The organism is Aliikangiella coralliicola, assembly GCF_007004725.1.
In the GTDB taxonomy this organism is placed as follows: domain Bacteria; phylum Pseudomonadota; class Gammaproteobacteria; order Enterobacterales; family Kangiellaceae; genus Aliikangiella; species Aliikangiella coralliicola.
Genome location: NZ_ML660165.1, coordinates 1 through 57671 on the forward strand (window position 1 = coordinate 1; position 57671 = coordinate 57671).

At 43.0% G+C, this 57671-nt stretch carries 34 protein-coding genes (1 of these 34 running past the window's edge); 13 read left to right on the forward strand and 21 right to left on the reverse strand.

Annotated elements, in window-relative coordinates; all coding sequences use genetic code 11:
- Positions 1-3518 (forward strand): RHS repeat domain-containing protein (locus FLL46_RS13460; RefSeq protein WP_142894217.1); only part of this gene is annotated, 3518 nt, incomplete at its 5' end.
- Between the two features lie 15 nt (positions 3519-3533).
- On the forward strand, positions 3534-3821 hold the full coding sequence (locus FLL46_RS13465; RefSeq protein WP_142894219.1) for a hypothetical protein: 288 nt from the start codon (positions 3534-3536) through the stop codon (positions 3819-3821).
- A 324-nt stretch (positions 3822-4145) separates the two neighbouring features.
- Here FLL46_RS13465 and FLL46_RS13470 read toward each other — a convergent pair whose 3' ends face one another.
- From FLL46_RS13470 to FLL46_RS13520, 11 genes are all read right to left on the reverse strand, one after another.
- Complete coding sequence (locus FLL46_RS13470; protein ID WP_142894221.1) at positions 4146-5093, reverse strand: fibrinogen-like YCDxxxxGGGW domain-containing protein; 948 nt, start codon at positions 5091-5093, stop codon at positions 4146-4148.
- Between the two features lie 67 nt (positions 5094-5160).
- Positions 5161-9021: a PKD domain-containing protein gene (locus FLL46_RS13475; protein ID WP_142894223.1), complete on the reverse strand. Its 3861-nt coding sequence runs from the start codon at positions 9019-9021 to the stop codon at positions 5161-5163.
- A 236-nt stretch (positions 9022-9257) separates the two neighbouring features.
- Positions 9258-9638 (reverse strand): cupin domain-containing protein, encoded by a 381-nt coding sequence (locus FLL46_RS13480; protein ID WP_142894224.1) that lies wholly within the window; start codon positions 9636-9638, stop codon positions 9258-9260.
- A 183-nt stretch (positions 9639-9821) separates the two neighbouring features.
- Positions 9822-12377, reverse strand: coding sequence for an ATP-dependent helicase HrpB (gene hrpB / locus FLL46_RS13485; protein ID WP_168204156.1), 2556 nt, complete (start codon positions 12375-12377; stop codon positions 9822-9824).
- 79 nt (positions 12378-12456) lie between these two features.
- On the reverse strand, positions 12457-13563 hold the full coding sequence (locus FLL46_RS13490; protein WP_142894228.1) for a hypothetical protein: 1107 nt from the start codon (positions 13561-13563) through the stop codon (positions 12457-12459).
- A gap of 274 nt (positions 13564-13837) precedes the next feature.
- On the reverse strand, positions 13838-14695 hold the full coding sequence (gene aguB / locus FLL46_RS13495) for an N-carbamoylputrescine amidase (protein WP_142894230.1): 858 nt from the start codon (positions 14693-14695) through the stop codon (positions 13838-13840).
- Between the two features lie 102 nt (positions 14696-14797).
- Positions 14798-15793 carry an agmatine deiminase family protein gene (locus FLL46_RS13500; protein ID WP_142894232.1) on the reverse strand — a complete coding sequence of 332 codons (996 nt, stop codon included), beginning with the start codon at positions 15791-15793 and terminating at the stop codon, positions 14798-14800.
- A gap of 88 nt (positions 15794-15881) precedes the next feature.
- Positions 15882-17822 (reverse strand): biosynthetic arginine decarboxylase, encoded by a 1941-nt coding sequence (gene speA / locus FLL46_RS13505; protein WP_142894233.1) that lies wholly within the window; start codon positions 17820-17822, stop codon positions 15882-15884.
- 86 nt (positions 17823-17908) lie between these two features.
- Entirely contained in the window at positions 17909-18760 is an 852-nt protein-coding gene (gene speE, locus FLL46_RS13510; protein WP_142894235.1) for a polyamine aminopropyltransferase, read from the reverse strand.
- Between the two features lie 51 nt (positions 18761-18811).
- Positions 18812-19291, reverse strand: coding sequence for an adenosylmethionine decarboxylase (gene speD, locus FLL46_RS13515; protein WP_142894237.1), 480 nt, complete (start codon positions 19289-19291; stop codon positions 18812-18814).
- 334 nt (positions 19292-19625) lie between these two features.
- Positions 19626-19937, reverse strand: a complete 312-nt coding sequence (locus FLL46_RS13520) for an ArsR/SmtB family transcription factor (RefSeq protein ID WP_142894239.1) — start codon at positions 19935-19937, stop codon at positions 19626-19628.
- Positions 19938-20155: 218 nt separating this feature from the next.
- On the opposite strand from FLL46_RS13520, the gene FLL46_RS13525 reads away from it, so the two are divergent.
- The 3 genes from FLL46_RS13525 to FLL46_RS13535 all read left to right on the forward strand — a co-directional run bounded on the left by FLL46_RS13525 (position 20156) and on the right by FLL46_RS13535 (position 25685).
- Positions 20156-21106 (forward strand): permease, encoded by a 951-nt coding sequence (locus FLL46_RS13525; protein WP_246119316.1) that lies wholly within the window; start codon positions 20156-20158, stop codon positions 21104-21106.
- Between the two features lie 71 nt (positions 21107-21177).
- Positions 21178-22584 (forward strand): hypothetical protein, encoded by a 1407-nt coding sequence (locus FLL46_RS13530; protein WP_168204157.1) that lies wholly within the window; start codon positions 21178-21180, stop codon positions 22582-22584.
- Positions 22585-23042: 458 nt separating this feature from the next.
- The gene (locus FLL46_RS13535) at positions 23043-25685 is read left to right on the forward strand and encodes a TonB-dependent receptor (RefSeq protein WP_142894242.1); all 2643 of its coding nucleotides are present in this window, start codon (positions 23043-23045) and stop codon (positions 25683-25685) included.
- A gap of 68 nt (positions 25686-25753) precedes the next feature.
- Here the strand turns inward: FLL46_RS13535 and FLL46_RS13540 are convergent, their stop codons facing one another.
- Positions 25754-26311, reverse strand: a complete 558-nt coding sequence (locus tag FLL46_RS13540) for a DNA-J related domain-containing protein (RefSeq protein ID WP_142894244.1) — start codon at positions 26309-26311, stop codon at positions 25754-25756.
- Between the two features lie 199 nt (positions 26312-26510).
- Here FLL46_RS13540 and FLL46_RS13545 point away from each other — a divergent pair, with 199 nt between their 5' ends.
- On the forward strand, positions 26511-27929 hold the full coding sequence (locus FLL46_RS13545) for an aspartate kinase (RefSeq protein WP_142894246.1): 1419 nt from the start codon (positions 26511-26513) through the stop codon (positions 27927-27929).
- 159 nt (positions 27930-28088) lie between these two features.
- Here the strand turns inward: FLL46_RS13545 and FLL46_RS13550 are convergent, their stop codons facing one another.
- Positions 28089-28559 carry an Lrp/AsnC family transcriptional regulator gene (locus tag FLL46_RS13550; protein ID WP_142894247.1) on the reverse strand — a complete coding sequence of 157 codons (471 nt, stop codon included), beginning with the start codon at positions 28557-28559 and terminating at the stop codon, positions 28089-28091.
- A 527-nt stretch (positions 28560-29086) separates the two neighbouring features.
- On the opposite strand from FLL46_RS13550, the gene FLL46_RS13555 reads away from it, so the two are divergent.
- Positions 29087-29926, forward strand: a complete 840-nt coding sequence (locus FLL46_RS13555; protein WP_246119317.1) for a class I SAM-dependent methyltransferase — start codon at positions 29087-29089, stop codon at positions 29924-29926.
- Between the two features lie 58 nt (positions 29927-29984).
- Here the strand turns inward: FLL46_RS13555 and FLL46_RS13560 are convergent, their stop codons facing one another.
- The gene (locus FLL46_RS13560) at positions 29985-31613 is read right to left on the reverse strand and encodes a flavin monoamine oxidase family protein (protein WP_142894249.1); all 1629 of its coding nucleotides are present in this window, start codon (positions 31611-31613) and stop codon (positions 29985-29987) included.
- A 396-nt stretch (positions 31614-32009) separates the two neighbouring features.
- Between FLL46_RS13560 and FLL46_RS13565 the strand changes: the two genes are divergently transcribed.
- Entirely contained in the window at positions 32010-33662 is a 1653-nt protein-coding gene (locus FLL46_RS13565) for a M28 family metallopeptidase (protein WP_142894251.1), read from the forward strand.
- 220 nt (positions 33663-33882) lie between these two features.
- Here the strand turns inward: FLL46_RS13565 and FLL46_RS13570 are convergent, their stop codons facing one another.
- Positions 33883-34566, reverse strand: coding sequence for a peptidylprolyl isomerase (locus FLL46_RS13570; RefSeq protein WP_142894253.1), 684 nt, complete (start codon positions 34564-34566; stop codon positions 33883-33885).
- A gap of 435 nt (positions 34567-35001) precedes the next feature.
- On the opposite strand from FLL46_RS13570, the gene FLL46_RS13575 reads away from it, so the two are divergent.
- Positions 35002-36243, forward strand: a complete 1242-nt coding sequence (locus FLL46_RS13575; protein ID WP_142894255.1) for an EAL and HDOD domain-containing protein — start codon at positions 35002-35004, stop codon at positions 36241-36243.
- A gap of 150 nt (positions 36244-36393) precedes the next feature.
- On the opposite strand, the gene FLL46_RS13580 is transcribed toward FLL46_RS13575, so the two are convergent.
- Complete coding sequence (locus tag FLL46_RS13580; protein ID WP_142894257.1) at positions 36394-37347, reverse strand: DUF808 domain-containing protein; 954 nt, start codon at positions 37345-37347, stop codon at positions 36394-36396.
- A 326-nt stretch (positions 37348-37673) separates the two neighbouring features.
- Here FLL46_RS13580 and FLL46_RS13585 point away from each other — a divergent pair, with 326 nt between their 5' ends.
- Both FLL46_RS13585 and trxC read left to right on the forward strand, forming a co-directional pair.
- A complete protein-coding gene (locus tag FLL46_RS13585) occupies positions 37674-38057 on the forward strand; it encodes a CoA-binding protein (protein ID WP_210418703.1) in 384 nt (127 codons plus the stop codon).
- A 41-nt stretch (positions 38058-38098) separates the two neighbouring features.
- Positions 38099-38545 (forward strand): thioredoxin TrxC, encoded by a 447-nt coding sequence (gene trxC, locus FLL46_RS13590; protein ID WP_142894258.1) that lies wholly within the window; start codon positions 38099-38101, stop codon positions 38543-38545.
- A 77-nt stretch (positions 38546-38622) separates the two neighbouring features.
- Here the strand turns inward: trxC and FLL46_RS13595 are convergent, their stop codons facing one another.
- From FLL46_RS13595 to FLL46_RS13605, 3 genes are read right to left on the reverse strand one after another with little or no spacing between them, the layout of a single operon-like run.
- Positions 38623-38883 carry a hypothetical protein gene (locus FLL46_RS13595; protein ID WP_246119318.1) on the reverse strand — a complete coding sequence of 87 codons (261 nt, stop codon included), beginning with the start codon at positions 38881-38883 and terminating at the stop codon, positions 38623-38625.
- A gap of 54 nt (positions 38884-38937) precedes the next feature.
- A complete protein-coding gene (locus FLL46_RS13600; RefSeq protein WP_168204158.1) occupies positions 38938-39426 on the reverse strand; it encodes a nuclear transport factor 2 family protein in 489 nt (162 codons plus the stop codon).
- 39 nt (positions 39427-39465) lie between these two features.
- Positions 39466-39774: a DUF1272 domain-containing protein gene (locus FLL46_RS13605; protein ID WP_142894264.1), complete on the reverse strand. Its 309-nt coding sequence runs from the start codon at positions 39772-39774 to the stop codon at positions 39466-39468.
- Between the two features lie 363 nt (positions 39775-40137).
- Between FLL46_RS13605 and FLL46_RS13610 the strand changes: the two genes are divergently transcribed.
- On the forward strand, positions 40138-40797 hold the full coding sequence (locus tag FLL46_RS13610; RefSeq protein ID WP_142894266.1) for a hypothetical protein: 660 nt from the start codon (positions 40138-40140) through the stop codon (positions 40795-40797).
- A gap of 249 nt (positions 40798-41046) precedes the next feature.
- A complete protein-coding gene (locus FLL46_RS13615) occupies positions 41047-41835 on the forward strand; it encodes a DUF4097 family beta strand repeat-containing protein (RefSeq protein ID WP_142894268.1) in 789 nt (262 codons plus the stop codon).
- 612 nt (positions 41836-42447) lie between these two features.
- Here the strand turns inward: FLL46_RS13615 and FLL46_RS13620 are convergent.
- Both FLL46_RS13620 and FLL46_RS13625 read right to left on the reverse strand, forming a co-directional pair.
- On the reverse strand, positions 42448-43785 hold the full coding sequence (locus FLL46_RS13620; RefSeq protein ID WP_210418704.1) for an MATE family efflux transporter: 1338 nt from the start codon (positions 43783-43785) through the stop codon (positions 42448-42450).
- Between the two features lie 152 nt (positions 43786-43937).
- Positions 43938-57671 carry the 3' portion of an invasin domain 3-containing protein gene (locus tag FLL46_RS13625; protein WP_483923581.1) on the reverse strand. The gene runs 3711 nt beyond the window's last position, so 13734 of the gene's 17445 nt are visible here — the last part of the coding sequence; its start codon lies beyond the right edge, outside the window; it ends in the stop codon at positions 43938-43940.

Below are 57671 nucleotides of genomic sequence, written 5' to 3' on the forward strand. Positions count from 1 at the left end.
CCTACGATGGTACGCTTGATTCGGTGAATGAAATTAAGACGGGTTACACCTGGACTGAGAGTCGTCAGCCGGATGTTATCACCACTGATGTACTTCAGGGCGATGGCCAGTCAATGGTGGTGGATACTGATTACAATACATACGGCTTACCGACTTCAGTGAAGACCTATCCGAAAGGCGATGCGAATAACTTCCGTGAAGTGAAAACTACCTATTCCAATGACGGGGAAAACGAAAGCGCGGATGGCTACTTTGTGTTTAAGGTCACTAACGCCTTAGGTCAGTCTTCTTTCTCTCACACTTATCCAGAGCATGGTCAGGTGAAAAAGGTGATTGATGCCAATAGCCTGACAACCGAAACCAAATACGATGCCTTTGGTCGGGTGGAGCAGGTGACACCGCCAGTTGGTCAACCGGCCTACAGCCGCTTTGCCCTTTGTGATGGGGGCTGTGATGGATTAACCGATAGCAATATCAAGTACAAAGTCACCACTTACCAGGCCGGCAGTCCGCAGTCGACTGCTTATAAAGACCAGTTCAACCGGGTGAAAGCCGTCACCACCGAAGGCTTTGATGGCAATTTGATTTATGCATTCACCAAATTTGACAAGCTGGGTCGTAAAACCTTTGAGTCGATTCCGTCATTTGACAGCACGGTGAATAAAGGCACCCATTACCTGAGCTTTGATGTATTAGGCCGATTACTCAAACGCAAGGTGGACCAGGCCGATGGGAAGTCGATGGAAGTGGAATATCAGTATAACCGTCATCGTACCATTATCGATGCCACCGATATGACCACGATGGAAAAGCTGACCATGAAGCGCACACACAGTGCCAATGGCCAGTTGATTCAAACCACCGATGCATTAAAGAAAGTCACCTACTATGCCTATGATGCGATGGGTAACCCGATTGTGCTCAAAGATGCCAACGGTAATCCCATCAAGGCGACTTACAATGCCCTGGGTCAAAAGCAAAATGTGAATGACCCCAACATGGGTATCAAGACATTCACCTACTCACCCTTCGGTGATGTCTTAAGTGAAACCGATGCCAAGAGCCAGACCACCGCTTACACTTATGACAAGTTAAGCCGGGTGTTAACCCGGAAGGTAGGTAATACTTTAGAAGCCTCGTTTAACTATGATGACAAATGTGTCGGCGGCCTTGATACGGAAACCCGTCATGACTCCGGCAGTGATAATTTCAAACGGGATTATGGCTACACTTCCCAGTGCCAGGTTAACCAGGTGAAAACCCATATTGCCGGCACCGATTACACCTTAAAAACTCAATATGATAATCACTATGGTCGGGTCAAAGCCCTCACCTATCCCACCGGTTTAACCGTTAAAAACCTTTACAACGGTTTGGGTTATCAAACCAAAACTCAGAATGCCGGTAATGATTATGTGTATTTCGAGGCCAAACAGCTTGATGCCAGAGGCCAGCTGATTGAAGCCAGCAAAGCCAACGGGGTCTTAACCGAGTGGAGTGACTTTGCGCCGGAAACCGGTCAGATGAAAAGTATCTACACCCATACCAGTAACGGCGGTAATCAACGGCATAAGGTTTATTACACTTATAGCGGTTTTGGTAATTTGATGACTCAGACGGTTGAGAATAACCAGAATGCCGTTTCCAGTGAAACCTATGACTATGACCCGGTGCACCGACTGACAGAGTCGAAACGCACCATGGGGGGCATCACCGATACCATTAGCTATGCCTACGATGCGGTCGGCAATATCACCCGTAAAGATGATTATGGTTCCAGTTACCAGTATGGCACGGTTGCCAGAGGTCAAAGCAATGCCGGCCCTAATGCGGTTTATGCACTGACTAAATCTGGCGGCGGTACTGTCACCTTTGGTTATGACTTAAATGGCAATCGCACCCATGAAAACGATGAAGAAATCCTGCGGTATAACGCCTTTAACAAACCCACCTGGATAAAAAAGAACGGCATAACCAGTCGGTTCAGTTATGGCGCTGACCAGATGCGTTACAAGCAAATCAAAAGTGGTAAACCCAACGGTACGGAAACCACGCTGTATATTGATAAGGCTTATGAGAAAATCCAATACAACGGTGAAACCCAGCATAAGGTTTACCTGGGGGATGCCATTGTGACTTCCATCGAGAAAAACAATAGCAGCAGCCATAAGATAGGTTTTGTGCACCGGGACCGTTTAGGCTCAGTCGTTACTATCACAGACCATCAGGGGAATATGATTGATAACAAATCTTATGACCCGTTTGGGAAACCAAGGAAAGGCAATCTGGAAAGTGTTGAACCACCGACTTTAAGAGATGTGGCTTATCAGAGTGGTTTTATTTCAGAACCGGATGATTTAAAACTCGAAACCAGAAGAGGTTTTACTGACCATGAGCATCTGGATGATGCCCAGTTGATTCATATGAATGGGCGAATCTACGATTACAACGCTGGCAGGTTTCTGAGTGTTGACCCTTTCATTCAATCTCCGGGTAATTCTCAGAGTATGAATCCTTATTCTTACATTATGAATAATCCGTTGGCTGGGACTGACCCAAGTGGTTATAAAATCCAGTGCGGAGAGCATATGTGCGACTTTATAATAAGCGCAAATGAGAAGAAGAAAAAGCCAGGGAACGAAGATAGCGACGGTGATGAATCTGGAGAATCAGATAACGGTGGAGATTCAAATGAGAAGGGTGATGCTCCAGAAGATATTGGTGGTTCATCTGGAAAAGGTCGTTCTGTTGCAGGTCGTAATCCATCGCTACAGACAATCACAGGTGCACAAAACATCCGTGATTTTATGCGAGGAGCGGCATCAACCTTAACTTCTTTCGTGCCTTTCGGTGAAGCTGCTATGATGGCTTTTCAGGGAGATTGGGGAGGTGCTTTTCAGTCCGCCGCAATGGAAGGTGGTATGATGGTTGCCGGAGCGCTGACCGGTGGGATTGCTTATGGGGCTTATAAAGCGTATAGGAGTAGTAAAGCTGTTCGGAGGTTGAAGGAGGTTGTTACTGGAGGGACTAACAATATATTTTATAAAGTTGCTTCTGGAGGAAAAAGAGGTGAGACTCCATTAACTTCCGCGCAGCGGTCTGAAGTTGACGACTACCTAACAAACTTCAATTTAGATGGAGTTGCTATTAGACACGTTGATGACACCAATTTGAATACCGGATATCTAAATGGAGATTTGTTCTCGATACTTAACATCGGTAGTGATGTTATTCCCGGAAATGTAGGGAGAGGGACTCTTACTGCTAATTCTAGAGTTAGTGTTCGTGGCACGTTGGCACATGAGATAGTAGGTCACAGAGAGGCTGCGTTAGCAGGTCGAACCCAAAGTTTGCTCCACTTAGAGGAGGCACAAGCTAGTATTCGAGCAGCTCGATTTGGGCCAGATCTGACGAGTACGGAAAGAATAACATTGTTAAGAGACGGTATAACTCGACTTCATAAAAAAGGGGTCAAGGTTCGAGATGTTAAAGATCAATTGTTTATCAAGAATAGATAATTTGGGGAAACTTATATGAAACAAATCATGAAGGTTGAGGATTCTTTTTCTACAAATGAAGCGGGTGTAATTATTAGTGGAGTCAATCCAGAATTCGACTCTCTTGAACCCGCGGAAATTAAGAAGTATATCGGGAGTAAAGTTAGAATTGTTTCGAACGACGGTCAGGAACTGGAAGCTAATGTGAGAGATGTTGCTATAAGTGAATCACTTGTCGGAAAGAAAAATATAAGTATTTCTTTGGGTGAAATTAAAGATGTTGAGAAGATTGGCCGGGGTAGCATTATTTATATGAATGAGTAAGTAAGGCAGTAACTCAACTAGACACACAACCAGTAACTCAACTAGACACACAACCTATGGTCAATCTCTTACAGTCATTGTAGAAGATTGATCATGACTCAGGTAGCGTGTAGCCTCGATGAAAATCGAGGTTTTCTTAAAACTCGGGAAATAGTTGATTCATTTGCAAAATCTTATTGTTTCCGATTCATTGGAAAATTCAAAACCAGACACTCAACAGTTCGCCAATTTTTTACAAATAAAAAAACTTTTTCTGACAAACTTTCGAGCGAGAAGACATTTTAAAACATTGAACCTCTGCCCTAATAAAAACACGCTATCGAATCACCTGACAAATATAAATAAATTGCTTGCCCAAAATTCCTTCACATTTCCAGGAGGATTAGGAGACAATCCGCTATCAAAAATGGACACTCCTTCTCCATTTTTATGCGTTCCTACTATAACTAATAAATTACTAATTCTTTTGCTCGCATGAAAATGAGTATTTGCATCAGCGCCTATTGTTGAATGGAGTGTATTCCCACCACACAGCTTCCCTTTTCTATGACTATAATTAAACAATACAGACTGGCTGAGACTATCTACCAAAGGAACACAAGCTTCTGATTCCAGATCTCGTATAACGTCCAGCCTGAATACATAACCGCTGGTATAACTCTTGTCAGGACTGGAACTTACCAAAAGTCGAGAACTCAAATCTCTTAACGCTCGCCATTTTTCATCAACTAAACCACCATAGACATAAGCAGGCTGGGACGGATCACTGATTTCCTCTACCAGTTGTAATTCTTCTCTATTTCGAATTTGAACCAAAGTCCATCTTCCCCCTGCGCGTTGCATATCACAATAAGCATTAAAGGGTGGAATGCCATAATCGGGTCCATCAACATCAATTTCATATATTCCTGACTCTGCCTTGTCATAAGCCCTTTTAATATCCAGGCAGCTCCTGGCATAAGTAGGAATTTCGTCTTCACTGCCCTGTAAATCTCGAAAATAAACGTACCTGATTTTGCAACGTTCTTCGTTATTTTTAGAATATCCGAATGTGATTTGACGATCAGTATCTGCAGCGATGATCATCTCCACCCACTGTTGTCCAACGACTGTCTTTGAATCAAATTGAAAAGGCCAAAATTCATCCCCACAAACTTCTGGAGACTGACCATTACTATCGATAATCTTAGCCAAAGCGGTTCCATTTTCCAGAATATAAAAACGCTTAACTTTTCCTCTAAATTCAGCTGCGGATAATGAACTACATGTCATTAAAAAATTAATGCGCCGAAAACGAATTTTTTCATTGCTCTCTCACCTGAAACTAACTAATCACCAATTAAAATAGAACCTTTTTTCGAGAAAGTGCCAACAAACTCAAAAACACAATCGTAAAAAATCCCATATTACCGCCACCACCACTTGAGCCACCTCCCGAGTTTGATTGAACATTTTTAACCCGCACCGATACTGTGTCCACTGATGTTGCACCTTCGTTATCAGTAACCGTGAGTTGAAAGGTCAGCGTTTGATCAGAAGAAATAGAAGGCGCAGTAAAGGTTGGTTTATCGATTGCACTATTACTCAAGGCAACAGATACTCCACTTGTTTGTTGCCAAGCATAGCCGGCAATCTCGCCGTCACTATCGCTACTTGAAGAACCATTTAACGTCACCTGCATTTGCTCGTTTACGCTAATATCATTACCAGCATTAGCGGTCGGCGCAGCATTGACAAAGTTAACCGTCACCTCGACAGTGTCAGATGAAGTTGCCCCTTCATTGTCAGTCACCGTTAACTCAAAAGTCAGCGTTTCATTGGTACTTAAAGTCGGAGCCATAAAACTCGGCTCACTAACATTCGTTTCACTTAAAGTAATGTCAGGTCCACTGGTTTGTCGCCAGAGATAACTGACTATGGAACCATCACTATCGACACTGGCTGAACCATCTAGCACCACCAGAGTTTGTTCATTAACATTCAAATCTGCACCAGCATTAGCCGTTGGCAACGCATTAACAAAATTGACAAGAATCTCGACTGTATCGCTTGAAGTTGCGCCTTCATTATCAGTAACAGTTAACTCGAATGTTAGTGTTTCGTTAATGGTCAAAGTCGGCGCGACAAAGTTTGGATTGCTCGTATTAGCGTTATTCAATGTGACGCTAGTGCCTGTTAACTGGACCCAGGCATAACTAGCAATTTCACCATCACTATCAACACTTGAGGACCCATTTAAACTGACCTGAGTTTGTTCGTTCACTGAATTATCACTACCAGCATTAGCTGTCGGTGCCGCGTTAACGAAGTTTACCGTGATGTTAACAATATCCGTCGATGTTGCGCCTTCATTATCGGTAACAGTTAACTCAAAAACTAAAACTTCATCCTCGGTTAATGTTGGTGCAATAAAGGTTGGATTGCTAGCACTGAGATTACTCAAAGTTACACCGGTGCCGCTTACTTGCCTCCATGAATAAGCAGTTATTTCTCCATCACTATCATTACTCGTAGTACCATTTAGTGTCACCAAAGTTTGTTCATTGACGCGAGCATCTTCTCCCGCATTCGCGACCGGATTCGCATTAACTGGATTAACGGTAATATCGATAGTATCAGTCGCGGTTCCTCCTTCATTATCTATAACTGTCAATGAAAAAGTTATCACTTCACTCTCGGTCAATGTCGGCGTTGTAAAAGAAGGCTCACCGATAATGTCACTACTTAAAGTTACCTGAGTACCGCTGGTTTGTTTCCAAATGTAGCGAACAATTTCCCCATCACTATCATTACTGGCAGCGCCGCTCAAAATCGCTTGCGACTGTTCGTCAACATTCATATCACTTCCGGCGTTAGCTGTTGGCAACATGTTTTCACTATCGGCATTTTGAACATAACGAGCCAACAAAGTTACACCGGAAAACTCATCATCAGCCTTAACATGAATGTAATTCCAACCGGCTTTAACTGAGTTGACGATAACCAACTCATCGTTTGTCGCGGTATTGGAATAATGATCGTAGTCTTGCTCTGAAGGTCTGTTATCATATTTATGTAACAGATCGGCGTTGCCTTCACCATGCTTAAGGCTGATTTGCAAACTCACGTTAACCAGCCCTTCAGGCACTAACAGTTCCATCTGTAGTTGATTGCCACCTGACACGGCATCCAGGCATACTGCAACGCCCGCCTGCATTTGATCGCCGATATATTGACCTGCGGTACAGGCGTCTATACCAACTTGGTCATTCCCTTGTACGTCATCAATATCGATTGGTTCAATTGGCGAATCAGGGCGTGTATCATCGATAGTACAATTCAATGATTTTACTGTTGGTAACCACGCCGCAAAGTCGGCATCAAAAGTTTTATTATCAACCCACACATCAACTAATGTATCTCTATATTCCTGGTATTTTCCCAGCTTAAATAAATTAAGCATCGCGAAGAAGTCACCGTTTTTCTCTTCAAACATAAAACGGGTTGCTAGATAACCCCAATTGTAAATACGATTTGAACCGACGCCATATTCGTTAGTGAAAATTGTGCTTAACGGGTATGTCCCCGCTTCAGCTTGTGCAGCCGCTTCGTCATTACAGTCCTTTCGAGAAATATATTCAGCTATCCCTTCACCATACCAAACGGTTCTGCCTATATCGTTAACATCAGCAAAATCACCTTGCTTAATAAAACGACCATCCAGATAGTGAATATATTCATGGCGTAAATTCCAGATATCAAAAATTGGACGAGCCGGTACATCTTCATAAGCAAAAAATGTTGCCTGATCGCCAGCGACGCTCGGATCGCCTTCTAGATACAAACCGCCGTTATCGGTGCTGGCACCAAATAGCGCGTAACCGTATACGCCCCATTCATGCGCATTATTGAACACGACCATTCGTAGCTTGTCGTTATCATCGGGTGTGACAGGGATATTTGATGTGTTTAATTTGCTGTGAAAATAATTTTCGTGGCTCACTAACGAGCTGCATGCCCAATCGAGTTGCTCCTGATTCATATCCTGAGCCCACATAAACAAAGTTCCAGAAGGACAATTAATACGATCCGCCAGAACGAAATTAATGATCTCGGTTACTTTTGAACAGACATTATACAAAGCACATTGTGCGTGGTAGTTAACCTCAGCCAACGCTTGCAGGTAAGCACGTCGTCCAGAGTCAGCCTTAAGCGGGCCAAAATCACTAAATATTTTGTTTAATTGTTTCTCAAGCTCAGGTCTAAGCGCTTCAAAATGTGCTTCGTTTTTACCCGCATAGACACCTGCTAAATGGTAACCAAAGTTATGTAAGTGAAAATCGGATTTAGTATTATCCATCCAACTGAGGTTTTCATGAATGAAATCACCCATTTTTTTGACAAGTTCAGCGTTAACTTTGGAAGTGCGGCAAGCGCTTCGATTTTGACACTGATACATAACGTCCCAGAATATCGTCGCAAATGCGGTTCCCCATCCGTCAACATTTTCAAAAGACTCGTCATAATGATCGAATAAACTATCAACCAGAAAAACAAAATGTTCACCAACTAACGCATTATTGATATTAATCATTGCAGCGTAAACCAGCTCAGCATGCGCTTGAGTTTTGTCATAAAAATGGCTGTTTGCTGCAAACGCGTTTAATGCTGCGATAGTGGCGGCCTGATTATTGGCAGTCGTTAAGCTTCGATTATCAAAATAATAAAATGCTTTTATCCAGGTATACAGTCCTTCTAAATAACGGTCAGGGTCAGTTCCCTTATATTCTTCTGATTCAACTTTAGCGGCACTTGCCACATTAAGAATATTCGCCTCGGTAAAAGTCCCCTCCCTGACCGAAAGCGGCGCTTCCTCAAATAAGCGATTAATACAGTCAACACCTTGATTGATGATCGCCGTCAACAATGCAGTACCCGAGGTCACAAAGGCATTGTCGTCACAAACATTCGAACGACTCATTTTATCGAATTGGTAATCTGTGGATTGTTCCTTTAAATGATGTGCATTGACTGGCAGGGCATAATCTGGAACTCGAACCGAGTCGGCATCTTGTTTTTGGAAATCTTTGTGTCTATGAAAATCCTCGTGTTTGTTAGCATTCACAACACCACTAACGGGTTTTAGTTCTCTCGCGGCATGAGTTTCACAAACACCAAAGACGATTAATAAAACTGATAATAAACGTACTTTTACACTCATTGACTATTTATCCTTTTTAATAGCAGATCAAACTTGTCGCCTCATCAAAATTGAGGCGTTTAAAACCAGGGTTTGAATTTCGATTGGAAGAACTTTCTCTTCAAATAAGATGCAACCAACAACTACAAACAAAATCTTAACTTATTCTGGCGCCAAATAATGTATAAAAAATGTAGCAAATGCAACTTGTATTATTAGGTGGTGCTGGCGGGAATTATTGCTTCTCTGGCTGGTACCTATACATCCCCGGTAGGAATAATCGCAGCGGTTTCCATCATAAGCACCAGAGTTTTTTCAGGCGCCCTGGTTTTGTGGACGACTCCCTTTGGTATCACATAGCCCTGTTGAGGACCTAGCTCTACAGAATCTTGTCCTTCAATGTCGATGATTAATTTTCCGTCCAATGTAAAGAAAAACTCATCTTCATTATCATGCTTATGCCAGTGATACTCACCATGAAGAATTCCCAGCCGAACGACCGAATCATTAACCTGACATAGTGTTTGGTTGTACCATTGATCAGTACACGACTGAACGAGGGATTGAATATCGATCACTTCTAAAGGGTTGTGAAGAATATTCATATGATTAACATAAGGGTATTTTTTATCAGTCATCTAACTAATCTCCATGTAAATTTCTACCATCGTTATAATCAGTTTAAAGAAGAAATCTCTTCAATTGGCAATTCTTTTAGAAACTCCGCTTTTACGACTCAGCCTTGTTGTTTACAATCAGGTTGCTTTTATTGAATGCAAGATTGACGTCTGACCAAGGTTTTTATTTCGCATTGATATCTGTTATTTTTCAAGGCGCTTTTTTGTATAACGAGTTGCCTGTGCAGTCAAAGGATCATCCGGCCACGGATGCTTTGGATAACGCCCTTTCATTTCCTTTTTAACATCCTCATAACTAGTTGCCCAAAAACTCGCCAGGTCTTCGGTAATTTGTAAAGGTCGCCTGGCCGGTGACAACAAATGAACTCTTACCGAGAGTCGCCCCTCAGCCAACTTAGGCGTTTCTTTTTCTCCAAACATTTCCTGCAGTTTAACAGCGAGAATAGGCTTATCACTACTGGCATAATCTATTTTGACTTTAGAACCACTCGCCACTTTAATCGATAATGGCATTAGCTTATCCAGCTTTTGCTGCGTGTTCCAATCGAGCATACTTTTTAACGCCTGCGACAAAGTACTCTCAGTTATGTCAGATAATTTATACATTCCGGTTAAATAAGGAGCCAGCCACTGCGTTACCGTATCAGTCAACGATTGATGACTCACATCTGGAAAATCATTTTGATACTCTGCTAATTGGCGCAATTTAATCAACCTTTCTTGCCACTGTAACAACTCTGGAGTCCAGGGCAAATTTTCGATCCCTTGTTTGAGAACGCCTTGCAACAAACCTGCGGTGATTAATTCAGGCTCGAGGTTACTCAATTTTTTCGAATCTAATATTATTTCGTCCAACCGCGTATTCAGTTGCGCCTTTACCGATAAACTCTTGTCGTCCCATTTCACATCGCGTGTTTGAGTGATTCTATCGGGAAAAAAGTTTTCAATGTCACTTCGAGTAATCGCTGCGGCCTGAAAAATTTTTGTCGCTCGCCCCTGGCCACCTAACTTAACGACAACCAAATACTCATCGACCATTAAAAAGTCATCAGGCACTTGTGCACCACTACCGTTCGCGAGTAAATATCCTTGCCCTCTTTTTTGTGCGATACGATCAGGAAACACCATCGCTAACAACACAGGCAATAAATGCGTGATTTCTTTTGGTTCTCTCTGGACACTACCCGATTTTTTTTCGATTTTATCGAGCTTGCGGGCGAGCACTTTTGACTGGCTCAAGATAAGTTTTTTAGTTCTCGATTTAAAGTTCGGCTCAAACAAAATATTCAATCGGTGAGAAAAGTCAGGGTTGTTATACTGGCCATTATGCTGACCTTGTAGAAGATCTTTTTCCTCTAACATTGCAGCGATCAGACATCCTAACTTGCCGGCTTTTAGCTCAATCGATTTAATCAACATGTGGCCAATTCTAGGGTGTACGCCTAATGATAAAATGGCATTACCATGACGAATCACTTTTCCCTGTTCATTCAGTGCGCCGACTTTTTTTAACAAATCCTGTGCCTGATTGAATGCACCGGTATTTGGTTGATCTAATAAACTAAGTTGCTCTGGGCTTGCAACACCCCATTTCGCCAACTCTAATGCAAATTGAGCGAGATCGGTTCGTAGTATTTCCGCGCTGGTCTCTTTTCTTAAGGTGTCAGACTCAGCCCAAAGTCGAATACAACTTCCAGGTCCAAGTCTGCCTGCCCGACCGGTCCTTTGAGTTGCAGACGCTTGAGAAATATTTCGCGTACGCAACCGATTAAAACCTACATTCGGGTCGAACTCACTCTGGCGCATTAGTCCGCTGTCGATAACACAATCTACGCCTTGTATGGTTACGCTCGTTTCAGCGATGTTAGTCGAAAGAATTATTTTGCGCACTCCAACCTCTGGCAACAATGCTTTTCGCTGTTCTGAAAATGGCAGGTCACCATAAAGCTCCACAACAACCAATTCGCTATCATCACTAAAAGACTCTTGAATAATGCGATTAGCTTTTTTAATTTCACCGATCCCCGGCAAAAAAACTAAAATATCGTTATCGCTGGTTTCTAAAGCGCGATTAACTGCATTAGTGAAAATATTCGACCAATCCTGATGCTGTTTTGGAGCAACGTATTCGATACTGACGGGATAATTTCTACCTTCACATTTTAACAATGGCGCATTTTGCAATAACTGGGCGATGGACTCAGCATCTAAAGTTGCAGACATCACCAACAACTGTAAATCATCCCTCAGCGTTTGCTGCACTTCAATTGAGAACGCCAGCGCAATATCAGCGTCTAGACTCCTTTCATGAAATTCATCAAAGATTATTAATCCCGTCTCTGCCAATTCAGGATCTGACTGCAGCATTCTCGTTAATATACCTTCGGTAATAACTTCGATACGCGTGTGCTTTGATATTTTTGACTCGTTGCGGATCCGATAACCAACAGTATGACCAACTTTTTCGCCGAGAATATCAGCCATTCTCTCAGCAGCATTGCGCGCAGCCAATCGGCGTGGCTCGAGAATTAAGATTTTTTGATTTTTGGGGATATGGTTTAATAATGCCAGTGGTACAACGGTAGTCTTGCCTGCACCGGGCTCTGCTTGTAAAACCAGGTTAGCATGAGATAAAAAGTTTTTACTGATCCCGTCGAGATGTTCGACTATCGGTAGATCGAGGTTTACCAGCTTATTTTGAAGAAATTCGACCGTTGGCACAGATTGGATTTTAAGCAAATAAAAAGTGATGCCATTGTAGCATCACTTATCAATAACCATGAAATACTCTGGCGCAGCCAAAGGCAACAGGCAAAAGTTATTGCAAAAATGAGTATCCGAAGATTCCAATTGCGGCAACGCTTGCTGCAACCCCGATGCCCCAACCCAGATATTGAGTAAAACGATTTCTGTGCAGCTGCTTACGTTTTTTCAGAAGGCTCGGCGTCCATTCAAAGGGCTTCATTGCCTGCATGTTATATAAACGCTCAAGATAAACCTGGGAAGAACAAGGTTCATTCATCGCTAAGATTTGTGATATCGCTGTCGCCCGTTCTAAACAAGAGCGCGGCGTTTTTTCTCCGAGGGCGACAGCCAACTGGGTCAGGCTTTTAGTATCAAACCCTAGTGCGCCCCAAGGGATATCTTTTTGGCTGGAATACCAATCCTGCTCGACCACCTCGGGAATTAAGGTGGCAATTAGTTTTCTCTCTACTTCCGCGTCATTATGGCTAACGACCATATCTGCCTGTTGAAACATCGTGCGTATTTTAGCGGTATCAAATGGCTGGCTTGCATGCTCATCACCTTGCCCGTTTAATTCACCTAAATTAAACTGACGAGCAGTTTTCACCGGAACAATGATTTTAGTCTTGCGAGTAGCGACAAAGGTCTCAACAGTTTTCATTGGTTTGTCAGCTGCCGCGGAATATTCGAAAAGAACTAGTGCTAATTGAATGACTTCATCAGTATCACTTCGTCCGGTATAAGCAGCACATACAGATAAAACTTTTAGACTCTGTTCTTTAAATGGCTTTTTGTCGAGATTAACTCTTGGCGCAACCTTGTTGACCGAGCTCAATGAGATCTTGTCCTGATCGTGGTACATTGGAACTAATTCGAGTTTGGCTAGGCTTGAAGGTTTTTCTTGAGCAATATCGCTTAGACGGCTGACCCGGTCAATTCGATCATAAATTTCCACCAGATCATCATTAGCAGCGTAATCCAGCCGAGCAAATCGCTTCAGGATGGCAGCTTCGTTTTCAAAGTCTTTGTGAAAATGATAGAGATCAGCCAGTTGCATATAGTGCTTTGAGTGAATTTTTTCGGCACTTTCCGAATCGTTTTGCCTGGCTTTTTCTTCGATAGCATCAATAATCGAAAGAATTTTCTTTTCGATCTTTAACGTGAGTTGTGGGGCGTTCATTTTCAACTGCTCTCGACTTCCTAACTAACCTTCCACAGCATATATGAGTTTCTGCTGTTTCTATTGCTTCTTTTTAACACTACCAACTTGCCGACTTACTAAATCAGGAAGCTGATTTTGACCAATTCAAACGCGTGTCAAAAATTCCAGGCCGAGATATTACTACATTGTGACCTCAGTCACAAAATAATGTTTATTTATTAACCAATTGATTTTATCTAATTGACCAGGCGCTAGCTACTTAGCCAGCTTCTGGTCTTAATATTTGCTGGTTTTAATGCCTGCTGATCCGACCATACAGTTCTGGCCGGCGGTCCCGAAACAATCCCCAGGCAATTCTCTTCTTGGCAAGCTCATCCAGGTCAAACTGCTGGCAAATCACACCTGCCGATTCCGTATCCATCTCTTGTACTTTCGTACCAAATTGATCGGTGATAAATGAGCTACCATAGAAGTCGATTTCGCAACTGTCCCCTACTTCCTTACCAATTCGGTTGGCAGCAATAACGGGGATCATATTCGCGGCGCTATGTCCTTGCATGACAGTTTGCCAATGCGAGCGGGAGTCCCAATTTGGATCGTGAGGTTCGCTTCCAATCGCGGTTGGATAAAATATCACTTCTGCGCCTTTTAAGGCCAGCACGCGAGAAACCTCTGGATACCATTGATCCCAACAAATAGCTGCACCAAATAGGCCAAGCTTCGTTTCCCAAACTTTAAAGCCCGAATCGCCCGGCGTAAAATAAAATTTTTCGTGATAACCACAACCTTCGGGAATATGTGACTTACGATAGTTGTCCATCACTCGGCCGTCACTATCAATCATTGCAAGCGAATTGAAAAAAGTATTGCCTGATTTTTCAAAATAACTGATAGGGAGTACCACTCCAATGCGCTTGGCTAACACAGAAAAGTGCTGCAAAACTTTCGACGACTCATACTTATCAGCCCAACTGAAATACTTTGCGTCTTGATCTTTACACCAATAAAAGCCAGCAAATAACTCTTGCAGCAAGATCGCATTTGCTCCCTGCTCCGCGGCCTGCTTGACCATAGTTTCAGCATTGGCAATGTTTTCGTCAAAATCAGCTGTTGCTTGAAATTGAGTTGCGGCGAAAGTAACTTGTCTCATAGTCTATTCTCTAAAATTGAAACATGTGTAAAAACTTCTAAATACTAATCAGGTTCTTCGATTTAACACTATAAAAATTGATTCATTTCAGCGAATTTTCAACTACGTTGATAACATCTTTGGCTGTTGCATGGTAATACAGTGAATACCGCCGCCACCAACCAATATCTCATTCGCATCAATCGCATAAACTTTTCGATCGTTAAATATTTCTGCGATGGTTTTCAATGCTTCTTCATCTTGTGCGCATCCAAATTTTGGAAGCACCACCAGATCATTGGCAATATAAAAATTGATATAACTTAAAGGCACTCTTACGCCATTTTGATATCGAGCAGATGGCTCCATAATTTCTATTGTCTGGAGTTTTTCCTGCTGAAGAACGCATTTATTCTGCTGATAAATTGCATAATTTTCGCTAGCACTGTCGCTGTATTGTGTCAGTATAGTATCCTCACTAACGAAACAGGCAATATTATCAACATGCCCATCAGTATCAACGTCACCATTTAGCCCTTTTTCTAACCAGATAATTCGATTGACACCGAGTTCAGACTTTAGTTTTTCTTCTATTTCAAATTGCCGCATTTGTGAATTACGATTTGAATTTAACAAGCATTCTTTCGTGGTCAGCAATAATCCCTGGCCATTACCATGAATTGATCCGCCTTCCAATATCAGGTCAATTTCACAAATGTGACTAGCGGCATTCTTTGCCATGACTTGAGCTATTTTTTGATCACTATTGCAGGGCGAAAATTTATTTCCCCATGCGTTAAACTGAAAATCAAGTGCAACGGCTTGCTTGTTATTTTCAACCCAAATAGGCGCTGTATCCCGAGCCCAGCTATCATCCAGTTCTGCTTCAATTAACTCGACAGCACTACTTAATTTTTTTGTTGCATAAGCCAGGTGTTCCCTTCGCACCAGCATTTTAACTGGCTCAAATTCGCTGATTAGATTAGCGACTTCTGCAAACGCTAATTGCGCTTTTTCTAAACCGTGACGCCAGATTTCATTGCGGCAAGGGAAAATCATCCAGGTTGCCTGATGTAATTCCCATTCAGCGGGCCAGCGGAGTGAGTTAAGCTCAGACATTGATATTTAGTCCTGTTCCACAAAAATGAAACCGAGCTTCCATAAAAATCGTGCCCATAAAAGTTGGAAATCGTTTAAAAAACATCACCTACTCTTCCAAATAACAATAGCCATAAATTCCCTGGCGAAGTTCTGCAAGATACTGTCTTTGAGTACTCTGTGGTAGTGCCGACTGTTTCAATTGACGACGGTAAGACTCCAGCAAAGACTTGGCGTCAAAATCAACGTAATCAAGGAGTTCTTCGACACTCGAACCTGTTTCCGTGGCGACGACTTTTAACTCATTGTCGCCATTCAATTCTAAATCTACCGTGTGCGTATCGCCAAAAAGATTGTGCATGTCGCCAAGAATTTCCTGATAAGCACCAACCATAAACAGCCCGATTAAATATTCTTCGTCCGGGGTATAGTGAGGCAGGTCGACGGTAGGCATAATGCTTTTTCCATTGACATAGTGCTTTAACACGCCATCGCTATCACAGGTGATATCTTGGAGAATAGCCGTTTCCTGTGGTTTTTCGTGTAATCCTTTTAACGGCATTATCGGAAATATCTGGTCAATAGCCCAAGCATCAGGCAATGACTGAAACACAGAAAAATTAACAAAAAACTTACTCGCCAGTTTTTGCTGTAAAATGGCTAAAGTTTCGTGGTGCGTTTTTATTTCAGGATCAATCCGCTGTTTTATCGTGAAGAGAATTCGCCGATGAGTTCTTTCTGCCAGACCTCTTTCCACCAGATTAATAATGCCATGATTAAACATTTCCTGAGTTTGTTTTAACAAATATTCAGCATTATGGTAGCACTCAATCAGTTGATGGTTATTCTCTGAATCTTGAGCTTCAATAAAGATATCCCATAAATTATGGATAATCACATGACAATCATCAAACGGTTGCTCAACCTCAACTTCTCTCGGCTTTTCTGAGTCAATGACGTTAGTGATTAATACTGCATGATGTGCAGTTAACGCCCTACCTGACTCTGTAATAATTGAGGGGTGTGGCAGCGAAGATTTCTCGGCGGTTTCACGAAAAGCACCAACAACATTATTCGCATATTCGGAAAGTGAATAATTGACTGAACAGTGACTCTGGCTTTGTGTGCCTTCATAGTCGACACCTAATCCGCCCCCCACATCAACCGTCGTAATAGGCGCGCCTATTTTACAAAGTTCGGCGTAAAATCGCGCACATTCTTTAAGGGCGTTTTGAATGTCTCTAATTGAAGTGATTTGCGAGCCAAGATGAAAGTGTAGCAGTTGAAAAATATTCAGCTGGTTTTCTTTTTTAAGTTTATCGACCACACGCAAAATCTGACTCGCTGATAAACCGAATTTTGAATGTTCGCCGCCAGACTCCTGCCATTTACTCTCCCCTTTCGAGGCGAGTCGAGCACGGATACCTATTCGAGGTGTAACATCCATTATTTCAGCTTCTTGTAACAACAAGTCAAGTTCTGAAATTTTTTCAATCACAATATAAACTTGATGGCCGAGTTGTGTGGCGATTAAAGCTGTGCGCAGGTAATCTCGATCTTTATAGCCATTACAAACAATCACCGAGTTCGTTTTTTCTGAAAGTGCCAGCACCGCCATTAACTCAGATTTACTTCCTGCTTCCAATCCCACTTGCGGCTGCGCAAGTTTTTGGTTGCTTTTAATTAATCCTTCGACAACCCGGCGTTGCTGATTCACTTTTATCGGATAACAAACGGTGTAATTTCCTTGATAATTCTGCTCAGAAATTGCGTTGTTAAAAACATCACAAAGAGACTCAACCCGATGTCTTAAAATATCAATAAAGCGCAGAAGTACCGGCATTTGCATGCCTTTCTTTGCGAGTGACTGACAGATTTTAGTGAGCTCAAAGGTTGCTTCAGTTTGGTTGGGATCGGGTCGAACAAGCAGCTCACCGGCGTTATTCAGATCGAAGTAATTTTCACCCCAGTATTTAACATTATAATGTTGAATAGCTTGATCAACAGACCACTGCTGTTGATCAAGTTGATGGTTGAACACCGAATGCATTCGCTACATACCTCGATCGGATCTATTTATTGACAGGCTCTCTTGGTCAAGAACAAATCTTCTCAAATGAAAGCGAGACCAATCAATTAGTCAGTTAGCGCATCCACAACATACTGGGGAAGCGCAAATGCGCCAACATGTAGCGCTGGATTATAGTATCGGGTTTTAAATCCGGCAGTTTCATATCGCTGCTGAATGACAGATTCAGGTATCTTTCTTAATTCTGGGTTATCTGTTCCCCAGGATAAAGTCATAATGCCGCCAACATAAGTTGGCACTGGCGCAGCGTAAAACCAGCGATCTTTAAATAAACCATCAAAACGCTTGTAGGTTGTTTTCACCTCATCAAGCTGCATAAAACTGACGCCGTTTTGCGTGGCCAAAATCCCATTTTCATTCAGACTATTTTTACAGCCCTGATAAAAACGTGAAGTAAATAGAACTTCACCGGGGCCTTCAGGGTCGGTTGAATCCGAAATGATGACGTCAAACTTTGCCTGGTTGTTAACCACAAAATCGACGCCGTCCGCAATGACCAGTTCAACGCGGGGGTCATCGAATGCGCCCGCAGAATGTTCAGGAAAATATTCTTTACACATCTCGACAACAGCGGCGTCGATTTCCACCATAGTAACGTGTTCAACCGTTTTATGGCGAAGCACTTCGCGTAAAATACCGCCGTCTCCACCACCAATGATTAGCACACGTTTCGCATGACCATGTGCAAACATCGGCACGTGGGTTAACATTTCATGATAAATAAACTCGTCTCGCTCGGTCGTCTGGACAATGCCATCGAGCGCCATAACATTACCGAATTCTTTATTTTTAAAAATAATCAGATGTTGATGTTCTGTTCTATTTTCAAATAAAACTTCTTCGATAATATAACTTTGTCCATAAGTACTATAGAGCGTTTCTGTAAATCGTTTGGCCATTTTTATTTCTTACAACCTTTATTTCTCACCACCTTAACTACAACTCTAAAACTAGAGTTGCTCAATGTTTTCACCACGAAGAATTTCTCTAACATCAATTCTTGAAGGGGTGAAAGCTTTACGTAATATTTCAGTTGCTTTGTGGGGTTCGGCATCGCCACACATAAACACATCAAAAGCGGCGTAATCAGCTTCTGGCCAAGTATGGACACTAATGTGGGATTCTGCTAATACGGCAACACCTGAAATTCCGCCGTTTGGTGAGAAGTGGTGTAAATGAATGTGCAATAAGGTCGCATTACAAACGTCAACAGCTTCGCGGAAGGCTTTTTCCATGACTTGTAAGTCATCTAATTTAGAAGCTTCCCAGAGGTCAATAATAATGTGTGTTCCGGCAAAAGTTTTACCGTCACGTCTTACAAAATGATCTTTTCGCTCATCGTTCTCATTGGCATCTTTAAATTCAGGCCACTGAGTTTCTGTTGCGACTGTAGGATCAATCTCAGAGTTATAGTCGAAGTTTTTTAGCACTTCAATATCTCCATAATCAAGATTAAACAATTTCCAGAGGACGAACACGTTCTAAACTCTGGATCTAGCAGCCAGACAGTCTTAAATTTGTTCAAATTATAGACAGCCAACAAATTTTGGAAAGAGCTTTATACGCTATTTTTTGTAAAAATCAAGAAAAATGATTACGACATAGCCATAAAGCTAACTCTGGATAAATAAATACATTTAAGAAAACGCTATAACCATATGATTTTTAATGTTTTCTATCAAAACTCGACAAAAATAAGATGAGTTAGCTTTAATAAGCTAAGTCCCTTTATTTTGATCAATTTAGACGTCTTTATTGCCAGAATTAGCGACACTCATTGGCGCAACATTCTTCTTGTAAAAAGTTGACCACTTCAATTAACGAATCAAACTGAGGGAAACAGTACAAAGTTCGACTTTCCCTCACCTGTTTGATTAAACCGACCTTAACCATTTTTGATATATGGTGCGACAAAGTCGAGGCCGGTATACCGACTTCCTGCTGTATTTCTCCCACCGGAGCGCCGCTGGTGCCAGCTTTAACCAAATGCCTGAATATGGCGAGCCTGGTTGGATGGCCAAGCTCCGCAAGCCGAGCCGCAATCGTTTCTAATTGATTTGTTTGAGAGATACCCATAGCAACCTTATCGAATGATGACCTGTTATATTCCCGATTATACCGATCTTAAACCCTGATTTTTCTTAATCAGCTTCACCTGTGGCAAACAGTCAAAGCACACGAAGTTCAGATCAATCTGCAATATCTTGACATTTCGATAATACTAGAAATATAATATTTCGACAATTCTGGAAATATAGTTTAAAGACATGCTCATCTGATGTTAACGGAGAATCATGATGTACAAACAACAAATACTTAACCAACTTAACTCAACGCAACTGTTAGACGCCTTAGAGTTTTTTATTTTTACTTTCGCCGAACTCACTTTACTTTTCATCGTTATCAGTTTTGTGGTTAGTTTAATTAATCAAATGCTCCCGCCGCAGAAAATAAAAGCGGTGTTAACTGGAAACCGAGGGTACGGAATAGCAATCGGTTTAGGTGCGGTGACGCCGTTTTGCAGCTGCTCTACTCTACCGATGACGATTGGACTTATTCGTGCTAAAGCCGCTTTCGGTCCTGTCATGGCTTTTTTATTTACTTCTCCATTGCTTAACCCATTTATCGTCGGTTTATTCTGGATAAGCTTCGGCGCCAAAACCACTTCTATCTATGTGTTCTTTGTCGGCACATTAGCAATACTAAGTGGTTATCTGTTAGAAAAGTTCAAATTCGATCGCTTCATTCGTCAAGATTTACTAACGCCAGATTGCTCCGCTCCTAATTCAAATTGCGATTCTAGCGCCGAGTCAAAATCCGATAATCAGGCCAAACGCAGCCTTGCGTGGAAATTGCTTTTCAAAAGCGCCGTAAAAGAATTTATTTCGTTTGCTCCCTATATGGCGATAGGTGTTTCAATCGGGGCTTTTCTTCATGGTTACGTTCCTCAAAGTGCGTTTGAATCTCTGGCTAACCAGGCAATATGGTGGCTGATACCGACAGCAGCGATCATTGGTGTTTTTCTTTACATTCGTGCTTCTACCATGATTCCAATCGCTGCTTCCTTAGCCGCTAAAGGAATGAGCATGGGTGCAATTATGTCATTAACGATTGCCGGCGCCGGTGCCAGTTTGCCAGAAATGATCATGATGAAAAGAATGTTTCATTGGCCACTTATTTTCGCTTTCATCCTATTGGTTTTTACCACGGCTTGCCTTACCGGGTTTGCCATTGATCTGATTTAAAAATGATAAAAATTAGCGCGCCTTTTATCAGGCGTGTTATATCAACTGATATTTAGAGGTGCTCCATGACCATGACTAGCCCATCAAACCTGCTAAAAGAGCCGTCAGGCGAAACCTCGCTGCAGAGAAAAAATGTTAAAATTGAGTTGAAAAAAAGTGATATTTTAAATGCTCTTTATCAAAATAAACTGGGTTTAAAATCAGGAGAAGATCAATTTAAACCATGCCCAGTCACTTTAAAGCCCTGGAAAATCAGTAAGACATTGTTTAGGCAAGCTCAACTAACGGCTCAGTCTTTGAGTTTGCTTTTTACAAGAGTAAGCATGAACCACGGCTATCTTAAAAAAGCGCTTGAAGATTATTCAGCAGATTCAAGCTTGCTTTTTAAATTGAAAGAAATTGCTTTTTCACAACAACCAACAATAGCCAAAAACCTCAACCTGATACGGCAAGATTTCTTACTTGACGCTCAGTTACAGTGGCGACTTGTCGAGGCAAATTCAATTGCCGCAGGAATGGGTCCGTTCAATGATAAGCTAGTTAATATTCAGCAATCATTAACACAAAACAACGCGACTCAGTTTGCACCAAACTCCGCCTTAAAACTACAAGCTGCAGAGATTTACAAAGCAGCTTCCAACTCTAATAGAAACCAAAATCCTCTAGTCGTTTTTGTTATTCAAGAAAACGAAGACAATATTTACGACCAAGAATTATTGGCTAACGCTCTGCAAGAACTCGGCGCAATAGTTATGAGAAAAACACTCAATCAGTTGGCCACCGAGCTTAAATCAAAATCAAAGAAACTCTATTTAGCCGACACAAAAAAAGTCGATTTATTTTACTTTCGAACGGGCTACAACCTGGCAGACTATTCGCTTAGCAACAATAAAAAAAACAACATAAACGAACAAAAAAGAATCCTGAAATTTCGAAACTGGATTGAACACCACGAAACGAATGTTTGCCCAAAAGTCGAAATGCAAATTGCGACGTCAAAATGGGTTCAGATGAAACTTTCAAAACTCACAAAAAGTGAATTGTCCGACTACTTTTTTCTAAGTGATCGACAAGCCCTACTCGTCTACAATGCATTGAAAGTCCCCTATACCGCAACCAATGATACTGAAGTCATACGCAGTAAACTTAACTCTGGAAATTGGCTCTTGAAAAGTCAAAATGAAGGGGGCGGCAATGTCGATGACCAATACTCATATTCAATTGAAAAACGATCATCACAAGAAAGTTTGATGCTGATGAAAAAAATCGACACTTACGTTCGAAACGAACAAGTATCAATCTATTTTGACAATCAGGTTTCTGTCCATACTAACCTTATCTCTGAACTCGGCATCTTCACGCTTGGAGATCAACATGACTATGGCGGTTATTTGATGAGGAGTAAACACGAAGGACAACTTGAGGCAGGCGTACACGGCGGCTATGGCTTTTTAGATTGTATTGCGTTTTATGATTAAAAAAATGTACGAAGTGTTTTTTCATACAATTAGAGGTATAAAAGTTTCGCTTGTGAAATATCCTGACAAACCCTCGCCATCCTTCTGGCTTACAACTAAAAAACTGCCTAACACAAACACATAACTTTACGGTTAAACCAACTTAAAAACGATTAAATTAAATTGTAATAAATCGTTACCAAGCTCAAATATAACAGACCGAGATATTTTCTCGATTTATTTAAAAAACTATCTGCATTTTTATAGTAATTTGTTTCTCTCATTGACGTTATTGCTCCCTTTTAAATACCGAATCGAACAGAATATTCGGGAAACAAATGACAGACAAATAGTAAGCGTTTTGCTCGCTTGACCGAAAAAAAAGCGTTCTGTATAGTCAGTTTGCCATTCTAACAATAATGCAGTACTTGAATAGCAACTCTTTACATAACTATCAAATCAAAAGGGAGTTATTATTAATGTATAAAAATAAACTATTTAAACTTCGGAGCATCCCAATTGCATTAGCGAGCGTAATGCTAGTTCCTTCTGCTAGTTATGCTGCTGAAGAAACCGATGAAGATGAAGACGAAGGAAAAAAAATTACTATTGTTGGGTCTCATATTAAACGAAGTACGATTGAAGGCCCCTCACCAGTACAGGTTTTCGATCTCGAAGATATCGCAAAATCGGGTCAAGCAACACTTCAGCAACTTGTCGAAAGAATGCCCGCGGCAGGTGCTGGATCTTTTTCAACTCGCGGTAACAGTCAAGACTCTACCGGTAACGGTGGCGCCGCAATTAGTTTGCGTGGTTTTGGTGCCGACGCAACTCTGGTTTTAATTAATGGCCGCAGAGCAAACATTAGCGCATTTGCGGAAAGCGTTGTTAACAACTTTGTCGATATAAATAGCATTCCGTTAGCTGCTATTGAAAGAGTGGAAATATTAAAAGACGGTGCGTCCGCCATTTATGGTTCAGACGCAGTCTCGGGTGTGGTTAATATTGAGTTACGTAAAGACTATGTTGGCTCTGAAGTAACAGTCGGTTACGGTTCGACAACTAAGTCTAGTGCAGATGAAACTCAAATAAGCGGACTGTTTGGTTTTGGAGATGGAAAAACTAACGGTACTTTTATTTTCGACCATTTTAGCACCGGTGAATTACGTAACTCAGATCGAGGAAGATTAGGTACCGCCAACCAGGAACCTCTCGGTGGCTTCGACCTTCGTTCTTCTCGCGGCTTTCCTGGCAGATATATTGTTAACGGACAAGTGACCATCGATCCAGACTGCCCAGCAGATAGAGCATTTGGACAAACTTGTGTTTATGATTATGGTCCTTTTGGATTCCTGATCCCGGAAATGGACAGAACAGGCGCGATGTTTTTGTATAACAGCGAAGTATCGACTGATCTGCAATTATTTTTTGAAGTTTCGGCACAGCGAAACACCTCACAAGCCGGTGGTGCTGCTACACCACTCGACGGTGACGCAGGGCTAACTGCACCAGCGACTCATCCGAATAATCCTTTCGGCGTTGATATCGATATTGATCGACATCGTACTGTTGATGCCGGACCACGAGTTTTTGACATTCAAAGTGAAAGTTTGCGATTTGTAACTGGTCTTGAAGGTGTCATTAACGATTTTGATTGGCAGGTATCTCTCACTAAAGCTCGCAGCCTTTCGTTACAAACGGGTAACCGATCACAGGGATGGGTAAGAACCGATTTCCTACAAAGAGAAATTGATGCTGGTCGCTACAATCCGTTTGGTGGAACTATCAATCCTCAATCGGTAATTGACGACATTACCACTAGCTTAACGCGCCGTGGAGAATCTCGCTTAACAGCAGTTGAAGGAAAATTTTCAGGCGAACTTTTTGAAATGGCATCTGGCTATGTGGCAATGGCAGCTGGTTTTGAATATCGTAAGGAAAGTGTAAAAGATATTCCTGATGATCAATTTCAGCGTGGTTTAATATTCGGAACAGAATCTGTTTCTGCCCAAGCTTCAAGAGATCATTGGTCGGTATTTACCGAATTCTCACTGCCTCTTTCTGATACTTTAGAACTGCAGTTAGCGGGACGTTATGATGACTATGAGTTGGCCGGAACTTCTACCAATCCAAAAATAGCAGTTCACTGGCGACCCACCGATGATATTGCGCTAAGAGCATCATGGGGAACCGGATTCCGAGCGCCATCCTTAGCACAAATTGGTTTGGGGCCGTCTGAAGAATCGCGATTCTTCTCAGATCCTTTCTGCGCCGACGTTCCAGCTTGTGTTGCCTCTGGCGGAGCGGCAACAGATTTGACAATTAACTTCTCGGGAAATCCAGATCTGAAACCTGAAGAGTCTGAGTCATTTAATGTTGGTTTAATTTGGGATCTTTCCGAAAACCTTAACCTGTCAGTTGATTATTGGAATATCACCCAAGACGAAAAAATCGACGAAGACGATGTCGGTTCTGCAGTATTACGATTCTGTGATCCTAACGGTGTAATAGATCCAACCCGTTGTACACGTAATCCAATTACCAACGAACTGTTAGAAGTTAGCAACTCTTACATCAATATTGCGTCACAAGAAGCTTCTGGGTTAGATGTTTCAGCCAACTACAAAATGGAAACAGGTATTGGTGATTTAACGTTTGGCCTTGACTGGACCTTCCTCAATAACTTCGAAAGAGAACGTCCAGAATTTAATCCAAATGATCCTGCCAATCCAACGATTATCACCAGGGACTGGACCGGCGAATATGAATTTCCGGAAATTCGCTGGAACGGAAGAGTTGAATGGAGTGTTGATAATATGTCGGCCACGGCTATCGTCAACTACATTGGAGAGTTCCAGGATCAACCCGACTCCGACTTAGACGGTACCGTTGATTTCGAACAAAATGATACAAGAACAGTTGACTCAATGATGACGTTGGATCTCCAGTTTGCTATCGATGTAGGCGATTCAACGACCTATAGTTTCGGTTCAACCAATTTGCTAGATGAAGAAGTACCATTTGCAATCGGTGACGGAAACAACGACTTGTTCGGATACGTTCAGGGCGTTCACGATCCGAGAGGAAGATTTGTTTATGCTAGAGCGACATTCCGCTTCTAATCTTTAACAAATTTAACTTAATCAAAAAGGAGCCTTCTGGCTCCTTTTTTATGGCTTGCATATATCGATTATTTAACTAAAAGCTTCAAGGTCTCATAAGCGTGACGAAGCGAAATAAAGTACTGACTATCACCGCCCCGATCAGGATGATGTTTTTGTGCCAACTGATTGAAGCGCCTTTTTAACGTATCACGATTTAAATCACCACAATCTTCCAATCCCAAGGTTTTAATTGCGGCAGCCTTCTCATCAATAGCAAGAAACTTTTCCCAAAACTTTTTTTGCATATTGATCACTTCTTCTGTGGATAAGTTGAGATTTTTTTTATCGAGATAAAATGCTTTTAGCGCATCTTTTTCACCTAATGCAGCGCCAGCTTCGCCGATTTCACATAACCTGATTTCCAGCGGAGAAATAATAAGGCGGACATTCTTCTTCAAAAGTTCAACGTCTAGATGATACAAATGATGAAAAAGCCAAAAATGTTTTTTGTACAGAGAAGGTTCCACACCTAAACTCTCAAAAAACTCAGGGTGGTTTTTCTCCAGAAATCGTAAAAGTGAATATTCTTTGGTAACACCATCGTTAGCCATTAAATAATCGAGTATTAATTTTGTTTTTAACATCTTAAGATCGCAACCCAGCTATAATTTTCGTCTTGCCGCTGTTTCCCCCAAACAATATTATCGCTGGAAAAAGCACAGGGAAAAATGATAAAGTGACGCCGAATATAAAGTTCAACAACCCTTGGTTAACGTCTAACGACATCTATCGGCAAATTAATAAAACACATCAATTTGCAGACATAATTGAAACAAGCTTATCATGAGTTCTAATTGGATAATATTAAAATTCGGCGGGAGTAGCGTTGGAGAAGTAAGCCACTGGCAAACCATCGCCGAGCAAGCAAAGCGCCATCAAGACGATGGCCTTCAGCCATTGCTAGTTCTTTCGGCGCTGAAAAATGTTTCCAACCTTTTAGAAGCTTTATTGCATCAGGCCCTGGCAGGTGTTCATAACCTGGCAATTTCTCACTTGAAAGAACTCCACCTGGGATTTGCCGCCAAATTAGAGATAGAAATCCTTGAACAAATAACCCCAATATTCTCTGATTTACAAAATGACTGCGATGCGATTTATCAAAACCAAAAAATCCCACCGAATCTTCATGCAAGGATTTTGGCTAGCGGTGAATTATTATCAACGATCATCGGCGCGGAATACCTCAACCAATATGGTATAAATACACACTGGCAAGATGTTCGCCAGATACTGACCTCTAACAATCACACAGACGAATGGCATCATTTTACGAGTGCAAGATGCAGCTACGCATATCGTTCTTCAGTCAGCAACATGTTACAGCAGAAATCTGCGGTAATTGTTACCCAGGGCTTTATTGCTGCGGACGAAAAATCTCAAACCGTTTTGTTAGGGCGTGAAGGTTCGGATACAACAGCCGCTTATCTTGGTGCTATCCTGGCTGCTCGCCGAGTTGAAATCTGGACAGATGTCACTGGCGTTTTTAGTAGCAACCCACGAGAAATTGCCGGTACCCAGCAACTCCCTGAACTGAGTTATCGGCAGGCCAACCAGATGGCAAGATTTGGCGCCAAAGTGCTCCACCCACGCGCGGTTCAACCGGCAATGGAAAATAATATCCCCATCTGTGTGAAATGTACCGGCACGCCACAACACCCAGGAACAACCATTAGTAGCCAAGATATTAATTACACGCAACAAAACCCCGTCGCAGCCGTTGTTTACGAACAACAGGTCACAAAAATTAGTCTCTTGGACAAACAGTATTCCGAAGTGAATGCACAGATTAAAGCCTATTTATGCGAACTTGGATTTGATCAATTACTAACCGGTGAACAAAATGATTCGCAAGAATTGCTGATGCTTTATACTAATTCCGATAAGCCTCAACCGAGCGATCAAAAACTAAGGAAAAAGATTTTATCGAAAATTGCCGATCCAGAAATATTCAAGGTAAAGGACAATAAGTCGGACTTAACTTTTAAGCTACAATCAGATTGTGCACTCATCAGTGTCATTGGAAGTAAAACACAAACAGCGTGGGTTCAACAATGTATTGAGCTTATTGAAAACCAATTCACCACTGAGCTATTAGCCCACTATCCCGCAGTTAATGAAGGACGTTACAGTTTTTTAACCCGCTCGGAAAATTGCCTATTAATCAGCCAAACATTTCATAAGGCACTGATCAATTCTCAATAGCTGAAACAAAATAGAAATCATACGAAGATATTACAACAGCAAGTTACAAGCATTAGCCCCTAGCCTGCCGAAGTTATGAAAGCTTCCATTAGCTGGAAGCTTAATCCAGCTTTATTTCACGATGGCAAAACTCCACGATGATAAAATGGTATCAAGCAATCATCGTTCTGAAATTGGATACTCACGCACCATTTTTACTGTCGAAAGAACCACTGATGATTTAATTTTACCGAGTGTGTTCAATCTGGCCAGTTTTTCACGAACAAAACGCTCATATTGCTGAATATCTTTACACACCACTTTAAGGATAAAGTCGTCGTCTCCGGTTAAATGATAACACTCCATAACTTCCGTCAAATTTTCAATCGCACGATGAAATGCTTCGATGGCTTCTTCAGAATGTTGATGCAAAGTAACCGAAACCATCATTACCGCACCAAGGTCGACTTTTTTCGGATCGAGAACGGCAATATAGCCGGTGATGTAACCAGAACTCTCCAGTTTTTTAACTCGTTCTAAAGTCGGCGGTGGTGACAATCCCAGTTGAGACGATAGCTCCTTATTTGTGATCCTGGCATTTTTTTGTAAAATTTCGAGTATTTTACGGTCTGTTTTATCAAGTTCATTCATTATTTTGATTTACTCTCCTAGCCCCTAATTCTTAACAACAGTGCCTTTATGTGGCCCAATCATCTGTCAAATCATAAGTCTTTCAAACCTACAACCTTTCAAATCTTGATAGCCACATTCAAACTGCACTTAACGCGATTGGCTTCCTAACCTTCGTTTCAAAATAGGCATTTAAATAAGACTATTCCAAAACTCGAAGTTTTAAAAGCTCGTTAATCCAGATCGATACCTCTAAAACTCAACCTGTAACGATATCAGCGTGAACTAATTCCCTGATATTGAGTTATGTTGACATTTTTTTGCGACATACGTTCAACGCCAGCAACAAAACTCGATTGTTTTTAATGGTAATATAAATTATTCGCGTTATGATTAGCACTTTACCATGGAATCCACTTGGACAAAACGAACTATTTGCAATGAACATTGTAATAAGATCTTTCAAATAATTGATTTGACCAATCCACTTGCAGCTAGATTAAAGATTGGGTTTAATTCACTTCACTACTTACAACAGGACATAAAAAATGAAAAATATTTGTCATAAAATGAATTTAACATTGAAGTCAGGCTTAGCCCTCGCGCTTACCTGCGGTTTAATGAGTATCAACGCCCAAGCGTCTGATAAGTTGGCCGAAGCGATCGCCAGCGAGCACCGAACTGAAAAATATGCCGCTCGAGATGAGTTTAGAAATCCCTATGAAACGCTAAATTTCTTCGGTATTAAAGAAGATATGACAGTTGTTGAAATTTGGCCCGGCGGCGGTTGGTATGCTGAAATTCTAGCGCCTTATTTAAAAGACAAAGGACAATACATTGCGGCAGGATTCGACCCTGCGTCGGATGTCGATTACTACAAACGCAATGCAAAGAAATTCAAAGAAAAAATTGCCGCCAATCCGAAACAATTTGATAAAACCGAGCTAACAATTATGCAGCCGCCAAAAAAACTGGCGTTTGCTAAAGAAAATGCTGTCGATATGGTTGTGTCCTTTCGAAATACTCATAACTGGCATAGACGTGGCTATGCTGAAAGTGTTTATAACTCAGTATTTAAAGCACTAAAGCCTGGCGGTGTGTTCGGAGTAGTGCAACACAGAGCGGGAAAAAATCAGCCCACAGACACCAGCGGTGAAAAAGGCTACCTTAAACAATCTGATGTTATAGCGATGGCTGAAAAGGCAGGTTTTAAATTATTGGCGCAATCGGAAATTAATGCAAACCCGAAAGATACCAAAGACTATGAAAACGGTGTATGGACACTACCACCATCTTATCGATTAAAAGACAAAGACCGAGAAAAATATACTGCCATCGGTGAAAGTGATCGAATGACTTTAAAATTTGTAAAACCGGCGAAAAAATAATTTTAATAAAACTCACACACTTCGATATCCCGAAAGTCTTCGGGATATCTTCTTGCTATCACCCCTGAACTAAACTAACAATCTGGTCGATCGCATTATAAGCCGACAAAACAGCGCCTTCCTGCCACCCTTGCAATTGACTTAAATGCTCTCCTGCAAACAAAATATTGTCGTCAGCAGTGGTTAAAACTCCTGGATCGGACACACCCCAGGCGCCCAGCTGATAAGGCATTTTCGGCCAGGAAACACTAATGCCAGCAGAAGTTTCTGTGAGAAACTCATTATGTAACTGCCCGGCCTGCGTCGTTCCCCAGGTGACTCGTTGTGACGGCGATAAATTCGCAAACTCTGTCCCTGCCGCGGCGCCAAATGTATAAGCACCGACAATAATACCTTGTTGCTGACCATAACCTGCACTGGGATACCAAATTTGCGTTATATTCTGATCGGTCCAGGAAATACCACCATAAATATTATGATCCTGTTCCCAAAAACGCCTCGATTGAAAAGCAAGCTTGCCAGACTGCGAGTAAACAAAATTATTAATCGCGCTAGCATGCTGAGCCGAAAAATCGTTAGTGATATTTCTTAAGACCGTTGCGGGAATAGAACAGACACAATAGTCAGCCTGCAATGACATTTGCGCTTGAGTGGCATCGCGATAAACGATGTTAACGCCATTGGAAGTCTTGCGAATCTCGCTTACTTCTGCAGAGTAAATGATCGAATCTGCGACCCGTTGTTCAAACGCACGCGCAATGTTATCCATGCCGCCAACCGGTTGCAGCAACGATGATTGCTGGTCGAGTGATTGAAAAAAATCAAGTTGAGACTGCCAGAAATTACTCGCAAGCAAATCATTTAAGCTAATGGGATCAACCTGAGTACCGCGTAACCGCCCACCCGCATTTTCCTGTCCAGCATAGCCAGCTCTATCGGTTCCTTGGTAATCAAGGTTAGCGTTCAAGCTACCGAACTGTTGCAGCAACGCAATCAGATTATTTTGTTCGGTAACAGACAAGTTAATGTTAAGTACATTATCGCGGGTTGCTTTGGCCAGTAAATCCCCGATATAGCCGCGCGTATCAGCAATAATTTGCCGGGCGATCTGCGGTTGACCGTTAAATGCCGTGGTCGAATGAAACAATGCCGCTTTGTTTTCGTTAATAAAGGGTTCGAGGGCCACGCCAAACTCGCGGCAATATCCAAGAATTAAATCATGATGGTGAGGAATTCGCGCCGGGCCGGGGTTAAAATATAATCCTGGCTCATCATCAAACAGGCAGTTTTGCTCTGAATCGAGCTCGGTCACAATATCACCCGAACGCAGTGTCTTACAACGTCCACCGGCATTGGCTTGAGCTTCGAGTATGGTTACTTGAAAGCCAAGTTTACTCATTTCAAACGCTGTCACCATGCCGGCAATACCGGCCCCCAAAATAATCACACTGCTGCCGCTACCGACGCCTGCCGGCCAATCCGCCGGACGAGGAGACGGATTTTGCTGCACAGGTGGTGGATTATTGCCGCCACCGCCTGAATTAGCATTTGACGATGAGCCACACCCAATTGCCGATGCAGTAATTCCCATCGCGGTAGCCGCACGAATTAACGCGCTCGTCGCCGCAGTTTGGCTTATTTGCGCTAAAAATTCTCGACGCGATAGTTTTGAATATTGACTGGTCATAATTTAACCTTAGCTAAGCCATCATAAAAATCAATATTTCAGTTCAAAATTCAATTTAAAGTACCCCGATAAAATCAATAAAAATAAAGTCTTACAACTAACAGCTAACCATTTATGATGCTCAAAAACAGGTTAATTTTTGTTTAACCTGAACTCAGCGTAAGAACAAACATCCCAAGTTCCGTTTATTTAGTCGGCTCACAGACTGGCATTACTGAAAATTTAGCGTTAATCTTGCCATCACCAATGAGTAAGCCATTACACTGAAAATAATAAAGGGCCAGGCCGGATAAAGTAGATTAGCACTTATTGCAGTTAAATAATCACACTTAATCGCGCCTTCTCAATTGTGCCACCAGCAAAAATAAGTCGACTAAAAATTCGGGAGAATACACTTTGTTTAAACTACCTCAATCGCTTTTGCCATGCTTGATAAGCTTGTCAATCAGCTTTCACGTTGCGGCATCAGATGATAACTTTACCAAGGCTTATCAGTCATTCGATCTGGCCGAACTACAGCAAAATATCAAGACGCTCTCTTCTGACGAGTTTGGTGGCAGAGCACCGGCAACCCCTGGTGGTAAAAAAACCACTGAGCTACTAGTACGAGAATTTAAAAAGCTTGGCTTTCAACCAGGAAACGGCAAAAGTTACCTGCAACCGGTTCCGTTAGTTTCAATTGTTAGTCACCCTAAAACAGGGTTGCGCATTGGAGACATTGAGTTTTCTTATTTAAAAAATTACGTAGCAAATTCACGTAAAACTCAAAAAAATATCAAACTTGATAATTCAGAATTGGTTTTCGTCGGCTATGGGATCAACGCACCGGAATATCAGTGGAATGATTATGAAGGAATTGATGTAAAGGGAAAGACCGTTGTTGTATTGGTCAATGACCCCGGCTATGCAACGCAAGACCCAAACTTATTCAACGGCAACACCATGACTTACTATGGACGCTGGATTTATAAGTATGAAGAAGCTGCACGCCAAGGCGCGGCCGCGGCCATCGTAATACATGAAACTAAACCTGCCAGTTATGGCTGGAATGTCATTGAAAGTAGCTGGTCGGGTGCTCAATATCACCTACCAGCCAAAGAAGTGAACGAGCCCGCTATTGACGTTGAAATGTGGATCAATCTGAACAAGGCGAAAACCCTGTTTTCTAAAGCGGGTCATGACTTCGAGACCCTCAAGAACAAAGCTAAGCAGAGAGATTTCAAAGCGATCCCACTCAAGCTCAATGCTTCAATCGAGTTAACCAACGATATTGCGGTTTCAACCTCTAACAATGTCATCGCCACGCTACCGGGATCAGAATCACCTGACGAACAAGTTATCTATATGGCCCACTGGGATCACATAGGTACAGTCACAACTAATGGCGAAACCAAAATCTATAATGGTGCCCACGATAATGCCACAGGAACCGCAGGTTTAGTCGCTCTGGCAAAAGCCTTTAGTCAATTGAAGCGAAAACCGAAACGCTCCGTCACCTTGATCGCAGTAACCGCCGAAGAACAGGGGCGCCTTGGGTCTCGTTACTTTGCAAACCACCCGACAATTCCTCTTAATCAAATCAGTGGCTTGATTAATATGGACAGCCTGAATATAACCGGACTGAAAAAAGACGTTCGAGTGGTTGGTTATGGTAAATCCGAACTAGAAAAAATACTCGCTAAAGCGGCTAGCAGACAACAAAGAACTTTAACACCTGAACCAACGCCGGAGCGCGGTTACTATTATCGCTCAGATCATTTCAGCCTGGCGAAAAAAGGCGTTCCAGGCTTAAGCGCCGGTGGTGGAACAAAACCGCTCAATCAGAAGCAGGCGGAAATATCAGCCAGAATCAGCGAGATTATAAAGAACTGTTACCATCAGGATTGTGACGAATACAATGAAGACTGGGGATGGGAAGGAATGGTCGCTGATCTACAAATGTTCTTTGAAGTCGGCTATTTGTTAGCTAATAGTAACCAGTGGCCCAACTGGTATGAAGGAACTGAGTTTAAAGCGGCACGAGATGCCATGATGAAAATGAAGAAGTAGATAAATGTTTTGTCTGGCGGGAGGTTAACTGGCAATCAGATGACTTAATGTTTGTTTGCTCCTCTTCCTCTACGTGATAAGGCGCTCCGGGAGTGGTGGTGAGAGGGCAAAGGATTTCTACCTCTCCCTGGCCCTCTCCTTCAAAGGAGAGGGAAAGATAATCATCAGCTACCTTCACAACTTTCAGAACTGATTGAGTCTGTAACGCTATTTTGGCTCGTTACTTTCCTCCGGCCTGCTCCACAACAATAGTGGCGCCGCGAATTTTCAGCTCTTCTTTAGTTTGACCACTGGGAGACCCAAAACTTTCTAATTTTTTTAAGGTATCCATCCCCTCAACCACATGGCCAAAAACCGTGTGTCTTCCATTCAGGTGTGGCGTTGCTTTAAAAGTAATAAAAAATTGGCTGCCGTCTGTATTTGGGCCTGCATTGGCCATGCTCAATATCCCGGCCTTATCATGTTTTGCGCTAGCGCTAAATTCTCCGGCATATTTATAACCCGGTCCACCGGAGCCATTACCCATTGGATCACCACCTTGCGCCATAAATCCTTTAATCACACGGTGAAACTTCAGGTCATCATAAAAGCCTAATAATGTCAGATACATAGTGCTTGATACATGCATAGGCGCAACGTCGGGCATCAGCTCAATTTTCATATTGCCTTTGTTGGTTCTTATCTCCCAAAAATATTTTTTATCTTGTGTGAAAGCCAACTTGGGCGGCTTTGCCAGGCTTCTTTTCCAGCCAGCTTTATTTTTGTCGATTTTCTGTTGATTGATAAAAGTCTTAATCTTGGCAACAGCTGGATCTTCTCCTTCACTACAGCCGGAAAAAATTAGCGTTGTAAAACAAATAGATAGAATCGCCAGAAAGCGCTTGAATACCAATGAGTGAGCCATATTACCCTCTATTATTAATTTTATCGTTAGTGCCGAATTATAGGGGGCATGACAATAAATGTGAATCGCACAAACCCAGTTAAATTTGTTGAATCTTCACATAGATCAGAACCAATATAAAATGACAGCTTAATATCGGCTATTTTCACGCCTGATGGTGTCGCTCATTTTGCCCATCGACCTACCAGGCACTGCAGTGAGCGCCTAATCAGCCACCAAAACCTCTCAATTTTATTCATGTCATTTTATATTGATTCCAGTCTAGTCGGTGCTTATGAATGTTCATCTGACAATCCACCAATTCTCAACTACACTGAAATGGAAAAGAATATTTCTCGTTTCAAGTTCCAGTAGGCAAACAAGGAGTCAAAGGTTCCAGCTGATGGACTAGGGAAGATAGTATTCAACAAAAATTTGTTCATTGGTGGGATTGGAATGACAGAAAAATCAATCGAATCGGATCTGCTTTTTGCGCGGCAACCAATTTTTGACGGTAATAACAAACTTTACGGCTACGAACTACTCTATCGAAACCTTCACCCGGATGTGGCCATATTTGACGATGGCAATAAAGCCACCAGTGAGTTAATGGTTAATTATTGCGGCGGAATTCTTAACGACGAAGACGCTCCCTACGTTAAAATATTTATCAATCTAACTCGTAAGCTGCTTCTTTCTGATTATTTTTTTCCACTACAACCTTCCCGCGTGGTTATCGAAATTGTAGAGGACACCAAAGTTGACGAAAAACTCGTTAACAAAGTCAAACAATTGATTAAGCAAGGTTATGAGTTTGCTCTTGACGACTACGATTTCTCGCGAGATTTCGATCCTTTAGTACCACTAGTTAAATATATCAAAATCGATCTCGAATACATTTCTGACGTGACTTTAAAAGATAGCGTACAAGAGCTAGAGCAAAACATCCTTAAAGATCTTCCTCGAAAACCAATTCTGTTAGCAGAAAAAGTTGAAGATAAAGAAAAATATGAATTTTGCCGCGATTTAGGCTTTGAATTGTACCAGGGATATTTTCTGGAAAGACCACAATTAGTTTACGGTAAAAAAATCAGTAATAGTTCCGAAACTGCATTGCAGATTGTCGCTCAAATGCAAGATCCCGAAATCTCCGTTGAGGACTTGAGCAATTCAATTTCACGCGATACTAAACTCAGTTATCAAATATTAAAAATCATTAATAGCCCACTTTGTCGTCTCCCAAAAAAGGTCAACAGCTTAAAAGAAGCAGTGGTATTTTTAGGACTGGACCAAATAAAAAAATGGGCTGTCGCTTTAGTATTAGCCGGAAACTCAAAACAATCTACTGAGCTTTTTCGAATTCTACTCACCCGCGGTCGCACTTGCGAGCTGTACGCAATCAGTAAAAAGTACGAAATGCCGGAAAGTTTTTTTACCGTCGGACTATTTTCGAGCATTGACGCTGTGATGCTGGCCGACAAAAAATGGTTGATTGAAAAGCTAGACCTCGCGCAAGAAATGAATGACGCATTACTGAAAGAGGAAGGAATAAAAGGCCAGGTGCTTAAGTGGGTACTCGCCGTAGAACACGTTGATTGGAGCGCGACTAACGAAATGTCGACTATGGACAGAATTGAATTATTTTCCGCCCATGAAAACGCAATCAACTGGGCTCATAAGCTGTGTGAAGTAATCTAGACTCATCGCGGTAAGCGGTCTTAAAAAACGCTCTTAAGATAAACAATATTGGTCACAAGTTGCGCCATTTGCTGAGAGCCCACCAATCACGAGCAATGTTATTGTGAAAAGCCAACAAATAGCGCAATAAAAAAGGTAACCGAAAGAAAATTACGCCGTCTCTCTTTTTGGTATTAATTTAGCAGTTAAAGAAACACCAGCTAAAACAATTCCGCCAGCAATAATGCCGAAAATTCCGTTGATTAAAGTCGGCGCGATAACCGATAAAACACCACCCACACCAGGCACCTGCTGAGCGAGTTCTTCTACCTGATGAATACCAGACTCTGCCAACGGAATGCCGTGCAATAAAATACCACCGCCCACTAAAAACATCGCAGCAGTGCCCACGACAGATAAAGTTTTCATAAGAAATGGCGCAAATGCCAACAACATGCGCCCCACTCCACGCTTAAAACCTGCCCAGGCTGATTTTGCGAGGTCTTTTACCAGGTAATATCCAGCATCGTCCAACTTAACAATCCCAGCAACCAGGCCATAAACGCCAATCGTCATTGCAAACGCCATACCGGAGACAACCGCCACCTGCATACCAAAACTCGCATCTTTGACCGTACCTAACACAATTGCAATGATCTCTGCAGACAGGATAAAGTCAGTTCGAATTGCTCCTTTTATTTTGTTTTGTTCGAATTCCACCAGATCCACATCGGGATCTGAAAGTGCTTTGATTGTTTCAGCGTGCTTAGCTTCATCTTCTTCTTTGCTATGCAAGAAATGATGCGCCAGCTTTTCAAAACCTTCATAGCATAAGAAGGCACCGCCTATCATCAATAATGGCGTAATTAGCCAGGGAATAAATGCACTTATCGCCAACGCAGCCGGAACCAGAATCAACTTGTTTTTAAAAGATCCTTTGGCCACTGCCCAAACAACCGGAATTTCTCGCTCAGCCCTGACACCTGAGACCTGCTCGGCGTTGAGCGCTAAATCATCACCAAGGACACCCGCCGTCTTTTTCGCCGCAACTTTGGTCAAGATAGCCACATCATCTAATACCGTTGCAATATCATCAATTAGTGCCAGCAAGCTAGAACCAGCCATATATCAGCCTCTCATTTATGTTTGTTCTGTTGTGTTTATTCTGTTGTGTTTATTGCTCTCAGTGATGACGATCATTGTCTGTTAATTCTACGTAGAACCATCATCGACAAACAACCTTAAACCATCGCTCTCGTCAATCAGTAGTCTATTCTTTCACAACCAAGAATAGCCAACGATTGCCGTTGAATAACGTATATTAACTGAAAATATTTAATCTGTGGTGAAATTTGTGCCTTAAAATCAATGGATACAATTCAGAAAGACTATTAGATTTTTGCCTCTGGCGAGATTATGCTGCTTGTAAAAATAGCATTGAATGAAGCGAGATGATGACTCAAAACACGAATTCAAAAGTGACTGTGATACTTGGCGCTAGCAGCAACCCGGAGCGCTACTCAAACAGGGCGCAACGCAAATTAGTTAATTACGGGCACCCGGTCATTCCTGTCACGCCCAAAGGCGGTGTTATTGAGAATGAAACGACTTTTCGCGATATGACAGAAATTAACGCATCTGTTGATACTGTAACGATTTACCTCAATCCGAGTCGTTTAAACAACGAAATAGACAAAATTATTTCATTGAAACCTAAAAGAGTGATTTTTAACCCTGGCTCTGAATCACCGGATGCTATGGCCAAGTTGGCCGCTAACGGTATTGAGGTTATCGAAGATTGCACTTTAATTTTGTTAAATAACGACCGCTACTGACTTCAGGTCATAGCCAGTTAACTTTATGACGAGATGATTGAATGACAACCAAAATTCGACTAGTTTGTGGTGAATGTAACACCGTTAATCAATTTCCAGTTGAGCGACTCGACGACCAACCGATATGCGCCGAGTGCAAACAACCATTATTCTCTGGTGCGCCAATCAGTGTTAACACCGACAATTTGATCAGGCATATCAAACATTCTGGTATACCGGTACTCGTTGACTTTTGGGCTCCCTGGTGTGGTCCCTGTGTTTCCTTCGCGCCGGTTTTTAATGAATTTGCGCAGCGTGTCGGTAATCAACTCAGGTTATTAAAAGTTGATACTGAAGCCAATCAGCAAGCCTCTATCGATTTTAACATTCGTTCTATACCAACCTTGGCACTTTACCGTGACGGTCAGGAAATTACGCGTATGTCGGGTGCTATGGGTTTACCTCAATTGCAGCAATGGGTCATCCAGCAACTCACCGAAAATAGTTAATTTTCGGTGAAGTTAGGCCAGTAAATAAACCACCTTATTCAGAAGGAGGTTAAGGGCTAAAAACAAAATATCCCCTCTTAACTTACCGACTTGCGGCCTTGTTTAATCGCCCAGGGAATATAGTTTTTGATAGTCTCATTTTCCATTAATTTATCCAGGGTATTGAAATCTCTTCCCAACTCTTTTTCAGAAAATTGTCGATGGATAAAAGAATGACATTTTCTGCACACAACAATACCTCGGTTAGTCATCTCTTCTTTAGTAAAGTTCTTTTTAAACCATTTGTTAGAATGGCAGCTTTTGGGAATTAGATGGTGGAAAGTCAGTAGATGATTCACACCACAAAGACTACACCTTTTTTCATCCACAGTTTTATACCAATAAACGGACAATCATTGAATAAACCACACATTTTGAATTTTGCCGCGAATTACCTCGTAAACAGCCGCTACGGTGATAGTTTTATTCTCAACTAACCCTACTGCCAGCTCATGGTCAATCACAAAATTTCCCTGAACAATTCTGCGTTGAATCGTAACATTAAGGTCAGGGTGTGTTTTGAAAAGTTCACCATACACTTTTCGAATTCTATCGTGTCCTGAATAAAGTATTGAGTTTGGATGATTATAAATTTTGACATCTTTTGCATAAGTGTTAACAAAGGCATCAATGTCTCCCTTGTTATAAGCTTCTAATTGCGCCTGGACAACAATTTCAGGGGGCATTTGCTCGTCAGTCAACTGTTCACCAGTTAATATCTCGCCAGTCTTTGGCGAAACAGGAACACTAACAATTGATTTTTCTGACGTGTCTTCTCCTGCGTGAGTAGAGCAAAACATTGCATTTGATATTATTAACACTAGCCCAAATATTTTTCTCACTATTTTTTCTCCCATAAATACTTTTCAGTCTTTTTTTAGTCACCTTTTGTGAGAAGGCGTATTTTTAATATTTTCAGCAAAAACCTGATGCATGGCTAAGTCGACAGGTTTATAAACTTTATTAGTCGACGCAGGATTACTACCAAGATAGTTACCACCTTTTAGATTACGTTGTGGTCTATGAGGTCTTGCACTAAAGCCGCCACCACAATTTGGACAGACATTTTGTAGAATATTTTCCACACAAGCTTGACAGAAAGTACACTCAAAAGAACAAATCATTGCTTCAGTTGAGTCTGCCGGAAGTTCTTTATCACAGTGTTCGCAAGAAGGTCTTAACTCTAACATTATTCGTTCTCCTTAAGTTCTTTTGGGGCTGGTTTAACGCTGTTGAAAATAGACGTGAGCCAGAATAAATCAATTCGTCTCAAGTCAGCGTCCCCAATGGGGCTACCCAGCCAATAAATGCAAAATACTTTATCTCATATCACTCAGTCAACATCTCAGACGTTGAATTGGACTCGAATAGTTCTACTTTTATCTCAAATTCATAATTTCAAAATACAAACTTTGACTCTATTCTATCCATAGCAGTTTGCGGCTCTACCTGTTTTTTATTGTCCGCTGATTTATTTCAATAAAACCAGGCAATGAAAATTGATTTAGAGGAATCCAATTTCATTATTGTTTCTCAACCAAGAGGACTAACAGATGTCTATTTCAACAGTCATACAAGGTTACTGGGGCTGGACCTGGTCTCAAGGCCAACTACCAGATGATGCCACATTAAGCATTGCATTTAGTGGATGGTCCGATCCCAAAACAGCACTTTCAGATAGTTCTAATGAGCTTTCAAAGCTGACTGGCGAGCGCTATTTAGGTTTAGGCGGTGGCAATAAAAATGGCTCATTTAACAAAAATGTTCTTAACGATATTTTGACATTTATCAATCAGGGCCAATTTGACGACTATGATGGCCTGGCGTTTGACGTTGAAGAATGTGACGCCGGCCTGGAAAGCCAATTTGGCCAAGCATTTAAAGCTGCCAAACAGCGCGACTTAAAAGTGCTTGTCACCGTTAGCCATGCAGCTCCCTATGCTTGCGACGATGCCAAGGAATTAATGACCGCATTTTTTAGCGACGGTAATATCGACTATCTTTCTCCTCAGCTTTACACAACCGGTAAAGAAAAAGAAAATGACTACACTGTTAATCCTTCACTGGGTGTTGACTGGAAAGACTATGCCAGTTCAAAAGCGGCAATTATTCCGAGTATTGTCAAAGCCAGTTACTATCAAAGTGCTGTTGATTATTTCGAACAACAGGATGTCAATATAGTCGGTTATGTTCAATGGGAACAAATCACTTAATCCTTCGAAACAAAATCCATCGAAACAAAGCTTTATTGTGATAGTCATGTTTGGTGGCTATCACATGAGAGTATTACACGAAAGCGACCTTTCTCTTACCTTCTAACCTTCCAGCGGCCTGTTCGCTTCCAGCTCTCTGTTAACATTTAGTTACACTGAGAGTACAGAACACTTTAAACCGATCTCAACTAGCTTGCGTCTACGACTTCAGAAGCCATTAATAAGATAAGTCAATTGTTAGGAGAAATCATGAAAAACGAAATAATTAAAAACCACTTTAGAAAAATAAGTTTTTTGCCAGCGATTTTAGCAGTTACCCTGTCAACCAATGCCAATGCTGACGTCAACGACACTATCGAAAAAACCTTTAGTTTTGATTCCGATGGCAAAATTCAGCTATCGAATGTTAACGGCGATGTTAGCATTTCTGCCTGTGGCTGCAATGAAGTTCACCTGATTGCTGAAATAACTGCCTCCAACCAAGAAATTCGCGATCGAATCACTGTTGAAATTGACGAGTCATCTAGCAATCTTAGAATTAAAACTCGTTATAAAAATAATGAAAACCGCAAACGCTCGTGGAATAACGGACATTCACAAGTCACCTATACCTTGTCTGTGCCAAACGATGTCCAGTTAAGTGATATCGATCTGGTTAACGGCGACCTGAAAATTAACGGCGTAACTGGAAAGTTAAAAGCTGATTTGGTCAATGGTGAGCTACACTCTGATGGCTTAACATCAACCACCAGCGTTAATATGGTGAATGGTGATATGGACATTAAATTCGCTGATTTAAGTAATGCAGAAAGAGTTAACCTGGAATCAGTCAACGGCAACATTACCGTTTATCTGCCATCTGACGCTGATGCGACGCTTGATGCCGAAACAGTGAGCGGAAGAATTAGCAATGAATTTGGAATTAATGTTGTTAAGCATAAATATGTTGGTAGTGAGATGCGGGGGGCGATTGGTGGTGGTGGAGTTAAGATTAATTTGGATAATGTTAATGGGAGAATTGAAGTTAAATCGCATTAGAAGCGTAAGCTTTTTGTTATTTTAAGTTGATACAAAAGTAATTGGACTGCGTTGGCTAATCGAACGTGGTCTTTTTTTAAGTCAAGGGCGGTTTCGCACCGCTGCGCTTGCGTGCGAGTTACTTTTTTCAAGAGCAAAAAAAGTAACCAAAAATGCCCGTACGCTTGGCCGCTAGGCAACGCGAGTACGCTAGTCAAAAACCCCTAATTAATCTTTTGCGCCTACCCACTCTTTTTTAATGGGGTTCCCACCAATGACTGTTTATGAGATAAAACTATATTAGTGGATGAGTTCAGGAAGCTAGAAGCACGAAAAGTTCGTTGGCAATTCGAGAAAGTCTTTAGAGTCTCTTCGCCCAGCGGCTATAACGGGCTTGTGGAATTCATGACTCATTGGATTAAGCGGAAAAATGTTTGAGGGAACCGAGTCTTTTTCCGCCCAATGAGTCGCTTTCAACAAGAAAGGCCAGCAAAGGCTTAGCAATTCTATCAACACGCAACAAATTAGTTATCTTCAGCGAAAAAGCCCTTTTGGTTACTTTTGTGGCTTTGGACAAAAGTAACTCGCACGCAAGCAAAGCGGTGCGAAACGCCTTTAACTTAAAAGAAAAAACTAAAACACCAACCTCCTATTTAACTCCCTCCTAACCAAAACCAAACTAAAAACCATCTGAAAAATAACCGTCACAATCGACAAATACCAAATCTCCTCAATTTCAAAGCCAACTTGTCGAGAAACCCAAATTGCTGGAATAGCAAAAGTCAATAAACGAGTCCCCGTACTAATGAGTGCAGGCCAAGTATTTCCAACCCCCTGAAAAACTCCAGAGCAAACAAAAATCAAACCAGATGGGATAAAATTAAAAGCAATTAACCTTAAAAAATCTGATGCGACCAAAATCACTTCAGGCTCTTTAGTAAATGGTGTCAGAAAAATACTGGGATTAATGATACATAATAAAGAGAGTCCCCCCATTAGCATTGCAATTATTATCGCCGCTGACTTAAAAGTTTCCCTGACTCTATCAGCCAATTGCGCACCGTAGTTTTGTCCAACAACCGCCGGCACCGCAAACGCAATTGCTAAAGCTGGTAAAAAAATCGACTGCATGATCCGCGAGCCTAACCCGAACCCGGCTTGCGCCGCAGAACCAAAGTCACGAATGGTCCAGTAGATCACTCCCATGTAAACAAACATCAGCAAAAATTCTCCACCAGCGGGAAGACCGATTGACAAAACTTTCTTCCATACTTGCCACTGGGGTAAAAATTTCGACGCATCAAAATAAACATATTTTTCTAGTTTATGAAAATAGAACCACAAAACAACCACTGCAAACAACGCAGCAATACTACTGGCTAAACCCGCTCCGGCAACGCCCATTGGTTTACCGGTTCCCCAGCCGGCAATTAACACCGGCGCAAGAATCATATTGACTAAAACACTTAACATTTGAACTATCATTGTTGGTTTAACGATACCGGTTCCGCGTAGCGCCGCCCCCATTGCGACCAGTGCAAACTGAAGTGCAAGATTAGGGATAAACCAGAATAGATATTCTTTGCCCGCACTTACAGTAGCCTCATCAGCTGCAATTGTCCTAAGGTATGGTTCAGCAAATAAGTACCCGCCGATTAAAGTGATAACTCCAAGCAACATAGAAAGTAACAAGGACTGATTAAACACCAAGTTGGCATCGGCTTTATCTTTTTTTCCGACTGCCTGAGAAATCAGAGCAACGGTCCCAACATTTAAGATCTGCGTTAAAGCAATTACCAGAAAAGTCAGATTGCCGGCAGCGCTGACTCCGGCAAGGGCAACATCACCAAGGGCACCAACAAAATAGAGATCGACCAGGTAATACAGGGTTTGTACGACCATCCCCAAGCCAATGGGAATAGACATATTGATCACATGTTTTGGAATACTTCCCTGAGTGAGATCTTGCATTAGCGTTTATTTTTTTAGTTTAAGTCGGCGGATAGTAACACAGAGGAAAAGTGATACAAATGAAATATCAATATTAATCCAATGAATTGAATGCGGGTAAACTTTTAAAATTTTACTCTGATTTAGCTCTGTATATTCAGCCCCTAAAACTTTTAGGGTAACTGTTTGATTTCAACCCTTCGATTTTTCTCCCGTCCTTCCTTGGTATTGTTATCAGCAATGGGTTTCACTTCACCAAAACCAGACGATTTGAACCGGTTTATTGAGATCCCTTTTTTAAATAAATAACTAACCACTGCAATCGCTCTACGATGTGACAAGAAAAGGTTATAGGTATCGGTACCGCTATTATCTGTATGTGCTTCAATACTCACTTTAATTCGCGGATATAACTTGAGAGATTCGGCAATTCTATCAAGCACATGAGTTGCCGAAGTTGTTAAGACCGACGAGTTTTTATTAAAGCTGATACGGTCATTTAATATCGTTGTCACAACACAATCAAACTCGTCCTCTAATTCATGGCTTGTCCTTTCACAAATTCGTTTAGCTTTTTTTACGATCTTTTTATTAACTTTATCTTGATGAGATTGCTTATCTCTAAGCTGTTTTTGCGGAATGGGCTGGGGCGTAGCGGTTGTCTCTGAGACTCTGGCAATATCCCGTTTGGGCGGAGAAAAATAAGATTTATTCTTTTCCGAGTTGGGTTCCCCTAAAAAAGTTCCTATTTGTAACGAAGCATAGGACGCATCTTTGGCGTAGTAATCAAGCTCTGCTCGAATAAACCAGTTTTTACTAAAACGCCAATGACTACCAAGGCCGGCAGCAAACTGTGCAGACGTTTGTTTCTCAAACAAAATCTCATCATGTGTCGATGAATTAGAAATAGCAGCGCCGCCAAATTTCACATAATAATTCCAGTTATCAGTCGCCTCACGAAAATAATAGTTAGCCATCAACGAAGGAATTTGATATTTAATCCCAGGCTCATTTAATTGGGCATCAACAAAAACATTAACATTGCTTAACCCAGCTTCTCCCGCGTCCACATAGCCCAGCTCAATATTCCAGTGAGGACTTAGCTGATACCCAAGATAAAATTTATATCCCTCACTTGCATCATCATCGGTATACCAACCATTACTCTCTCCTTTCGGATCAACGTAACTGGCACCAAAACCAATCCCCGCGTACCACTCAGGTTTAAAGCCAGAGAACTCCTTATCGCGATATTGAAATGTCTGGCTAGCTTTCGTTGCATCGTCAAATCCGTGCACATTCTCAGACCACATCAAAGCCCCGGAAAATGACACAAACACCAAAAATACGAACATATTTTCTGTGCCTGTTTTATTAAATCGCCGCCACAAAATAATTAATACGAAAAAGATGAGTGCCGCAAAAATAACACTTCCACCACCGCTGATAACCGCAGTTTCCAGACGCGTATTAGATAAAGGTTGCAATCGATCCGGAACATTATCAAAGTTATCGTCACCGGGCTCTTGCTCGTCCGGAATTTCATCGCCGTCGCTATCTACATCCTGAAAATCGGGCGCGCCGTCGCCATCAGTATCAGGCACAGCAACAGCTGTCCCGGCAACACCATTTACGACGTAATTATCAACAATATCAACCAAACCGTCTCCATCCATATCTGTCACCGCGTCAAGTACACCATTACCATCGGCGTCAGAATCTGCTGGCGCGCCGCCTTCAATTAAATCGCTAATACCGTCACTATCGCTATCAATGTCAAGGTGGTCAGGAATACCATCGTTGTCGGTGTCAACGATAGCCAAGTCAATCACATCATCAAATCCATCCCCATTGGCATCTGCAAAATTATCAATCATGCCATCGTTATCTGTGTCGAGCCCTTCGGCTTCCATCACGTCGGTAATGCTGTCATTGTCCGAATCTCGGTCGAGTTGATTAGCAATACCATCGTTATCCGAATCGATGAGTGTTGTATCCACGTTGTCGTCTAAGCCATCGCCATTGCTATCAATAAATCCGTCAATCACGCCATTGTTATTGGTATCAGGACCACCACTTTCATGGGCATCACTGATGCTGTCATTGTCGCTATCAAGGTCGCTGATATCTGCAACATTATCTTCATCAAAATCAGGTAGCGCTCGATTATCATCAATGCCATCACTATTGGTGTCAGCGCCGCCAGTTTGGTCGACATCGAAATAATCATCGACACCGTCGCCATCAGAATCAACCCCACTGATTTTTGCTTCGCTGGTATCGAGAATTCCATCGTTGTCGGTGTCCAGATCCCGATAGTTTGCAACCCCATCGCCGTCAGTATCAACCAGACCTTCCAGGAAATCAGGTACACCATCCACGTCAGCGTCACTGCCTGGGTCGAGGTAGTCAATTTCGCCGTCGCTATCGATATCTGCCGGGCTGACATTATCGTCAATGCCGTCATTGTTGGCATCGACTCCACCGGTTTGATCAACATCGAAATAATCATCGATACCATCGCCATCGGTATCGACTCCGATAGGGCCACCTTCCAGGTGATCTGGGATTGTATCGTTGTCGGCATCGGTATCCAGATAGTTGGAAATGCCATCGCCGTCATTGTCATCAAGTCCCTCATGAAAATCTGGTACGCCATCTCGATCAGCATCGCTTCCCGGATCCAGGTAATCAATTTCGCCGTCATTGTCGACATCAGGCAATATTATTGTGTCGTCAATTCCATCGCTGTTGGCATCCACACCGCCAGTCTGATCGACATCAAAAGTATCATCGATACCATCACCATCACTATCAACACCGCTAACGCCGCCTTCTGCGCTATCTGGAATTCCATCATTATCCGCGTCAGTATCCAGGAAGTTAGGAATACCATCACCATCGGCATCATCAATTCCCTCAATCGCATCCGGTATCCCGTCGCGATCAGCGTCACTACCGGGATCGGTATAATCAAGTTCGCCGTCTCCGTCTCGATCAATCGGCAATATCGCATCATCAACACCGTCACCATTGGCGTCGAAACCGCCAGTCTGGTCAACATCGAAGGCATCATCAATTTCATCACCATCTGCGTCATTACCGGTGGCGCCGCCTTCATAAAAATCAGGAATGCCATCATTGTCGGAATCAAGGTCGAGATAATTCGGGATACCATCACCATCTGAATCCGTTACAAATTCAATCGCATCAGGAATGCCATCGTTATCAGAATCTCTATCAAGATAATTGGGGATGCCATCATTATCGGTATCAATGGTGCCTTCCACAGAATCAAGAATGCCATCGTCATCGCTATCAGGATCGAAGAAGTTGACTTGAGCGTTGTTGGCAATTGCAGCACCATCGAAAGTACCTGAAACCGTAACAACTTCAACCACAGAATTGACCAACAGTGCGCTATAGGTTCCATCATTGTTATCGGTAACCGGACTCAACTGAGCACTTCCCGTTGATGACAAAATTACAATGCCGCCGCCGCTAGTTAAATTGTTACCCTGGGCGTCTTTCGCTTGAACCGTGATGGTCGATTCACTGTTTCCATCCGCCGCTACATCAGTAGGCGCAGCAGCAATGGTAGTGGCTCCCTGACCAACCGCACCGGGTGTAAAGGTCACCGTAGCCTGATTGGTCATGTTATTCGAATTGATGGTTCCGGTAACGGTGACCACTTCACTGACAGTATTAGTCACAGTGGCCGTATACGAACCATTTCCATTATCAGACACCCCGCTTAATAGCGCGCTACCAGTAGACGCCAACACGACAGTATCACCACCGGTCGTCAGATCATTACCCTGACTGTCCTTCGCCTGAACCGTCACCGTCGATAGGCTGATTCCATCTGCAGTAACACTGGCCGGCACAGCATTGATAGTCGACTGGATACTGTCGGCGCTTCCCGCTACAAAAGTAACTAGAGCGTTGTCAGTAATCGGCATGCCGTTAAGTGTTCCATTGATCGTTACCGGTTCGGCGACAGTATTGGAAATCGTTGCGGAGTAGGTGCCGTTTGCATTATCAATAACTGCAGTTAAACTCGCGCTTCCTGTCGCGGTAAGCACGACAGTATCACCACCAATTGCCAGGTTGTTACCTTGCGCGTCTTTGATCTGAACAGTAATTGTTGAAATACTCGTGCCATCAGCGGTGACTGTCGTTGGCGAAGCGGAAATTGTGCTGGTTGTTGCATCGGGCGCACCGGCGACAAAGGTCACCATCGCAGCATCAGTTATCGCAGTGCCATTGAGCGTTCCGTTGACAGTTACAACTTCTGCAACGGTACTGGTAAGTGTAGCGGTGTAAGTGCCGTCTCCATTATCAGTCACCGCGCTTAAAGTTGCACTTCCAGACACTGTCAACACCACAGTATCGCCGCCAGAAGACAAATCATTACCTTGAGCATCTTTAACCTGCACTGTCACGGTAGAAACGCTAACGCCATCTGCGGTCAAGTTGCTCGGTGACGCATCAATCGTCGTTTGTGAAGCATCAGGACTACCAGAGGTAAAGGTGACCACAGCATTATCAGTGATGGCACTTCCGTTAACCGTTCCGGTCACCGTCACAATTTCAATAATCGAATTTGTCAGGGAGGCTGAATAAGTTCCGTCACCATTGTCAATGACAGTGCTAAGCACCCCGCTTCCTGTCACGGCTAAAGTGACAGTATCACCACCGCTGCCCAGGTTATTACCTTGCGCATCGATGAGCTGAACAGTAATCGTTGAAATACTTGAGCCATCCGCAACAACCGTTGTGGGTGCCGCATTAATGGTCGTTAGCGTTGCATCGGCTGGACCTGCAGTAAAAGTAACCATCGCATTATCTGAAATTGCTGCGGCATTGACTGTCCCAGTGATGGTGACCATTTCAGCTACTGTGTTTGTCAATGTAGCGGAGTATGTCCCATTGCCATTATCAGAGAGCACGCCCAGACTAGCGCTGCCGGTCACTGCCAGAACGACAGTATCACCACCAGTAGCTAAGTTATTTCCCTGAGCATCTCTTAACTGCACAGTGATGGTGGAAACACTCACCCCATCAGCAATGAGGGTTGTTGGAGTCGCAGTAATTTGAGATTGTCCACCATCAGCTGCGCCTGGCACAAAGTTCACAGACGCATTGTCCGTGATGGCACTACCATTAATTGTGCCGGTGACCACCACCATCTGCGCCACACTGTTAACGATAGTTGCCGTGTAACTACCGTTACCATTATCAGTCACCAGACTGATTGAAGCACTGCCTGTCGCAGCAAGTAACACTGTGTCGCCACCTGTTGCGAGATTGTTGCCTAGCGCATCGATGGCTTGCACCGTAATCACTGACGTACTAACACCATCGGCAGTCACTGTTGACGGCGCTGCGCTAATAGTTGTTTGTCCGGCGTCTGCGATGCCAGGAATAAAAGTGACAATTGCGTTATCGGTAATGGCGCTGGCATTTATAGTGCCGGTAACTGTAACGACCTCGGCAATAACATCTGTTAATGTTGCGGTATAGGTTCCGTCACCATTATCAGTCACAGAACTCAGATTAGCACTACCGGTCACAGCGAGTACCACACTATCTCCGCCACTTGTCAGATTGTTTCCTGACGCATCAATGGCTTGTACAGTCACCGTTGCGGTGTTAGCACCGTTTGCAGTAACAATAACCGGCGCGGCACTAATCGTTGTTTGAGCCGCGTCTGCAGTACCTGGGACAAAAGTCACAACGGCAGTATCGGTTATCGCGGCAGCATTTATCGTCCCACTCACAGTCACCGCTTCAGCGACGGTATTGGTTAGCGTGGCCGTGTAACTGCCATCGCCATTATCAGTTACAGCGCTTAAGGTTGCGCTGCCGGTAACAGATAAAACAACGGTATCACCACCAATTGTCAAATCATCACCGTTAACGTCTTTCGCTTGCACGATGATGGTTGAAATGCTCACGCCATCCGCAGTGACGCTTGTTGGCGCAGCATCAATCGTTGTGGTTGTTTCATCTGCAGGCAGTAAAGTCGCCATAGTCAATATGGCGCCATCGGCGAAATCGATTGCGGCGGTCCATAAATTACCAGAGCTATTGGTTAACGCGACAGGCGTCTCATCAGATAGATCAAGATCAGCATCGCTGTCGTGGACAATAAAGTAAGTAGTGCCAGCAAGTAAATCAGGTATATCAAAATCGGCATCACCCACATCCAGTTGAATATTTATCGCAGCGACGGTTCCAGTTTCGTCAACTTTCCATACACGAGACAATAAGTTGTAGCCGGTGGGCGTTCCGGACGTTGTCCAGCTAGCGGCTCCATCATCATTACCAATAATAATGTAATTACCATCACCAAGCGCAGTGCGACCAGCATCCTGATTACTGGATACAAAATCATTATCGCTCGCCAAAGTCAGGACAGCATCTGCATTAGTTGATTTTGAAATTTTCTGATTTAATGCTGAATCGTCGTCCTCCCCAATACCAACAATATCATTCCAATAACTGACATCGGTCCACACATCAACCCCAGCGCTATTCTTGTAGGCTACAACTGACGAATCCAGAGTAATTCCGTACTTTATTGCTAGATAACTTTCAATTTGCTGTTTGTCCGTGCCGGCGGCGGTGTCTTGGTTAAATGCCACTAGTTCAGCTAAAGAACCATCGTATCTTGTTGAGCAACAACCTTGCTCTCGTCCACCTAAAAATACGATATCCGAAGGGTTAGTTAGCGGGGCGACAAGGGTTCCGGTGTTAATCTGCAATCCATTGCCAAATGTGGTGACGTCAAGATCAGAGCGCCGCACAGTATGCAGTATCGCGGAACCAACACCGTCAGCCCCATTGACCTGGGTGAAACCTGGTCCACTGGCATCGGAACTAAGATAATTGCCCTGCGCAGATACTGACGGCCCAATCAGTCCTGCCGAAGTAATATTTTGCGCGAATATGGCTTCACTATTGTTGGCCAGTGTCACCAGGTAAAAGCTTTGCTTATCAGTGGTTAATTCATGATTAGGGAAAATAACCCCAGAATACCGCATTAGGTCATCAACACCGTCAAAAGTGACCGTTGGATTAAAGTTGAGCATCGTGCTAGTAGCGTCTGGTTCAGTAGCACCAGCCACATTGACAAAATTAAAGCTATTCCCTGACTGATCAGCCCAACCGGTTACCGCGGCACCGCCGGTAACACCAGCATCAGCTTTTAGCCACACCATTAAGGTCGCATCAACTCCACCGGGACCATCGGCGAAAATGACAAAGGCGGTATCAATAATTGGTGTCGCATTGAGCGTTCCGGAAACGGTCACTCCTTCAGCAACAGCATTGGTCATGGTTGCAGTATAAGTTCCATCACCATTATCAGTGACGGTGCTTAAACTGGCGCTGCCTGTCACTGAGAGCACGACGGTTTCGCCACCGGTGGTGAGATCATTACCCTGGGCATCTTTTACCTGCACGGTAATGGTTGAAACGTTGACGCCATCAGCAGCTAAAATTGCGGGAATGGCATCAATGGTGGTTTGGGTCGCACTTGGTCCTCCCGGAACAAAAGTCACTATCGCATTATCGGTAATCGCTACTGCGTTAATCGTGCCGGTCACAGTTACTGCTTCAGCCACGGTATTAGTCATCGTGGCAGTGTAAGTTCCATTGCCATTATCGGTCACCGAACTTAAACTGGCGCTGCCGGTAACAGCCAACACCACTGTATCTCCGCCAGCAGTTAAATTATTGCCTTGGGCATCAATCGCCTGAACTGTAATTGTTGATGTACTTACGCCATTGGCAGTCACCGTGGCCGGCGCTGCATTGATATTTGTTTGGGTTGCGTCAGCGGCACCGGGCACAAAAGTGACCACCTCGTTATCGACAATTGCTACTGCGTTCAGCGTACCAGTAATGGTCACAACCTCGGCGACAGTATTAGTCAACGTTGCAGTATAGGTGCCATCTGTGTTATCAGTTACCGTGCTTAAACTCGCGCTGCCTGTCGTCGATAAAATCACCGTGTCACCGCCAGCGGTCAGATTATTTCCGAGAGCATCTCTTACCTGAACGGTAATTGTTGAAGTGGTTACACCATCAGCGGTAACACTGGTTGGTGCCGCGGTAATCTGTGTTTGAGCAGGACTGGCGACGCCCGGTGTAAAGGTCACCACCGCATTATCGGTGATCGCCGCGGCGTTAATTGTACCAGTCACAGTCACCACTTCGGCTACTGTATTAGTCACTGTTGCCGTATAAGTACCGTCGCTGTTGTCAGTGACAATGCTTAAACTTGCACTTCCGGTTACTGAAAGTACCACAGTGTCACCACCGACCACTAAGTCACTTCCCAACGCATCTTTCGCCTGCACAGTAATGGTTGAAATTGAAACGCCATCAGCAGTCACGCTGGTTGGTGAGGCATCAATGGTTGTTTGTGCAGCCGATGGCACATCAACAATATCGTTAACATTAATGGTCAGATTTTCGTCGTAGACTTTACCACCATTGGTTTCAGTCACACGGACGCAAATCTGATAGGCATTATCCGTGTTATTGTCCACAGGGGTTTCAAAATCGAATACGGTGGTATTTCTTAAACTAGTGCCCAAAATGTTAAAATGACCATCATCAACACCGGCAACAGCACATGCCAGACTGTAACTATAACTTTGCGGATTATTTTCCCCATCGTCAGTATTTGTCAGCGTACCGATAACACTGTTAGCAACCACCCTTTCATCCAGGCTGTCGGTGTTACCACCATCAATATCAATATTGGTTGGCGCGGCATCAAGATCATTAATTGTTATCGTCAGGTTTTCATCGTAGGTTTCACCACCAATGTCAGTACTACGAACACAAATTTCGTAAGTGCCGTCAGTGTTATTGTCAGCAGGGTTTTCAAAATCAAAAACACTGGCGGACTGCAGATTACTTCCTGAAATCTGGAAGCTTGCATCATCGGCCCCTGGGGTCGTGCAGCTCAGCGCGTAAGTATGAATATCGTTAAAATCTGGATCAGTACTGGTGAGTACCCCAATATTGGTTCCACTGACTTCATTTTCATCAATCGTATCACTATTTGCGCCATCAATTTGAATATCGGTGGCAGGGCTACAAACGCGACCATTATCATTAATCGTCCAACTATCGCTCGCGATCATATTGGCTCTTGCTGCTTCAGCTGTACAATATTCAAGATTCGTAGCGCCCAGTGTCACTCCCGACTGCAAAGTTTGCGCATTCCAGCCAATCAGAGTCGCGTCATAATTACTCGTGGACAAATTCGAGTTGTTCAACATATTGACCGCATTGGTTAACGAACTAACAGTCCAGGCTCCAAGGCTTTGATTAAAAACATTTGTATTAGCAAACATATACTCGAAAGTCGTTACATTGCTAACATCCCAACTAGAAAGATCTTGATCAAAACTGTCTGCATTTCGGAACATATTACTGGTATCGAGAACATTTCCAACATTCCAGCCACTTATGTCTTGGTTAAATACCCACGCACGGCGGAACATTGTATTCATGTCGGTAACATTACTAACATTCCAACCACTGATATCTTGATTAAAAACATCTGCGGCAAGAAATAAGCTGGCCATGTTTAAAACATTGCTAACATTCCACCCGCTAATATCCTGGTTGAAGCTCTCTGCGTTGCTAAACATAGCTGACAGGTCAGTAGCACTCCCAACATTCCAACCACCGATATTTTGATCAAAGACAAGGGCATCTCTGAACATATTTGAAAAATTGCTCACATTGGCCACATTCCAGGAACTGATATCTTGGTTGAAAATACTCGCGCCACGAAACATACTGCTCATATTTGTGACTGTTGATGTGTTCCAGCTACTAATATTCTGGTTGAGCGCAGCGGCGTTATAAAACATGCCAGATAAATCAGTCAACGCAGAAAGATCAGGTACATCGCTGGCGTTAACAACTAGATTGGCGGCGCCAAAAAAAGCATTTGCCATACTCGTCCAGGGATTACTTCCCCACTGTTCAACTGAAAGAATTTTTAAAAAGTCGCCATTATTGTTGAAATAAATTCTGGGGAAAGTTCCAGTAATGGTAACGGTATAAGTTCCCGCGCTGGCATAAGTATACGTGGTGATTCCGGTAAGTCCGGTACTGAAAGTCCCATCTCCCCATTCCACAGAATAGTTGTAGCCACCTCCAGTAGTGGGGATCCTTATTTGAGTGCTTGTTGATATACCGGGATTATCGGTTTTCCAAGTGGTTATAAACGCTAATTGAACCGTGGCGTTGACCGAGGTAGCAGTTGATGTGTTACCTGCCGGATCGGTTGCAGTCGCATCAATGGTGACAGCTCCGGGCGACGGTGTGGGCGATAAGTCACAACTCCAGGTACCATCGCCGGCAACTGCCGCCTGGCAAGTTTCCCCGGTTCCCTGTACTGTAGCAGTAATGGTATCGCCGGGAGTTGCACCGCTGCCACCAACAGTACCGTCAGTAGTACCGCTGGCAGCCGGGTAGTCAACAGTTGGGGCAGGTGGTGCCACGGTATCAATGGTAACGGCTAGCGCCGGTGACTGGCCCGATTCATTGCTCGAAGTATCTGTCTCGCTGTAGGTGATGTTGTGAACCGTCGAAGCGAGAGTATTTGCTGTCGCTGTTTCAGTTCCAACCCCCACGCAAACATGCGTCCCGATATTGGTATTCGGCGCCGGGCTATCACTATAAAGAGTGATCGTGGAGCCAGCCTCGGTACATACCACGTCAAAACTGGGTGTTGTATCGTTGGTAATATTATCCGTGTCACTACTACCGGTATCTGAAGCTGCCTGTAAATCAGGTGCAGCTGCGGGCGTCGCTGGTGGCGTATCGTCCACATTGTTAACGCTGATGGTCAGGTTTTCATCATAATTGAGCGCGCCGTCAAATACTCGCACACAAATGTCATAGATATTATTGCCGCCACTATCCACCGGCACTTCAAAATCAAATACCGTACTGTTTCTTAAGTTAGAACCATTAATATTAAAGTGACTGTCGTCAGCACCCGCCACCGTGCAAGTCAGACTATAAGTGGGTGATGTATTTTCGCCGTCATCTACCGTCGTTAAAACACCTATCACGGTGTTAATTGCCAAATTCTCGTCAATAGAATCGCTATTGCCACCATCAACTGCAATATCCGTGGGTGCGGTATTCAGGTTATTAATGGTGATTGTCAGGTTTTCGTCATAGGTCAAACTACCGCTGTCAGTGCTACGAACACATACTTCGTAAGTGCCATCAACATTAGCATCTGTCGGCACTTCAAAATCGAAAACAGCGTTTGATTGTAATTGCGCGCCGCTGATTTGAAACTGGCCGTCATCGGCACCGGCAACGGCACAAGCAAGAGAATAGGTATGACTATCTCCGGCGTTGGGATCACTGCTGGTCAGGGTACCGATGTTAGTGCCAGAAACAGCGTTTTCGTCGATAGTGTCGCTGTTGCCAGCGTCGATTTGAATATCTGTGGGTGCGGTATTAATTTGCGTGGCAAGGGTGAATAAAGCCCCATCTGCAAGATTAATGGCAACTGTCCATAAGTTGCCGGCACTGTTAGAGAGCACGATTGGTGTTTCGTCGGCCAGACTTTGATCGCCGTCGGTATCATGAACTAAATAATAGACTGGCCCAAAAGTTAAACTGGGGACATCAAAATCGGCATCACCTACATCGAACTGGAGATTAATCGTACCGACTGTGCCAGTTTCTTCTATTTTCCAACGACGGGTTAACAGGTTAAAAATCGCAGGGGAATCAGTTGAGGTCCAGGTGGCTGCACCATTGTTGTTGCCAATAATCGCGTAATTACCGTCACCTAAGGCCGTTCTCCCACCGTCAAGATTCGATGAAGTAAAATCATTATTGTTCGCCAGAATAATGATGCTGTCTGCATTATTTGATCGTGAAACTTTTTGATTGAGTGTTGAGGTGTCGTCTTGTCCAATCCCAAAAACGTCGTTCCAGTAGGTTGCGTCCGTCCAGATATCGGTACCTGCGCTATTTTTATAAGTGGCAGCAGACGAGTCTAAAGTTAAACCATATTTAAGCGCTAAATATGACTCCACCTGATTTTTTTGCGTCGCAGTTAATGTCGTGTCATAAACAATAATTTCTCCGACTCCACCAACAAAATAACGATTTAAATTACTACCCGAATGGTTGTGCCCACCCACTCTGGAATAACCAATATTGATCGCACCAGCTGTAAATGTATCCGAGTTGGTCGCCCCCCCATCCTGACCGATGAATCCAGTGTTTCCTGCTCGACTTGAGTAAAATAATGAAACCTGATCAACAACAACGCTTCCAGCGACCGCATCAATTCTGTTACTTGCTCCCCCATTATTCTCCAGAAAAAAATTCGGTAACGAACTGGAATTAAGCCCTACGTGACCTTCTAAAACACCAAAGTCGCCAAAACCATTAAAATCGCCGGCATCTGTATTAGATTCATTCCAGTAATAAATTATTTTGTTACCCGAAACTTCCTTAAAACGCACCATAGTAAAAATCGTATAGTTAGCGTTGCTGTCCAGATTTGGCAGGTTGCCCGTGAACTCCAGATAATCAATAGAACCCTCGTTATCACCTCTAAACTCAACCGCGGGATTGAAGTTAGTTGCGACGCTGGCATTTAGTGTGTAGTAAGGCTGATTGCTAGCTGTTCCCTGGGTTGCGTTAACCGCGCCACCTGATTGATCATTCCATGAAGAAATATTGCTGCCTTCTACCGTTGTTGAGGTACCTGCGTCAGCTTTTAACCACATGCTCAGATTATTTATTACGCCCCCAGGCGCGCTAAACAGAAACGACACAGCGGCATTATCGGTAATCGCCGCTGCGTTAATGGTCCCGGTAACTGTCACCGCTTCCACGACGGTATTAGTCAAAGTGGTGGTATAGGTGCCGTTACCATTGTCAGTGACGGAACTTAAACTTGCGCTTCCGGTTACTGCCAAACCGACGGTATCGCCACCGCTGGTAAGATTATCACCGTTAGCATCAACTGCCTGAACCGTAATGGTTGAAGTGGCGACCCCATCTGCCAATACCGTTGTTGGCGCGGCCGTAATCGTGGTGGTGGTCGCATCTGCCGGTAAAGCAGTTGCCAGTGAAAAAATCGCACCATCGGCAAAATTAATCGCTGATGACCATAAATTACCCGAGGTGTTTGTCAGTGATACCGGCGTTTCATCAGATAGATCAGCATCACCATCACTATCGTGTACCAATAAATAATTTGAACCAGTTAATAACGCCGGAACATCAAAGTCACCGTCGCCCACATCAAACTGAATATTAAGTGAATTAACGGTACCGGTTTCTTCGATTTTCCATTGGCGGGATAAAATTCTATAGTTGGTGGGTGCTCCCGTTGAGGTCCAAGTGGCCGCACCATTGTTGTTGCCGATTATTGCGTAGTTACCATCACCTAAAGCCGTTCGCCCTCCATCAAGATTCGATGAAGTAAAGTCATTATTGTTTGCCAGAATAACAATACTGTCTGCATTATTTGAGCGAGAAACTTTTTGGTTGAGTGTTGAGGTATCATCCTGACCAATCCCCAAAATATCGTTCCAGTAGGTCGTATCCGTCCAGATATCGACACCTGCACTATTTTTATAATTGGCGGCAGACGAGTCTAAAGTTAAACCATATTTGAGCGCTAAATATGACTCCACCTGATTTTTTTGTGTCGCAGTTAAAGTCGTGTCATAAACAACAATTTCTCCAACACCGCCGACAAAGTAATGGCTTAAACTACCATCACTACGATTGTGCCCACCTACTCTCGAATATCCAATATTATCCGACCCACCTTGCGGCGAATTGGCAGAGTTGGTTGAGCCACCGTCGACTCCAATATAGCC

What these genes read in the sequence shown, in the direction of transcription:
- FLL46_RS13605 (WP_142894264.1), bottom strand. Translation starts at nt 39,774, where the DNA reads ATGTTAGAGTTAAGACCTTCTTGCGAACACTGTGATAAAGAACTTCCG.
- FLL46_RS13520 (WP_142894239.1), bottom strand. Translation starts at nt 19,937, where the DNA reads ATGGGTATCTCTCAAACAAATCAATTAGAAACGATTGCGGCTCGGCTT.
- FLL46_RS13530 (WP_168204157.1), top strand. Translation starts at nt 21,178, where the DNA reads ATGACTAGCCCATCAAACCTGCTAAAAGAGCCGTCAGGCGAAACCTCG.
- speE (WP_142894235.1), bottom strand. Translation starts at nt 18,760, where the DNA reads ATGGCCAAACGATTTACAGAAACGCTCTATAGTACTTATGGACAAAGT.
- FLL46_RS13500 (WP_142894232.1), bottom strand. Translation starts at nt 15,793, where the DNA reads ATGTCTGAGCTTAACTCACTCCGCTGGCCCGCTGAATGGGAATTACAT.
- FLL46_RS13535 (WP_142894242.1), top strand. Translation starts at nt 23,043, where the DNA reads ATGTATAAAAATAAACTATTTAAACTTCGGAGCATCCCAATTGCATTA.
- FLL46_RS13570 (WP_142894253.1), bottom strand. Translation starts at nt 34,566, where the DNA reads ATGGCTCACTCATTGGTATTCAAGCGCTTTCTGGCGATTCTATCTATT.
- trxC (WP_142894258.1), top strand. Translation starts at nt 38,099, where the DNA reads ATGACAACCAAAATTCGACTAGTTTGTGGTGAATGTAACACCGTTAAT.
- FLL46_RS13560 (WP_142894249.1), bottom strand. Translation starts at nt 31,613, where the DNA reads ATGACCAGTCAATATTCAAAACTATCGCGTCGAGAATTTTTAGCGCAA.
- speA (WP_142894233.1), bottom strand. Translation starts at nt 17,822, where the DNA reads ATGCATTCGGTGTTCAACCATCAACTTGATCAACAGCAGTGGTCTGTT.
- FLL46_RS13545 (WP_142894246.1), top strand. Translation starts at nt 26,511, where the DNA reads ATGAGTTCTAATTGGATAATATTAAAATTCGGCGGGAGTAGCGTTGGA.
- FLL46_RS13540 (WP_142894244.1), bottom strand. Translation starts at nt 26,311, where the DNA reads ATGTTAAAAACAAAATTAATACTCGATTATTTAATGGCTAACGATGGT.
- FLL46_RS13575 (WP_142894255.1), top strand. Translation starts at nt 35,002, where the DNA reads ATGACAGAAAAATCAATCGAATCGGATCTGCTTTTTGCGCGGCAACCA.
- FLL46_RS13550 (WP_142894247.1), bottom strand. Translation starts at nt 28,559, where the DNA reads ATGAATGAACTTGATAAAACAGACCGTAAAATACTCGAAATTTTACAA.
- FLL46_RS13585 (WP_210418703.1), top strand. Translation starts at nt 37,674, where the DNA reads ATGATGACTCAAAACACGAATTCAAAAGTGACTGTGATACTTGGCGCT.
- FLL46_RS13490 (WP_142894228.1), bottom strand. Translation starts at nt 13,563, where the DNA reads ATGAACGCCCCACAACTCACGTTAAAGATCGAAAAGAAAATTCTTTCG.
- FLL46_RS13615 (WP_142894268.1), top strand. Translation starts at nt 41,047, where the DNA reads ATGAAAAACGAAATAATTAAAAACCACTTTAGAAAAATAAGTTTTTTG.
- FLL46_RS13555 (WP_246119317.1), top strand. Translation starts at nt 29,087, where the DNA reads ATGAAAAATATTTGTCATAAAATGAATTTAACATTGAAGTCAGGCTTA.
- FLL46_RS13475 (WP_142894223.1), bottom strand. Translation starts at nt 9,021, where the DNA reads ATGAGTGTAAAAGTACGTTTATTATCAGTTTTATTAATCGTCTTTGGT.
- FLL46_RS13580 (WP_142894257.1), bottom strand. Translation starts at nt 37,347, where the DNA reads ATGGCTGGTTCTAGCTTGCTGGCACTAATTGATGATATTGCAACGGTA.
- FLL46_RS13610 (WP_142894266.1), top strand. Translation starts at nt 40,138, where the DNA reads ATGTCTATTTCAACAGTCATACAAGGTTACTGGGGCTGGACCTGGTCT.
- FLL46_RS13465 (WP_142894219.1), top strand. Translation starts at nt 3,534, where the DNA reads ATGAAACAAATCATGAAGGTTGAGGATTCTTTTTCTACAAATGAAGCG.
- FLL46_RS13525 (WP_246119316.1), top strand. Translation starts at nt 20,156, where the DNA reads ATGATGTACAAACAACAAATACTTAACCAACTTAACTCAACGCAACTG.
- FLL46_RS13470 (WP_142894221.1), bottom strand. Translation starts at nt 5,093, where the DNA reads ATGACATGTAGTTCATTATCCGCAGCTGAATTTAGAGGAAAAGTTAAG.
- FLL46_RS13620 (WP_210418704.1), bottom strand. Translation starts at nt 43,785, where the DNA reads ATGCAAGATCTCACTCAGGGAAGTATTCCAAAACATGTGATCAATATG.
- FLL46_RS13480 (WP_142894224.1), bottom strand. Translation starts at nt 9,638, where the DNA reads ATGACTGATAAAAAATACCCTTATGTTAATCATATGAATATTCTTCAC.
- aguB (WP_142894230.1), bottom strand. Translation starts at nt 14,695, where the DNA reads ATGAGACAAGTTACTTTCGCCGCAACTCAATTTCAAGCAACAGCTGAT.